The sequence below is a fragment of the Microcoleus sp. B9-D4 genome (genome assembly GCF_036705105.1).
GTDB lineage: Bacteria > Cyanobacteriota > Cyanobacteriia > Cyanobacteriales > Microcoleaceae > Microcoleus.
On sequence record NZ_JAUBTS010000024.1, the window covers coordinates 57672 to 100495 of the forward strand.

Sequence of the window (42824 nt, forward strand, 5' to 3'; positions counted from 1 at the left end):
ACAAAGGGCGATCGGAATTCTCGCCGTACCCGTCCCCGCATCCAAAACGTTTCCAAAAACCGGCCCCAACGCCGCAGCACTCTGAGCAAAAGCAGCATTAACCTCAGTAAAGTCCATCGAATCGTATTCGATCGCCTCTTCCAAGGAATCCATCACTTCCGGTTCCAAAACTCGCTGCATAAAATTTATCTCGTTCTCTGGTATTTCCATATAGGGGTTCAGTTTCGCCTGCAAAAGCTCGACTAACTCCGGTTCCATATATTCGTAATTGTCCGGGATTTGCAGGCAAATAACTTTCTTGCCTTCGAGACTTTCGGGAAATTTGCTGCGAAGTCGATCGCCATGCTTCTTCTCCATCACAAATATCCAATCTGCCCACCCCAGCAAACCCTCAGTTACTCTAATTCTTGCACCTTTTTCCGTTCCCGCCGATCGTACACTGTAGCCACTAACCTTCTGGCATATCTTCTCGGCAGTCAAACTTCTCCACTTATTCTGACTGCACACAAACAATATCTTGGTTTTATCCATCTAGACACAATTACAAAATTCTATGTTAATCGTGGCACGGGCGTCCCGCCTGTGCTTCCGAAGCGGTTAAAAATTTCCTTCTAATTTCCCCCGATCGCACCTTGAATACCACAAATACTGTATTTTGTCAAAACTGGCAAAATCTCCGTTACAATTCTTAAACCATCAAATGCGGATTTTGCATAAAAAATTGTACTTATTACATTTGCGAGTTCGTTAATTTTACGATTTTAAAAGCTTTCAGCGTCAAAAACGTAAATTAGTCATAATGCCCCTGGATTGTGAAAATCGTACCACAAGCCTCAAAGCAAGTAAATAGGTAAAATAATTGAGAATGAAGTCAATAATTTTGGTCGTCTTTAGATTTTATTAAGAATTGAGGGGTCAAAATAGATCGAACATTTAAAACTAAATCGACTTTTAGATTGTTTTTGCTTATAAAACAAGCTGGAATTGCCCCGAAGACCGATCGACCCTCAAGATATAGATACAGGTGGTCGATCGCACAATGGCATCAAACCAAACTTGCTCGAACTCTGCTAGAATTAGTAAAACGAAGTCGTTATGAGTTTGAATAAATAGCTATGACCGAACAAACCGTAGAAAACTTAGTAATTATCGGCTCAGGCCCAGCAGGCTACACAGCAGCAATCTACGCCGGGAGAGCAAATCTGAAACCCGTAGTCTTTGAAGGATACCAAATGGGAGGTATTCCCGGCGGTCAACTGATGACCACCACAGAAGTCGAAAACTTCCCCGGCTTTCCCGAAGGCATCACCGGGCCGCAACTGATGGATCGGATGAAAGCTCAAGCAGTGCGCTGGGGTGCCGAATTATACACAGAAGATGTAATTTCGGTGGATTTGACCAAGCGTCCGTTTACAGTGCGATCGGAAGACAGAGAAATCAAAACCCACACCATAGTAATCGCTACAGGCGCGACGGCGAAAAGGTTGGGGCTGCCTAGCGAACACGTATTTTGGAGTCACGGCATTTCGGCCTGTGCGATTTGCGACGGCGCTACCCCAATTTTTAAAGGAGTAGACTTAGCAGTAATCGGCGCGGGAGACACCGCAGCGGAAGAATCTATTTATTTGACAAAATACGGCTCTCACGTACATATGCTGGTGCGGCGCGATCAAATGCGCGCCAGCAAAGCCATGCAAGACCGAGTGCTGAGCAACCCCAAAATTACCGTGCACTGGAACACCGAAGCAGTGGATATTTTGGGCGAAGCGGGCGGCAAAATGGACGGGGTGAGACTTAGAAATATCGTGACCGGCGCCGAGAGCGATTTGCTGGTGAAAGGATTGTTTTACGCGATCGGTCACACTCCCAACACTCAACTGTTCCAAGGTCAGCTAGAACTCGACGAAGTAGGCTATATCGCCACCAAACACGGTTCGGTAGAAACCAGCGTCGAGGGAGTTTACGCCGTCGGCGACGTGCAAGACCACGAGTTTCGCCAAGCAATCACCGCCGCCGGTAGCGGTTGTATGGGGGCGATGCTGGCAGAACGTTGGCTGTCAGTTAACGGTTTAACGCAGGAATTCCATCAAACCGAGGCATCCGAGCAACCCACAGCAGCGCCGGAAGCTCCAAAAGTACGCAAAACCAGCGAGAACTTTGATATCCAAGACACGCGCCACGAAGGAGGTTATGCTTTGCGGAAGTTGTTCCACGATAGCGATCGACTGATTGTGGTCAAATATGCCTCTCCGAGTTGTGGGCCTTGCCACAGCCTCAAGCCGATTTTGAGCAAAGTAGTAGATGAGTTCGAGGGCAAAATCCACTACGTGGAAATTGACATCGAAGAAGATCCAGAAATTGCTGAAAATGCTGGCGTGATTGGTACGCCGACAATTCAGTATTTCAAAGACAAAGCTTTGGTGACTGAGCTCAAGGGAGTTAAGCCGAAAAGCCAGTACCGCGAGTTAATTGCCAGTAATTTGTAGAAAGGCAAATTAGCGAAGACTTTTTAACCGCAGATATCAGCGGTTAAAAAGTCTTCCTATGGTTTTTGGTAAATATTGATATGCTGATGAAAACCAATCTGACGCACCAATTATCAATTATGGCTCAAAGCCGCCTCCGACTGCCGCGATTTCTCAACAGTGCCTCACCGTCAAGCCTGTCAATGAAAATGATGTGGGCAGGTTTGACAATAACTGCCGTGTTTATATTGGTAGCAACCTTGTCTCCAGCTATGCAAGCTTGGGGATGGCTGCAAAATCCTACCGAGGCTTTGAGTAACCCCATCCACGAACCGCCGTCGGCGAATTATTGGTTTGGTACTAGCCGCAGCGGCTACGATGTGTTTTCGCGCACGCTGTTTGCTTCTCGCGCGGCTTGGCAAGTGGTAATTTTAGCCACTGCTTTGAGTTTGTTTATCGGTGTGCCGCTGGGTTTGGTTAGCGGTTATTTGGGCGGTAAGCTCGATCGAGTGTTGTTATTTTTAATGGATACAATTTATACTTTGCCCGGGCTGCTGCTTTCTTTGACCCTAGCGTTTGTAGTGGGGAAAGGAGTTTTGAATGCTGCGATCGCCCTGAGCATTTCCTACATCCCTCAATACTACCGCGTCGTCAGGAATCACACCGTCAGCGTCAAAACCGAATTATTTGTCGAAGCCGCGCGAGCAATGGGTGCTGACACTTGGACAGTGCTTTCGCGCTACCTGTTTCTGAATGTGATTCAGAGCGTACCAGTGCTGTTTGCGCTCAACGCTGCAGATGCCATTTTAACATTAGGAGGTTTGGGATTTCTCGGATTAGGACTTCCCGAAGCTACTCCCGAATGGGGACACGACTTGCGTTTAGCTTTAGATGCGCTACCTACTGGCATTTGGTGGACGGCTTTGTTTCCCGGTTTGGCGATGACTTTAATGGTAGTGGGATTGTCTTTGGTGGGAGAAGGATTAAACGAGTTTGTGAATCCTCGCCTGCGGAATCAGCAGTAATCGGTCTCGCGGTTAAATTAAGTTCGCAGTCAGGACTTTAGTGCTTATTCAGCAATATAAAAAAAACTGAAGCCCTGACTACAAACGCGCGCTATAAAGAGATGGTAATATTGACCCGATTAATTACTAAATCTTTCTCTCAATAAGGTGAATTATTTCTAGTAAACCTTCGTTGGGTTGTCAATATAGACCGGGAGCGGAAATTTTTCTTGATAGCTTCATCCCCTAACGGTCAAGCCACATAATTTAAACCCCAGTAGAGGATAAAGCGCGACTCTGTGCTTTCTGATGACACGCTGTAAATAATAACAAAATTTTGAGCATCGCACCAGCGTCCTACCCCTCCACATCTTTAAGCGCATCCTGCAGCTTATGCCTTCTCTAACCATAGCAAGCACATCGCTAACTGGATAAATTTTCCTTTCCTTGCAGAGTTATCATCTGTTGGCAGTTGCAGCAACGTCGGCGGTGGCTTTTTTTCCGTCTGCTTGAAATTATCAAGACAATTCGGGAATGCTACCTAAAATTGATGGAAGAAGTTTATTGAATCTTCACACTGTCACAATGTATTTAAAGAAATCGTGAAGTTATACTTCCGGGAGATGTCGAATTGTATGGTTTGTGAGAATGTGCGATCGCGCAAGTGCGAACCGAAAGCCAAAAAATTTAGAGAAGTCCGCAGCCGAGAGTGGCGCGGTGGCTTAACTCTCAGTAGAATTTATCCTGGTGGTTTTTGCCACTGACGCGACAAACTCGTGTCGAACTGCTTAAATAAGAATGTGACGTTAAGAACTTAATGTGATTTAACGTCAAAATTAAAGCCAATTTCTGAGATTTGAGCTAACTTAACAATGAAAGCCCCTGTTGCACTACTCAACCCGCAACGCTTCATTTGGGGTCAGAGTCGGTCTCTAATCCAGAGTTGCCGACTTAAAACTAAAGCTACGAGCTTTATTCAATCGCAGATTGCGTATGATTCAATTCAGGGAAACAGGGTAATGATGGGTGTATCTACACGGATGGTATTGGTCCCAATTTGGGCAACTCAAAAATTGTCTGCTAACTGTCTGGCCAACTACGCCGCAGCCGTTCACCCAGATATACGCAGAAAACAGCGCCGTTCGATCGTGCCAAAGTTTTTGCGGGCCGTTCTCAGGATTTAGCAGAGCCGGACATGAGTTAGTATTGTCAAGCTAAGCTGACAGAGTTTTCCTAGTTCTTGACAAACAATGGAAAACAACTTCCATTTTTTGTGAGAAAGGCTACAATCGGAAAGGTCTTGGCAAGATCCGATTCTCCCCGTTTGGTGCTTCAACCCTCTGCTGTTGCATTTGAGGCAGCAGACCGGCATCCAAGGTGGCGAAAATTTGCCGTGCAACTGTCATGTCTGACAACCAGAGTGAAAGCAAGGCATCAAAAGTTCGACACCTCGAATACAAAAGTTAGAGGGTTCCGTGCAGGAAAACTTGTACGGGTAAAAGCTCGAAGTACCGAGTAAAAAAGCCAGTATTTTTGGAAGAGCGATCGATCGCACTTCATGGTTTGCTTCTGGGGGCAAGGTATCGCAGATGATGTGGTAACTCGCTCCGAAAGAAAAAGCCTCAAGCTCACTTCAAGGTCGCGATGTTAAAATCTGCGATCAATTGAATGCGCTGGCTGCTTCAAACCAGAACTCGAACCGTGACTCATAAAACAGGTGCAGTTTCGGTAACAGATTCAGCTAGCAGACCGAAAATCCCACTATTTTTTCCTCCGGGAATGTCAATACTGGCTAACTTGTCTAAACTACAAACAGACACTATTCCACTGTTATTTATTCTTTAATTCAGGAGCATGAGGAAGACGGCATGATCCAGGCTAACACCGTACTCGAAACCACAATTACACCGGAAATGGAAACACTCGAGTTGCTTCGGGGCGCCGAAAGCGTTCTACCTGAGAGCGAGTTAGAGCTCTTTATCGACGAAGAAGACGATCGAGAAGAATTCTTAGACTCTCAATCTGAGGACGACCCTAAATCTGGCAAAGGCGCCAAAGCCCGCCGTCGGGCACAGGCAAAGAAAAAGCATTATACTGAAGACTCTATTCGTCTTTACCTGCAAGAAATCGGTCGGATTAGACTGCTGCGAGCTGACGAAGAGATTGAACTAGCACGCAAGATTGCAGATTTGCTGGAATTAGAGCGAGTTCGAGAACAACTGCTCGAAGAGTATAACCGCGAACCCAAAGACAGCGAATGGGCTAATGCTGTAGATATGGCACTTCCTGCATTCCGTCACCGACTTCACGTCGGCCGTCGGGCCAAGGAAAAAATGGTGCAATCTAACCTGCGTTTGGTGGTGTCGATCGCCAAAAAATACATGAATCGCGGTTTGTCTTTCCAAGATTTGATTCAGGAAGGCTCTTTGGGTCTGATCCGGGCCGCTGAAAAATTCGATCACGAAAAAGGCTACAAGTTTTCTACCTACGCAACTTGGTGGATACGTCAAGCCATCACCCGGGCAATCGCCGACCAATCCCGCACTATCCGCCTACCGGTTCACCTTTACGAAACCATTTCGCGGATCAAGAAAACTACCAAACTCCTGTCTCAGGAAATGGGCCGCAAGCCTACAGAAGAAGAAATTGCTACCCGCATGGAGATGACGATCGAGAAGTTGCGGTTCATTGCTAAGTCCGCACAGTTGCCCATCTCTTTAGAAACTCCGATCGGCAAAGAGGAAGACTCGCGTCTGGGAGACTTTATTGAATCTGACGGGGAAACGCCAGAAGATCAAGTCTCCAAAAACTTGCTCAGGGAAGACTTGGAAAGCGTTTTGGATACTCTCAGCCCCCGAGAAAGAGATGTACTGCGGCTGCGTTACGGCTTAGATGACGGACGGATGAAGACCTTGGAGGAAATTGGTCAAATCTTTAACGTCACCCGCGAGCGGATTCGCCAAATCGAGGCTAAAGCCCTGCGGAAGTTGCGCCATCCCAACCGGAACAGCATCTTGAAAGAATATATCCGCTAGAGTAATTGTTTAGCATCACCCGAAAGAGTGATTAGCACTCTTTTGGGGGGGAAACCCCCCGACCCGGTTTGAGCTATAGCTGTTAAATTTTGTGCTCCTAACTGCCCGGAGCAAGTGGCTATTTGCCACCCCCATCGCGCTGCCAAAATTTAGGGAGTCCGTAACGGAACTCCCAAGCTTTGCAGTGTCACAAAAGCCCTAACTAGAAAATTACATCACGCCCCAAAAGTGAAGCAGGCCTTGACCGGAAACCAATTCGATGATGACAGCGGCAGAGAAACCAATCATCGCCAAACGGCCGTTCCAATTTTCGGCTCCTTCGCTGAAGCCCCAGTTCCAAGCGTTGCGTTTTTGTTCTTGCATAGTGCGAACTCCTTTCGTTAACTTTTGTAAGGCTTATGTAAATAAATATAACATTCCTTGATAAAAATGCAAGCTTGTGTATCGTGACCTCGGTCACAACGGTCGATCGACCTTGATGATTTTGCCTAACGAGGAAAAATAGCCAACTCGGTATCAGGGTCAAACAAGTGAATTTTGTCATGGGCGATGGCCAACCAAAGCTCCTCGCCAACTCGGATCGATCGCTCAGGAGGAACCCGCACTTGCATCCGCACCGCCGGAGCATCCGTCAAACAAACCCCCAAATAAGTTTCGTGTCCCAAAGCCTCTACAATTTCCACTTGTACCGAAAGATTTTTGGTAGCGGGAGGGTTAATGCTCAGATGTTCCGGCCGAATGCCCAAAATTAGCCCTCGCCCGTCATATTGTTGTAGACTTTTTGCCCAAATATCGGGTAAAGTAAAGCGAAATTGCGGGTGAGAAATCAACAAGGGGGCACTAAATTCCACCGCCAAAAAATTCATCGGCGGAGAACCGATAAACTCCGCAACAAACAGATTCGCCGGCTTGTTATAAAGCTCTAGAGGTCGAGCTACTTGCTGAAGCTGGCCTTTATTCATAATAGCAATCCGATCGCCCATAGTCATCGCCTCAGTTTGGTCGTGAGTCACATAAATAGTTGTAGTTCCCAACTGTCGCTGCAACTGCACAATTTGCGATCTCGTTTGGGCCCTCAATTTCGCATCCAGATTCGATAGCGGTTCGTCCATCAAAAACACTTCAGGATTCCTAGCCATCGCCCTACCCAAAGCTACCCGCTGCTTTTGCCCTCCCGAAAGTTGTTTCGGCAAGCGATTTAAAAGAGATTCTATTTGCAATAATTCAGCTACCTCTCGCACTCGTTTTCCTACAGCCTTTTCCCGTTCCGATAAATAGCGCAAACCCGGAGGCAACTTGCGAGTCGCTCGTCCTAAAAAGTCCTCAAACAAAGGATAAATTAGAGGATTTTTAAAAGAATTAGAAGCTAAATCATTAATTACCTCTTCTACCTTATTCCTAATTTTTTCTATCTTCGGAATGCTTCCTTCTTCTCCTTGTATCTTCCCTCTTCCTGCTTCCTTCTTCCTTCTTCCTTCTTCCTGCTTCCTTCTCCCTTCTTCCTTCTCCCTTTCCGAGCGACGCAATCCAAAGGCGAGATTATCGTAAACTGTTAAGTGAGGATAGAGAGCATAATTTTGAAATACCATAGCGATATCTCGGTCTTTAGGAGGCAAATCGTTAAGGAGCCGATCGCCCACCCAAATATTGCCTGCCGTCAAAACTTCCAAACCGGCGATTGATCGCAGCAAAGTGCTTTTTCCGCAGCCAGAAGGCCCCACCAGCACCATGAATTCCCCGTCTTCGACCGTCAGGTTAATGCGTCGCAAAACGCTGTTAGACGCAGGGCGATCGGCTATAGGCGAGACACTTTCTGCGACGGTGTTTGCTTCTTTTTCCTGTTCTCCTTGGCGGAGAGGAAAACTTTTGTAGATATTTTCTAATACAACTTGCGCCATTAAACAATTTTAGATTTTAGATTTTAGATTTTAGATTGGGGAATTGGAGGCACAGCCTCCGGGTATGTATTCCCAGGCAGAGCCTGGGAACAAGGCTTCATGGGGAATAGAATTGGTCGAAGGTAACAAGGCCAAGTCTCAATCGAGGCACAGCGAATAATGACCAATGACTAATGACTATTGACTGCTGATAACTTTGATAATTTTTTCACCCGGATTGAGGTCAAAAACTCGATCGCCCGCAGCATCTTTCCCCCAAAAAGCTATAGCATCAATAGCCGATCGCAGCAGGCGGCCAGAATTAGTAAAAAGTTTCACCTCCGTACCCGGAACAGCCTGCAGCAAGCCAACTAAAGCATCTTTAGGCTCTGAGAAACGAAAAGCTTGAGTGCCAATTTCGCCCCGGTTAGTAAGTCTGACAGAACCTGCAGGCATTCGTTTTGCCCAACCCAACTCGGAAAATAGCACCAGACTGTCGTTCGCGTCGAGAGTGATGCAACCCACCAACTCTTCCTGCTTCCGCAACCTGGTTACTTGAGAACCCTGGGCCGCGCGGCCCATTGGGGGCAGTTGTTCGTCATCAATCTCAAACCGGAGGACTCGGCCTCCTGAAGTTGCGATCGCCACTTGCTCGCCGACTTTAGCCAGACTCGCACAGCGCAGCCGATCGTCCTCCTTGAGTTTAACAACAGTAACCCCACGATTAGTCAAATCAGCAAATTCCTGCATCGCCAAGCGCTTAATTTTTCCTTGCTGAGTCAGAGTTACTAAATCTGCGGCTTCCGAATTTTCCGGCAAAATAAAGTGTGCAACGGTGATTTCCGACAAAGCGCGATCGCCACTGTCTTTAGTAGCACTCGGCGACAACAAACTAACGATCGGCGTTCCCCGGTCTTTGGCGCTACTACTAGGAATATCCGCCACTTTCAGCGGGTAAGCTTTGCCGTTAGGAGTTAAGACGACCAAAGTGCGATCGGTTTTCGTCAGATTTGCCGTCACAATAAAATCTTCATTTTTTTCTAAAGCTGAAACCGATTTTTCGCGACTTTTCGAGCGTGGCTTTTCCCCAGTCGGCAAGCGTCGCACGTACTGCTTGTGCGAAAATTCAACAATAGTTTCCTCTGGCTCTAGAACGGGCAATAAGTTCGGCTGAATCGTTGCCGGCGACAACTGCTTCACCCCAGAATTTTTCTTACCAGCAAATTGTGATTCGGCGTTTGCTGCGCCTGCAGTTCCATTGGCGAATTTAGTGCGGCGGGGGTCAGCGTACTTGCGTTTGAGCGATCGAAATTCCTTCTTTAAAGCCTTCAAAAGTTCACGCCTGTCGCTCAACAACCGCTGCAATTCTTGAATATTAGCCATCAACTCATCAAACTCAGACTGCAAATTTTGCCTTTCCAAACCAGTCAGCCTACGCATAGGCATCGCCAAAATCGCATCAGCTTGACTTTCGCTCAAATTGAGGCGAACTTGCAAAGTTTGCTTAGCAGTAGAGCCATCAGGAGAATTTCTCAGAATGTCGATCGCTGTATCGAGATTTGTCAAAGCCAACATTAAGCCTTCGACAATGTGACATCGGCGTTCCGCAGCCTGCAACTCGTAATTGTAGCGGCGGGTAAGAGTCACTTCCCGGAAATCCAGAAATTCTTGCAACAATTGTCTCAGCGTCAACTGTCGGGGTTGACCGTTGACAATTGCCAGCAAAATTGCCCCAAAATTTGTTTGCAGGTCAGTTTGTTGGTAAAGGCGAGCGAGAACCGCTTCTGGAGTAAATTCCCGCTTGAGTTCAATCACCACTCGAATCCCTTCGCGATCGCTCTCGTCACGCAAATCAGAAATACCGTCGAGGCGGCCCGCATTGACCAACTCCGCCACCTTTTCAATCCAAGCCGCCTTATTTACCTGAAACGGAAACTCCGTCACCACGATCGCCGTTTTAGTACGCACCTTGCGATTACCTGGCACCTCTTCCACCCCGGCCACACCCCTGACCGCAATGCTGCCTCGACCCTTAGTGTAGGCGTCAACAATGCCCTCTGTAGCAACGATTTCCCCTCCGGTTGGAAAATCCGGGCCCGGAATCAGTTCTATCAACTTCTCGTCGGATAGTTCCGGGTTTTCAATCAAAGCAATTAAACCGTCTACCACCTCCCCCAAATTGTGCGGCGGGATATTAGTTGCCATCCCCACAGCAATGCCCGTACAGCCGTTGAGTAACAGAAACGGCAACTGAGCAGGCAGCGCCGTCGGTTCCTGCTGCGAACTGTCAAAGTTAGCAGTAAAATCAACAGTTGCATCGCCGACTTGGGTTAGCATAGCTTCGTGGGCGATCGGTGCCAGCCTCGTTTCCGTATAGCGCATAGCAGCCGCCGGATCATTGTCCACCGAACCGAAATTGCCGTGACCCGCCAGTAAAGGATAGCGGCTCGAAAACTCCTGAACCATGCGTACCAGAGCGTCGTAAACCGATTGGTCGCCGTGGGGGTGATATTTTCCCAACACATCTCCAACTACCCGGGCGCACTTACGGTAAGGTCGGTCTGGCGTCAGACCTAGTTCGTGCATCGCATATAAAATTCGACGGTGAACTGGTTTTAAACCGTCGCGGACATCAGGCAAAGCTCGCCCGACGATCACACTCATGGCATATTCGAGGTACGATTGCTGCATCTCGGCGTGCAGAGGCGTAGAAATTACTTGCCCGGAAAGTAGGTTGAGTTGTTTAGCCATGAGTCCTTGTGTCCGTTAATTCCTGAGTGAAAACAGCCTCTGTCAATAATGCCGAGGTTTCCTGTCTCGATTGAAAAGCCTTTGCCGCAGGCGAACCGAAAGTTCGACCCAACCGCCCAGTTGAAGAATAAAAATAAACTTAACTTGTGAAAGCAGAATCAGAGTCCCGAAGACGGGCAACACTTGCCTCTTACTCTCCACTCTTACCCTAACCTCTATGTTGCCTTCATTTGCGCCTACCTGTCTATTTACCTTCTCACGGCAGAAGGTAAATAGACAGGAGAACACGGAATGCCAGAAACTCAGAACGTAGTGAGGCTGTAGCTCTTCCTAGGAAAGCGTCAATCGATTTTAGATTTTAGATTTTAGAATTGAAGCATTGACCCCACGGATCAATTCGGGGGCTCCTTGATCGGATACAGGTTTTTTATTTCTGGACGGATGAATCACGTGGCGGGTATCCTGGATGCTTTCGGTCACGAGGGACTTGAGGCCCCGTCAATCCATGATAGAATTTAATTGCAATTAGGAATAACCATCTACACGAAGAAATATTCTATTCAGGAGAAACCCCGTATTGAGCTCGTCTCGGTACAGCCGTAGCGTGGATCAAGCAGCAATGGTAGACGATCGAGCTTACCGTATTTTGGCAAGCGTGAGGGACTCCGAAACTATTAAAAAAGAAAAGTAAGCGGAATTGGAATACCTCTGGTACTGGTACTTGTTCTGAGCGTGTAGAGACGACTGGACTATGAGTGAAGTGCTAGTTTTGGGCTTATTCAACCATAGAGCGGGGTCGTGACTCGCTGAGAGTGTCAACAATGCCGATATTGATGAATTATCAGTCAAAAGCTCTCCAGGCGATATCTCCTAGTATGACCTCCCCTAGATGAATGGAAGTGTCGATATTTTAAGCCGTTTTGAGGGGTTAAAACTGAGAATTAGGAATCTCCAACAATCCCCGCCAATCCCCGCTAAATTCGCTACTCCGAATGCTGTGGCGACGGGAGTATGTGAATAAACAGGGCTTGATTCTAATCAGGAAGAAGGAAAATAATTATCACACATTCCCGACTATAATACCAGTTCAAAAAATAATGCAACTGTAGGCCTATGCTCCAAACTGATATCAAGTCAATCAGTTCCCATCTAAAATCTAAAATCTAAAATCTAAAATCTAAAATGGTAGAAGCCGGAGGCTTGACCGAAAGAGAGGATAAGATAAGTCCAGGACGCACGGGTAGTCAGAAACCGGGTTTTTTCCTAGCAAGAGTTCGTTATAGCCCGCCGAAACGAGCAAAAACTCGGTTTAGAGGCGTCGTCCATGCGTCCAGGATTGTACTAGAAACCTGCTACCTGAGAATCTTGAGACTCTCACCACTGTCAGGTCTAGTTATAAAAAAGAACTAAACTGTCTGTGTATAGTAGTCTAAATGATGGTACTGGATGCTTCTAGGCATCTGTAAACCCTCTGACAGCTAGTGGCTCAAGGATATACATACGGGTTTTGCAGGGTTCCCGGCTGATGGCGCTAAAAACTCTGCATTTTTGACGGGGAATGTAGTCCCCGTGTCGTGTTCCTCTTTGGACTAAAGTCACAAAGTTTCTATACTTCCCATATTTATTTATGAAAACCGTTCTGATTGTAGAGGACGATTTGGTTAATGCTCGGGTTTTTTCCAAAATTCTGACTAAGCGGGGGGGCTTAGCCGTCAAGCACACGGAAAATGTTGAAGAGGTGATGCAGATTGCTGCCAACGGCGAAGCTGATTTGATTTTAATGGATGTGTCTCTTTCCCGCAGCGTGTACCAGGGCAAATCTGTTGACGGCATTAAGATTACTCAACTGCTCAAAGCTGACCCGCAAACAGCCTCGCTGCCGATTATTTTGGTGACTGCTCACGCGATGGCTGGTGATAAAGAAACATTTCTCGATCAAAGCGGTGCCGACGGTTACATCTCTAAGCCTGTGGTAGACCATCAAGAGTTTGTGAATCAAATCAAGGCTTTGCTACCTGATTGAGTGAACCATACATGAAAAAGGAATAAGAAGGAAGAAGGAAAAAGGAAGAAAGAATTGTTTGTTTAAACCAACAAACAATTAAAACTCTCTTATTTACAAAGTTTGTTTAAACTCTGAATCTTCCTTCTTCCTTCTTCCTTTCGATATCCCATCGCACAATTCTATGAGTTCTGACTGTTAATTAGGATCGCGAATTAAATAATTTACACTCTTGAAAGTGGGGAGTAGGGGTTGGGCACTCTTAGCCCGCCCTTTCTGGACGGGCGGGACGCCCATCCCACAAGAACCATCAAAATTCTAAGTTATTTAATTCTCATTCCTTAGTGAGGAAAATTTGAGATATTTCCAGTCATGAAATCGAAGTGTGCGTCGCCCGTGGAACCAAATTATCCTCACCGATCGCAACACCATCCACCCACTTCATGCAGCCCCAAAACACTCTTATTAGTCCTCATCCTCATCGAAATCAAAACCGATATCATCATCATCATCATCCACATCAGAGCCCAAAGCATCATCCTCAGACTCAGCCACAAACTCATCCTCATCCACCTCAACCTCCTCAAAATCCTCATCAGGCTCAAGATCAGCCCCGCGCCCAATCTCAAAACCGCTCTCGTAAGCACGGCGCGCCGTCCGATCGTCAAGCACCACATCCTCCTGCAAATCGTGGATATCATCATCAAAAACAGCACCATCAAAACCCGCATCCTGAACCCCAGCATCCTCATAGGCATTGAACCCCGTACCCGCAGGAATCAAGCGGCCAATAATCACATTTTCCTTCAGCCCCCGCAGCCAGTCAGACTTACCCTCGATCGCAGCCTCAGTCAACACCCGCGTAGTCTCCTGGAACGAAGCAGCAGAAATAAAGCTATCAGTATTCAGCGAAGCCTTAGTAATCCCCAGCAACACCGGAGTATAATCCGCCGGCGCCCCACCAGTAATAGACATCGCCTCATTCACCTGCTCCACCTGCCGCAACTCCACCAACTCCCCAGGCAGCATAGTAGTATCGCCCCCATCCTCCATCCTGACTTTGTTAGTCATCTGCCGGACAATCACCTCAATGTGCTTATCAGAAATATCCACGCCCTGAGACTGATAAACCGACTGCACCTCATTCACCAAAAACGTCTGCACCTGCTGGAAACTCTCCAAAGCCGCCTCAAAAGTAGACTGCCGCTCCTTCAGCACGTGGAAGAACACCTCCAGAATCTCGTGGGGGTTGGCAGGCCCGTCGGTCAAGGCTTCGGCGACGCCTACGCGCTGGCCATCGGAAACGATCGGATTTTGACCAGGCAACAAAGGATACTCCTCAATCCGGCCATCATCCTCAATCACCGCAAGTTCCACAACATCATCATCCGTAACCACACGAGCCGTCCCCGGCCGCTTAGCTAAAATACAAGCCTCCTTCGGCTTCCTCCCCTCCAGAAGTTCCTCAATCCGGGGCAAACCCTGAATGATATCCCCAGTCTTTGCCCGCTCAAACACCAGAATCACCAAATTGTCACCCCGCTGCACTAAGTCGCCGTCGTCTACGTGCAGCACCGCACCCGCCGAAACCCGGTAAGGGCGAGCTACCCTGAGCAAGAGTTTCGCCGGTTCTGTCTCCGACGCAGGCACAACCTTCACAACTTGGCCCGACTCCTCCAGAACAACCCCCGGAGCTATTTGGGTACCAGCCACCAGCAGTTGACCCGGACTCACATCCGGCGTACTCGCCACGCTTATCGAAATAGAATCCGCATCCCGCATCACCAACAGTCGGCGCACCGGTTCTAAGAGCCCCTCGCGGATGCCCCGCACAATACCCGCCTCCTTGCAGAGAATCTCCGTGCGGGCCACCACAGCCCCCGGCGCGATCGACTGCCCGTCCTCCACCAACAGCCGCGTGTGAGTGCTCCCCTGAGTCGGGTCAGCAGACACATCCCGCCGAATCACCAGCGACTCCAAAATCACCAACTGCAAGCGGAAAGTCTTGGAAACTCGATCGCCCCCATCATCCACAGCCACCGCCAACTCCTGCGACCCACTAACATCTTCAGGCGAACCCCAAGCCGGCCCCGAACCGTCCGCCCCAAAAGCCGCAGCATCATCCTCATCCGGCAACAGCTCAATATCCGCCGCCAGTTGCGGAGCCCCCGAACCAATTTCCAAAATAAGCTGAGTCCGCAACAGTTCCAATCCCTCCACAGACTTCACCCGCTCCCCATCCTTATAAGGAAGCCGCTGCACCGCCTTCAAAGAAATCGACTCATTCAGCGCCGTCTGAGAAGGCACCGGAGGCTTATCCGGCACCGGAAACTCCACCACAGGCCGCAGCAACAAAGCCGGGCCCTCCGGAGTCTCGATATACTCCGCATAGCCCAACTCCTCAGCCACCAAGCCTGGGAAAATCTCCTGACCCGCGTTGACAATTTGACCTTCCCCCAAAGTTAGCGGCGGGCGGTCAACCACATGCAGCGTCCCCGGCTTAATCACAATTTCCCGCAGAATGTCATTTTTCTGAGTGATTTCCACAGCCCCGCTGGTTTGGCAGAAAATATCCTTAACGACTTCTGTACCTGCCTCAACGTACTGGCCATCTTCCACCAGCAGCAGAGAAATATCCTTATTCACCTCATGGCACTCCTCCGGTATCCACAGCAGAGTCCCACCTTTAACCACCTCGTAGCCAAGTTTAGCCTTGCCGCGCTTGTGGACTTCGACTCCGCCGTACTTGACAATGCCCCCTGTAGCTGTGCGGTAGCTGTCGTCGAGCAGTTCGGCGACGACTTCCCCGTTAATCACTTTGCTCCCAGGAGCAGTCTTCAGGGAAAACCGCTGCTTAGAAGATGTTTCGATCGTGTAGTGGTCGCGGCCCCCCGCACTTTCTGCCCGCACCACCGCTTGGTCGAGCAGGACTTGGGCGGTGATAATTTCGATTTCTCTGGGGTCAGCGATGCGAACTACCCCACCATGTTCCGAGACCAGCTTAGTTTCAGCAATCACGCTTTCCGCCGGAATGCGATCGCCATTTTTCACAGCCGGTTCCGCCCCCGGAGGCAAATTGTAGACCTCTCCCGATAGAATCCAAATCAGCCCCCCCTTGCTAGCCGTGCGCGTCGTGTTCCCTTGGCGATCAGTTTTTTCTTCCGGCACCAAATCAGCAAACTTCGCTTCTCCCGCCAAGTCAGAAGCCACATCTGTAGTCACTTTTTCCGTAGTCTTGCGCGCAGCCCGACCGACGATCGGCACCTCAGCCAAAACTTGACCCGGAATCGCCCGCTGTCCGTCTTTGACCATCAGAGTAGAACCCTGAACAATCGCCAACTCAATTTTCAGCTTTTGATTCTTAGCCCCCGATTTCCCTTCCTCAAATCCATCCCCCTCAAACACAAGCTTGCCATTGTTCTCCGCCACCAGCGCCTCTTCGCCATGTCTGGTGCGGAACGATCGAGTACGCAAATTCTTGAACTTCACCACCCCAGGGAAAGGAGCCCGTTCCTGTTTCGCCACCTCCCCAGTAAATACCCCCCCAGTGTGGAAAGTACGCATGGTGAGCTGGGTTCCCGGTTCCCCGATCGACTGAGCCGCAATAATCCCGATCGCCTCACCCATATCCACCATCTTCAAATGCGCCAGACTCCAGCCATAGCAGTGCTGACACACCGATCGAGTCGATTCACAAGTCAGGGGCGATCGTAAAAACACCTCCCCCACCCCAGAATTACCAATCTCCCCCGCCAACTCATCCGTAATTGGCTGATTTCGGACAGCCCTCTCGCCGCCATAAGCCACAACCTCCCCCGTTTTCGGATGCACCACATCCCTCGCCAACACCCGCCCCAGCAACCTATCCTTCAGCGGAATCAGCACCGTTGCCCCATCCGTCATCGGTCGCACCCGAATTCCCCGCTGGGTGCCGCAGTCCACCTCCCGCACAATTACATCCTGCGACACATCCACCAACCGGCGAGTCAAATAGCCAGAGTCCGCCGTCCGCAACGCCGTATCCACCAAGCCTTTGCGAGCACCGTAGGAAGAAATAATGTATTCCGTAACAGTCAGTCCCTCCCGGAAATTAGTCTTAATTGGCAAGTCAATAATTTCCCCCTGCGGGTCAGCCATCAATCCCCGCATTCCCACCAACTGCCGCACCTGAGAAATATTCCCCCGCGCCCCAGAAAAAGCCATCATATACACCGAGTTTAGGGGGTCTGTGGCTCGGAAGTTTTTGACTACTTCGTCTTTGAGATCTTCCGAAGTGCTGTTCCAGGTATCAATTACCTTTTGGAACCGTTCGACTTCCGTGATTTCGCCCCTCGTGTATTTTTGTTCAGTGATGCGAATTTCTTCTTCCGCAGCATCCAAGAGCGATCGTTTCGACGGTGGCACCTGCAAATCATCCACACTAATCGAAACCCCCGCCCGTGTCGCAAACCGGAAACCCAAGTCTTTGAGTTTATCGGCCATTTGTGCTGTACGGGCTGTTCCGTAGTGCATAAAAGACCAAGAAATTAACTTTTTGAGCTGACCCTTGTCAACAACCCGATTGCGAAAAACAATTTCCTTATTTTCTGTCATTTTTCTGAGTAGTAGTAGTAGTAGTAATTGGTAATTGGAGTATTGACGCAGGAGGCTAAGAATGCTGCGAGGCAGAGGGCAGTAGTAAGTAGTAGTAAGTAGGTTGGGCCCGTGGAACGAAACCCAACATTTCACCCACCCAACATTTCACCCACCCAACATTTCACCCACCCAACATTAACCCAACCGTATTGATTAGTAATTAGTAAGCAGTAATGGGTAACTTTTCTAACTTAAATCACCATTATTTATTAGCGATTACTTATCAGTAATTACCCACCACCCCTTACCCATTACCTCCTAATTATTTATCACCGACTCAATAGTTTGGTGATAAATAATCCTGCCCGGAGTAGTGCGAATAAACTGATTAATCACCTTACCCTCCCCATCTTCCCGAACCCGGCGGAACTTATATTCCTTCGTCACCATACCGTCAGCAGAACGTTCCACCTTCAGCGGTTCCCCCTCCGGTTCAGCATTTTCCATAGCACCTTGAAACCTCACCCACACATAAGAATGCAAATCAACCACCCCCTGTTCGTAAGCCACAACCGCATCCGTAAGATTCGAGAAATAGTGACCCGCACCCTTTTGAGCATCAGGATTTTCCGCCGTCAAGTAATAGCAACCCAGCACCATATCTTGAGAAGGAGTTACGATCGGTCTCCCAGTAGCCGGCGACATAATATTATTAGAAGCCAGCATCAGCAACCGCGCCTCCGCCTGAGACTCCAGAGACAAAGGTACATGCACCGCCATTTGGTCGCCGTCAAAGTCAGCGTTAAAAGCCGGACAAACCAGCGGGTGAAGCTGAATCGCCCTCCCATCCACCAAAATCGGCTCAAAGGCTTGAATCCCCAAACGGTGCAGCGTCGGCGCCCGGTTTAGCATTACCGGGTGTCCTTCAATCACCTCCTGAAGCACGTCCCAAACGCTGGGATCGTTGCGCTGAATCAGTTTTTTGGCAGCTTTGATGTTATTGACCAATCCTTGGCGGATTAAGCGGTGAATGACGAAAGGCTGGAAAAGTTCGATCGCCATTTCCCTCGGCAAACCGCACTGATGAATCTTCAGCTTCGGCCCCACCACAATCACCGATCGCCCGGAGTAGTCAACCCGTTTACCCAGCAAGTTTTGCCGGAACCGACCTTGTTTCCCTTCAATGATGTCCGACAGCGACTTCAGCGGCCGATTGTTTGCCCCCACCACCGTCCGGCCCCGGCGACCATTGTCAATCAGCGCATCCACAGCTTCTTGCAGCATCCGCTTTTCGTTGCGAATGATAATCTCCGGCGCCAGAATTTCTTGCAGTCTCGCTAACCGATTATTCCGATTAATTACTCTCCGATAAAGGTCGTTGAGGTCACTGGTTGCAAAACGCCCGCCGTCTAACTGCACCATCGGCCGCAAGTCCGGAGGAATCACCGGAATCACATTGAGCACCATCCAATCGGGTTGAGATCCCGTAGCGATGAAGTTGTCAATTACCCGCAAGCGTTTAATTAACTTTGCCCGTTTTTGACCTTTAGCATTAGCAATATCTTCCCGCAACTTTTCTGCTTCACTTTCTAGCGGAATATTTTGCAGCAAAACTTGCAAAGCTTCAGCACCTATCCCCACTTCTACACCTGTGAGTGTGGAATCTTCGCTGTAAAGTTCGTCTTCTATTTCCAGCCAAGCATCTTCCGTGAGCAATTGCTTGTATTGCAGCTTCTCTGCATTACCTGCATTGAGGACAACGTAGGCATTGAAATACACGATTTGTTCGACATCTCGCAGCGGCATATCTAACAGAATTGCCATGTAACTCGGAATGCCTTTGAGATACCAAACGTGAGCTACGGGAGCCGCTAATTTGATAAATCCCATCCGGTGACGGCGGACGCGAGATTCAGTGACTTCTACACCGCATCTTTCGCAAACAATGCCTCTATGGCGAACTCGTTTGTACTTGCCACAATGACATTCCCAATCTTTTGCAGGCCCAAAAATGCGCTCGCAAAACAAGCCATCCATTTCAGGTTTCAAAGTCCGGTAATTTATTGTTTCGGGTTTTGTCACTTCACCGGTTATCTGACCGTTGGGTAAAGTTCTCTCTCCCCACTGTCGAATTCTTTCTGGTGAAGCTAATCCTATCTTGACGTAATCAAAGCGTTGTTCTATTTTAGCCATTTTGACTCCAATTGATTATTTACTGTCGATTAGTGCTGGCAATTTATATTTTTTGTTTGCTTCGTTTTGAACTCAAATCAATATTACGCTCCTCTATAGGTGATGTTTCTTTTAATATCAGAAATGATATTTCTGGATACTCCAAATTCCTGAGCTATTTTAGCAAGGGATTCTCCGGCTTGGATTCGTTCTCGGATCTCAATAGCTTGAGCAAAAGTTAGCTTGCGTTCGAGATGTCCACCCATGCGGGGAACTGGAACCTCTTGACCTTCTTCTTTCCAAGTGACGTGATACTTAATATCGTGTATGGTTTTGCGGCCGACACTGTATTCCTGTGCTACATCCTTCATCCTCTTTCCGGCTGCTAGCTTTTGCCTAATTTCTCGCACATTTTCCCAGTCTAATTTGGCATTGGAAAGAGGATGACTTTTGCCTTGAGTGCGTCCTTTCTTAGAAGCATCTAATGAATTTTGAGTGCGAGTACCACCCCAAAGGTGTTCTGGATTAATACAACTGGGATTGTCGCAGGTATGACAAGCATCTATCGAAGTCGGAATTTCACATCCTAATTTCTCAGCTAAAACAGCACGAGTAACTGATTTCGATTTCCCATTTTTCCAGTATCTGCCATAGCCTTGACCGTCCTTTGAGCCTTGAAAAATGATGCAGCCGTTGTCTTGAATTTCTCCTAAAAAACCGGGCAAAACTGTAGTGAAGTTATCGGGAATATTTGTCTGAAGTATCTTAGTAATAGTTTCATGTTGTACTCCATACTCTTTTGCTAGGTGGTTTTTGACTGTTCCAGATAAATATTTAGTCTGAATTTCCCGGAGTTGTTCGATCGACAATATGCCAATACCCGGAATACTTTTCCGTCTGGGAGTTTTGCGATCGCGCCCAATCATCTGCCCGGTATTTTCAGCCGCAGTTCCCGCTACGAGATGTGCTGGGTTGATGCAGCTTCGATTGTCGCAGGTGTGGCAACCAAAATAACCGGAAGCAAGGAATCCTGCTATTTTTGATTCGAGGACTAATCGGTGGACTAATACCGTTTTGCCATTAAGCCACTTGCGCCCGTAACCGTTGCCAAACTTGCCCCCTTGCCAGTTAATACAGCCAGTCTTCTGATCCAATTCTCCTTCTATTCCTGGGACAACTGTTACAATATTCATGTTCAGCGTCTCTCCTCTTAAGAGCGTTGATTCGCCTCACCAGTGTTCGTACCACTGCTGAGGCATTTTAATTGGGACTTCTCGATTTTAGATTTTAGATGTGAGATTTTAGATTGAATGCTGTCAAACAATTCTTCAATCTAAAATCTAAAATCTAAAATCTAAAATCCCTAATCCTCGTCAAGTTCGTCACGAGAAAGCGATTCGTAAGTAGGCCGGGAGGGCGATCGCTTGCCCCCAGCATCCGCCATCAAATCCACCTCAACGTGCTCGCTGCCCTCGTCGGATGTATTCACCTTGTGCACGGCAATATCCAAGCACAAAGATTGCAACTCCCGCATCAGCACCTTGAAAGATTCCGGCGTACCGGGGCGCGGGATAGCTTTGCCTTTAACGATCGCATTCAGCGCTTCATTCCGCCCCTGCATATCGTCTGACTTCACAGTCAGCAACTCTTGCAAAGTATAAGCTGCGCCGAACGCTTCCAGAGCCCAGACTTCCATTTCTCCGAACCGCTGACCCCCTTGCTGCGCTTTGCCGCCCAAAGGCTGCTGCGTTACCAGCGAGTAAGGGCCTGTGCTACGGGCGTGGATCTTATCGTCTACTAAGTGAACCAGCTTCAGCATATAAGCGATGCCGACTGTGATCGGGCGATCGAACGGTTCCCCAGTTCGGCCATCGTAGACAATAGTCTTGCCGGGGTGCTTTTCGTTAAACACCCAAGGCTTGCCAGTTTTTTCGCGTGCCTCCTGTAGCTTGCCGTGTACGGTTTCCCGCGACTTTTCAGCGCCGTGCATTTCATCAAAAGGCACCATCTTGAACCGCATCGACAGATTTTCGCCCGCCCATCCCAGCAAGCACTCAAAAATCTGACCTACGTTCATCCGCGACGGTACGCCCAAGGGATTGAGCACTATGTCAACCGGAGTCCCGTCGGGCAAATAAGGCATATCCTCCATCGGCAGAATCCGGGACACAATACCCTTATTTCCGTGGCGGCCGGCCATTTTGTCGCCGACTTGAATCTTCCGCTTTTGAGCTACGTAGACGCGGACGACCATGTTGGCGCCAGGGGGCAGTTCGTCGCCCTGTTCGCGGGTAAACACCCGCACATCCACCACGCGGCCTTTTTCGCCGTTAGGGACGCGGAGGGAATTGTCGCGCACGTCGCGGGCTTTTTCGCCGAAGATTGCCCTCAGCAGTTTTTCTTCCGGCGGTTGGTCGGATTCGCCTTTGGGGGTGACTTTGCCGACTAGGATGTCGCTGGCTTCTACCCAGGCACCTTTGCGGATAATTCCTTGTTCGTCTAGCTGGCGCAGCGCGTCTTCGCCGACGTTAGGAATTTCGCGGGTGATTTCTTCTGGGCCGAGTTTAGTTTGACGGGCTTCGATTTCGTATTTTTCAATGTGGATCGAAGTGTACACATCTTCGTACACTAAACGCTCGCTGATTAGCATCGCGTCTTCGTAGTTGTAGCCTTCCCAAGGCATATAAGCTACGAGGATGTTGTGACCCAGAGCGAGTTCTGCCCCTTCGGTGGAGGAACCGTCGGCGAGCACTTGACCTGCTACGACGCGATCGCCCTCATAAATCAGCGGACGCTGGTTTAAACAAGTATCCTGGTTAGAACGCTGATATTTTTGCAGTTCGTGTTCGATGCAGCCAGCATACTTTTGCTTCCAAACCGAGGGCTGTTTGACTTTGAGATCGTCGTATTCCTTAATCAGGAAATGTTCTTCGCTGGAATTCGATTCGGCATCTACAGCCAGGGGTTTGACAATAATCCGGGTAGCGTCGATGTAAATCACCTCGCCGTCGATCCGGGAAACCACAACCATCCCGGAATCTCGCGCCGCCTGAGCTTCCAAGCCCGTACCGACGAGGGGCCGTTCTGGTTTCAGTAGCGGCACAGCTTGCCGCTGCATATTCGAACCCATCAGAGCTCGGTTGGCGTCGTCGTGTTCCAAGAACGGAATCAGCGATGTCGCGACGGAGACGATTTGCACTGGGGAAATCGCCATGTAGTCCACCTGCATCGGAGTGGTGGTAGTAAACTCTTGGCGGTAGCGGACGGCTACGGTTTCGCCCAAGAGGTTGTTGTTTTCGTCGAGGCTGATGTCTCCGGGGGCGACGCGCAAATCGTCTTCTTCATCGGCTGTCATGTAAACAGGCGCTTTATCGCGCAGCACCCGTCCTTTTTCTACTGGATAAAAAGGAGTTTCGATGAAGCCGTAGGGGTTGACGCGGGCGTGGGTTGCTAAGGAACCGATCAGACCGGCGTTGGGGCCTTCTGGTGTTTCGATCGGGCAAATCCGGCCGTAGTGGGACGGGTGAATGTCCCGTACTGCAAACCCGGCGCGTTCGCGAGTCAGACCTCCAGGGCCCAAGGCCGAAAGCCGACGTTTGTGAGTCAGTTCTGCCAGAGGGTTGGTTTGATCCATGAACTGCGATAGCTGGGAGGAACCGAAGAATTCCTTGATTGCTGCTACCAGCGGTTTGGGGTTGACCAGAGAGGCGGGGCTGAGGGAGTCGGCATCCGAGACTGTCATTCTTTCGCGGATGATCCGTTCTAAGCGGTTGAGGCCGACTCGGACTTGGTTTTGCAGCAGTTCTCCGACACTGCGGACGCGACGGTTGCCTAAGTGGTCGATGTCGTCGGTGGAGCCGATGTCGAATTCGAGGTTAATTAAGTAGTCGATCGCGGTCAAGATATCTTGCGATGTCAGCACCCGCGTGGTATCGGGGACTGTCAAGCGCAATTTTTTGTTTAGTTTGTACCGGCCGACTCGGCCCAAATCGTAGCGTTTGGGGTCGAAAAAGCGCGAGTTGAGGAGCTGTTCGCCCCCCGCCACGGTGGGGGGTTCACCGGGACGTAGTTTGCGATAGAGCTCCATCAAAGCTTCTTCTTCGCCGAATTGTCCTTCTTTCTCGATCGTCTTTTGGAAGTATTCCGGGTGGCGGAGTGAGTCGTAGATTTCGCCGTCTGTGAGTCCGAGGGCTTTGAGCAGCACCTGAGCCGATAGTTTCCGGGTTTTGTCGATTCTGACCCAGACTAAATCGTTTTTGTCTGTTTCAAATTTCAGCCAAGCGCCGCGGTTGGGGATCAGACTGGCGTTATAGGAACGGCGACCGTTTTTGTCGGTTTCTGATTTGTAGTAGACGCCTGGCGATCGCACGATTTGGTTGACAATTACCCGTTCGGCGCCGTTGATAATGAAAGTGCCGCGCTCGGTCATCAAGGGCAAGTCGCCGATGAAGACTTCTTGTTCTTTGATTTCCCCTGTTTCTTTGTTAATCAGGCGGGTGGGGACGTACATTTGCACCGAGTAGGTGCTGTCCCTGCGCTTGGCTTCGTCCACATCGTATTTTGGGCGCTTGAGTTTGAAGTCTTTGCCCATGAAGTGGAGTTCCAGCTTGCCCGTGTAGTCTGTAATCGGGGAGAAGCTGTCGAGTTCTTCGATCAGCCCGGCTTCTAGGAACCAGCGAAAACTTGCCCGCTGGATTTCTATCAAATCGGGCAAGGTAAAGGCGAATTCTGTGTAATCTTTAGTGGTCATGGGGGTCCTTTTTCCGCAGTGGCTCTAGCTTTTTACATGGCGCCAAGGCTGGGCTTTTTTACCTTGTTGCGTTTTTTTGATGGATTGTGTGAGAGAATTTATATGATGTTTTCGATCGCCTGCCAACTGCTGCAACGGTTATTATTGCTTGTGGCTCGCAGTATTTTTGTGCGGATTTTAGTTTCGATCGAGATGCTTTTAGCTCTGATATCGTGGTATCTCAGGGTGAATTCCCTACACTTTTGACTCCTAAAATTGACTTGACAGCTATTGCCAAATTGCTGAGGTTCCAAGTTTCTTCTGATGTGTAAGTTTGAGTGTGTAAGTTTGAGGTATTGCCTGAAGTTTTGACCTATCCCGAAGTTTAGCGTACTCGCGTTGTGTTGGTAGTTCCTGGGCGACATCGCAGTCGCGGATACTAAGCCAACGCCCGATCGCTCAGTTCTTTTTATTATAGGACGCAAATCCGATCGCAACAGGCAACGCCAAAAGAATCTCCAATAAAGGATGAATCCGGTTTTTTTAGCAGGATAGAAATGGGATTGTCCCGATCGCTGGCTCCTAAATCAACCTGTTTTCCTCGTTTCTGTGCTCTGCTATAACTAAACAGAAAAGCCGAATAGCTGACAGGCATTTTCGGTTGTCTGCTGGGACAGAGTTAAGAGAGAAACTCCTCTCAATTTAGCAACTTGCTCGGCTACGTAGTAGACGTAGGCTGGTTCGTTGCGTTTTCCCCGCTGGGGTACGGGGGCGAGAAAAGGGCAATCTGTCTCGACTAGGATGCGATCGCTATTTACCATACAAGCTGATTCTTGTATTTGCAAGGCTTTTTTAAAGGTGACTGTTCCGCTAAAACTAATGTAGAAACCTAGGTCTAAAAACCACTGGGTTTCTTCGGGTGTGCCTCCCCAGCAGTGCATTACCCCGCGCACAGGCCCGCGTGTTTGCCAAAAGTTCCTCAGCATTTCGGCCATTGGGGCGGCGGCGTCGCGACAGTGGATAATGACTGGTTTGTCAAGTTCCTGGGCGATTTCAAGCTGTGCCTCAAACACTTTAAACTGGTGTTCTCGATCGTCAGCTTTATAAAAGTCCAGTCCGGTTTCGCCGATCGCCACTACCCTAGAGTCCGAACTTGCTAATTCCCTAATCTGGCTTGCAGTCTCGTCTTTCCACTTGTCGGCATCTAGGGGGTGGAGTCCAACCGCAAAAGACACTTCTGCAAACTGGTTGGCGATTGCTTGAATGCCGGCAAACTCTTCTGGCTCTACACAAGAATGAACCAGCCGAACTACACCAGCTTCGCGCCAGCGTTCTCGAATGGCTTCTAACTCAGATTTGTAGGTCTCAAAGTTGATATGAACGTGAGTGTCGATGAGCTGCATGGGGGAAGCAGATTAGAGGTGATACGGGAGAGTCTTGGTGGGATAGGGCGAGGGGGGAGTGAGAGAGTCTGGGAGTGGGAGTGGCAGAGAGTGTGCGGGAAAAATCTTCCGTCTTCTTTCTTCCTTCTTCCTGCTTCACGCTTGACAATCAAGCATCCAGGATACCCGCCACGTGATTCATCCGTCCAGAAATAAAAAACCTGTATCCGATGAAACTTGCCGAACGTATTTATCCGTGGGGTCAATGCTTCAATCGAAAATCGAAAATCGAAAATCGAAAATCGAAAATCGATTGACTTCTTCCCTCAACATCCATCCCTTCAATCTTGTACACTGCTTCGTTGCCGAACTTTCTGCTTCCTTAAGACGCTACCGAGGATGTTTCGTGTGGCTTGAGGGTTCTTGCCAAGCGGGACTTTTTGCGAGCGCCGTTGTTGCGGTGGAGTACACCTTTTTTGACAGCTTTGTCAATTTTGCTGTATGCCTCAGACATTCGCTGCTGGACTTCTTGCATTAATTCCGGGCTCGGAGCTGCTGCGTACTTGTCTACGGCAGCGAAATACTTCTTCATCAAAGTTTTGACCGCTGACTTGTAAGATTTGTTGTACAAGCGGTTACGTTCGGCGATTTTGACTCGTTTGACGGCGGACTTAATATTTGCCATAGTTCAGTTGCTGGAAGTAGGTATTCATTGATACACCCTAGTCTCAAGAGAGTCCCAAGACACGGGGATTTTGAAGGACAACCTTTTCGGGATCGATCCGCAAAAAGCTTGATTTTTAATGGCGGAGTGAGACAGCCACTCTCCATTGGCTCAGATTGAGCTGAGTCTGTGGCTACTTTTTGGCGACGCCCGCGCAATAATTTTTTATTGACTCATTTAACTGCCTGTTATTTACCCCTGACAATACCCAAAGGTATGACACGGATGTTAAGGAGGCGTTTTGCGGTGTTTCCACCGTCACGAGTTAAAGTCACGGTTTCTTGCGCGCAATTTTCAAGTATACAATAATTTGGCGTTTTTTTATAAAAAATTTATCAGGTGTGGGAAAAACTAATATAGCACCTATTTTGCTTAAAATCCAATTCTCTGAAAAATCCAAGTTAAGCTATAACAAAGAATACGGGTTATTTGGGCTTCGGCAAGAAGCACTTACCGAAGGTAGAAGGTAAAAAGCTGAAGGTAGAAGGTAGAAGGTAGAAGACAGCCGGATCAGAAGGTAGAAGGTAGAAGGCAGAATCAAAATTCTCCCGATCGAACACTCTCCCTCTCGGATATTATCGGGGTCGGACACTCTCCCCCTCTGCGTTCCCACCCTCTCCCTCCGCAACCGGTTCTCTGGCGGGCAATTCAAGAGAGAAGGTCGTGACTTGTCCTCAGTGTTGCAAAATCCTCGACAGAGATTTAAATGCTGCACTGAAGCCTTGGAAAATGCCGCGACTCTCGCGGTTTAAGCTTGTGGACTGGTGGTGGCCTACTTCTCTAGGAGATCGCCACAAAAATCCCCAATTGTCAAGCAAATGTTAGTGAAGTTATAGACGGCATTCCTAATCTCCATGCTGCGAATCATTACTCAGTGGGTTGAGGCACAAGCTGAACTGCGACGGATCTGCGATCGCACCCATGACGAACTTGTCGTTCACAAAGAAGCCACCGTGCGGGAGGTGCTGCAAGCTGTAAGGCGCAGAGGCGATCAGGCTGTGCTGCACTACACTGCTGAATTTGACCGCATGACCCTAAATGTGGAAGATTTACGGGTGAGTGGCGCCGAATTGGATGCTGCTTACCAACAGGTGTCGAAAGAATTATTAAATGCAATCCGGCTGGCTTGCAAACAGGTAGAGGCGTTTCACCGACAGCGCGTACCCAAGTCTTGGGTGCAGTTTGGCGATGACGAGATTGTTTTGGGCAAGCGCTACACGCCGGTCGATCGAGCGGGAATCTACATTCCTGGCGGCCAGGCTTCCTATCCAAGCTCGGTGATCATGAATGCGGTTCCTGCGAAGGTCGCCAAGGTGCCGAGACTGGTGATGTGTACTCCCCCCGGACAGGAGAAGAAAATGAATCCTGCGGTGCTGGTAGCGGCTCAGGAAGCGGGAGTTGATGAGATTTATCGGGTAGGCGGGGCGCAGGCGATCGCGGCTTTGGCTTACGGTACGGAAACTATTCCGAAGGTGGATTTAATTACTGGGCCGGGGAATATTTACGTCACCCTCGCTAAAAAACTGGTTTACGGGACTGTGGGGATCGATTCTCTGGCTGGCCCGTCGGAAGTGCTGATTATTGCGGATGGTTCGGCGAATCCTGTACACGTGGCTGCGGATATGTTGGCTCAAGCTGAGCACGATTCGATGGCGTCGGCAATTCTGCTGACGGCGGATTCGGTGCTGGCTAGGAAGGTGGTAGCTGAGGTAGACAGACAGTTGGCAAATCACCCGCGCCGAACTTTAACAGAAAAGGCGATCGCCAACTATGGTTTAGTCGTGGTAGTTGACTCGCTCAAAGCGGCGGCGGAACTCTCTAACGAGTTTGCGCCCGAACACTTGGAATTGCAAGTTGCAGATCCTTGGGCTTTGCTCGACCAAATTCGCCACGCTGGGGCGATTTTCTTGGGCTGCTCGACGCCGGAAGCTGTAGGTGATTATTTGGCAGGCCCGAATCACACTTTGCCGACTTCTGGGGCTCCGCGCTATGCGTCGCCGCTGGGTGTCGAAACTTTTATGAAGCATTCGAGTTTGATTCAATATTCGCCGGCTGCACTTAAGAAGGTGAGTAGGGCGATTAATGTATTGGCCGAAGCAGAGGGGCTTCCTTCTCACGCTGATTCGGTGCGGCTGCGGACTGAAAATGAGGGAAAGGGTGAGTTTTAGATGGTAAATTTGAGATGGGCGATCGGCAAAATACATAGGTAGTCAAAAGCGAGTGAAATGCAGTGAAAGGAAGCAATTCTCTTGCGATTATGGTAGCTTTACATTCTGTGACAAGCGGCCCAGTTTATTTGCACCTACTTACTTACGCACTGCGGGTTTAAGAAACCCGGTTTCTTCAAGAATCTTGCTTAAATGACGCAATTATGTTAAGAAACCGGGTTTCTGGGTAGGTAATAATGATGTTGGTGGGAAGCGCGAAATTGTCGAAAGTAGGCGACAATCAACGAAAAATTTAAAGTCTAAATATCTGAAATTTAAAGGTGCATGGTATTGAATACTGTTTTGGTAGCGATCGACAATTCAGAGTTAGCGACTCAGGTATTGCAAGTTGTAGGACAATTTCAGCTAGAACCGACGGCAAAGGTGATTCTAGTTCATGTTGTCAGTTCTGGTAGGTCGGATTTTGACGCGGTTGTCGATCGACCTCACGCTCAAGGAGATGAGATTGCTTACCGAGAGGTAGAGAAGTTGCTGCAATCTTATCAGGAAAAGTTGCCTTGCCAGAGCGAATTGGAGATTGTTTCGGGACAACCTGCAGAAGAAATTGTGCGTTTAGCTCATATCTATAAGGCGGATTTAATTGCGATCGGCTGTCGGGGTTTGACTGGTTTAAAGCGGATTTTGGAGGGTTCGGTGAGTGCGGATGTTGTGGCTGAGGCTCCTTGTTCGGTGTTGGTGGTGCGGGCGAAGTAAGTAGGCTGGTAAATGCGATCAACTATTGCATTTACATCAACCAAGATAGCTATTAATACCAAATCCGGGTATCGTACCCCCTTGATGTTTAGTAAAAGTAGGGTGCGTCGCCACGAACAATTCTTGCTGCCCAGAAAGCGATCGATCGACGCACCATACCATAGGATAAAGGGGATGAGCAACCCGGATTTTGTATAAGATCATTTGTTAGTAGAATGTAAAAATTAACGCTGTATCAAATATATGCTATTTTGTCAATTTACCGACCAACGGACAAATAAAAAACTTCCAGTAAGCGATCGCTTTTAACCGCAGAGTAACGGGGCTACAAAAAGGGCGATTCACGATCGGGATAGCTCCGCTTCAGGCTCATTTGATGAATTGATATTATGATAGACAAAGAACCAATGGCTAAGCATTATCATCTATGCCTCCAACTGCGAAGTGCCTAAAAATTCCTCTGCGCGGTGTTCTTGTTGTTCCATTTGTTCTACAAATCTTTACAGCAGTGAGCTTAACAGGTTGGCTTTCCTTACGCAATGGACAAAAAGCGGTTAACGATGTGGCGGCTCAACTTCGTCAGGAACTAATAGCACGCATTGAAGGAGAACTCAAGCAATATATCAACAAACCTCATGATATCAATCGTGTGAATTCAGTCGCTTTTGCACAGGGCCACATGGACATGGTGAATGGCCGCAACGCTAAGCAATTTTTAACCCAAGTGCAAATTTCCCCTTTTGTTTTTTCATCCTATTGTGGCGATGCTCAAGGATATTATCTGGGTGCGACTCGTCGAGAGTCAAAAATCGCGATGACTGCGAGTAATCAAGAAACAAACTATCATTTTTATTTTTATGAAATGGATAATTGGGGCGATCGGCGAAAATTCCTAGAACAGGTAAACTCTTCTTACGATCCTCGCCAACGCCCCTGGTATCTTTCTGCTGTGAAAGCAGGGAGACCTACTTGGAGCAATATTTTTGTGAATATTGTCAACAATGGTAAGCCTGCAATTACTGCCAGCGAACCTGTCTATGACCCAGAAGGTAAACTTGTGGGTGTCTGTGCCACTCTTGTTGTCCTCTCAGAAAATTTAAGGGAATTTCTGGGAAGTTTGTCTATTGGTAAAACAGGTAAGGCTTTTGTGATGGAGCGATCGGGTTCAATGATTTCTAGTTCCACAAAAGAGCCACTAATCAAAGGACAAGGTAAAGCTCAGAAGATGATTTACGCTGTGGAAAGTAGCGAACCCTTTGTGCGGGAGACAGCTAAATACTTGCAGAAATATTTTGGTAACTTTGACCAAATTCATAAATCAGAACAGTTAGAATTTACCCTCAAAAGTGAGCGGCAGTTTGTTCAGTTGCTACCGCTGAATGATGGTAGAGGCATCGATTGGCTAATTGTAGTCGTCGTGCCTGAATCTGATTTTATGGAGCAAATAAATTATAATAGAACTACGACGATTATCCTGTGTCTATTATCACTGGTAATCGCAACAGGATTAGCAATTATCACTTCACAATGGATAGCTAAACCTATTCGGCGATTGAGTCAAGCCAGTCAGGCGATCGCCAGTGGAAATTTCGAGCAAAATGTGCCCGACACTCTCGTAGAGGAATTGGTAACTTTATCAGTATCTTTTAATCAAATGAGTCACGAATTAAAGAACTCTTACCACACCCTTGAACAAAAAGTAGAAGAACGCACTCAAGAACTACGGGAGACTCAAGCCCAACTCATCCAAAGTGAGAAAATGTCATCTCTGGGGCAACTGGTAGCCGGGATTGCCCATGAAGTGAATAATCCCGCGAATTTTATTCACGGTAATTTATCTCATCTTAGCCAATATACCCAAGATTTACTAGAGCTACTACAGCTTTATCAAAAGTATTATCCCCAGCCGGTATCGGAGATTCAAGCCAAGTCGGAAGATATTGAGATCGAATTTTTGAGCGAAGACTTATCAAAACTGCTCAAGTCTATGAAAGTAGGTTCTGAACGTATCCGCGATATTGTTAAATCTCTACGGAATTTTTCTCGATTGGACGAAGCAGATTTCAAAGCTGTCGATATCCATGAAGGCATTGAAAGCACCCTGATGATTCTGCAAAATCGTCTCAAGCCCAGACACACACATCCAGAGATTGAAGTGATCAAAGAGTACGGTAATCTGCCGCAGATCGAATGTTATGCAGGACAGCTTAACCAGGTATTTATGAATATTCTGACAAATGCTCTGGATGCTTTAGATGAGCATCGGGTGGAGAAAAAGACAATTCGGATTAGTACGAGTCTGTATAACTCAGAATTGGTCAGAATTTGTATTGCTGATAATGGGTGTGGCATCACAGAGGAAGTCAAAAAACGGCTATTTGACCCATTTTTTACCACCAAACCGGTAGGAAAAGGTACGGGAATGGGGATGTCTATTAGTTATCAAATTGTGATCCAAAAGCATAAAGGGAAACTGTGGTGTACATCAGAACCCGGAGAAAGAACAGAGTTTTGGATCGAAATTCCCCTAAATCAAAGTGTTATTTAGTTGAGGATATTCGCGAACTGTGGCATTATGTTGCCGAACCCCATGAATCGGGTCAATCGATTTTAGATTTTAGATTTTAGATTTTAGATTGAAGCATGGACCCCACGGATAAATTCGGGGGCAAGTTTATCGGATAAGGTGTCGCGCATTTAAATTGTAGGTTCAGGGCGGGCGGGACGCCCAACCCCTACTCCCCACAATAGTTTGATTATTTTTTGACATACAATTTAAATGCAGAACAGCTTACAGGTTTTTTATTTCTCCACGGATGAATCCGGGGGCTTGTATCCTGGATGCTTTCGGTCACTTCAAAGCTGTGGAACCTTCTATTTTGATTTTTGATGGCCCGTTTCCCGATATCACCGAACCCTGGGCGCGAGATGAGGGGGAAAACCCCATAACCGCTGCAATCGGTAGAGTAGATATCAACCAACTTGCTGCAATCCCTTACTGTGCAAATTCTGCTCGATGTGGTGCATTTCCTTCATATCCTCACCCGCAACTATCCCGTAAATTTCTGTGTAGATTTTCCCGTATTTAACCTTCTCTAAAGCTGACAAAATTATCAAGTCCTTGCGATCGAGTTCTGGTTTCAGAGTGACAAGAATGGATTCCAAAGTCCCATCCATTCGGCAGTCACTGGAATATTTAGCCACCTCCTTTCCCCGCCCCAGTAAGGTATGGCGCTGTAAGCAAAGCGGAGTCGAGCCATTAACTCGGAAATTGGCATCAATAGCATACAACTGTCCCTGTGAGTCTTCCAGCACGTCGAAGCCAATAACGCCGAAATAACCCTGTTGGTGAGCATATTTACCAATAGCGGCAATCATCTCAAAAAACCTACTCATGTCGGTTTCGCGGTAGTGAATCAGTCCCCCTAAATAGTTGCCCTCTGGAGTGACAAGTTGGCTGGTAGTGCCGATAAGCGTGATGTTTCCCGTTTTGCTTACATAGAACTGCACGCAATAGTTCTGGACTTCATTCTTGACGAATTCCGAGACAATAATCGTATCCAGCAACTTAATATCGAGATATTTCCTCACTTCCTGCAAGCAGTAGTTCAGATCGCTGGCGCTTTTGATAATATAAGTGCCTTCTCCAGAAAGTCCGTGAGATGTTTTAATCAAGTAGGGGAATTGCTCTGGTAACTGAATGCTTTCGAGATTGACTTCGTGCAGATTGTAGGTTTCGTATTTCGGACATTGCACGCCTAATTCTGCTAGCGTTGCTTTGCTGAGCAAGTGGTAGTGGATGTCGGGATGAACGGCGTGTTTTTCGGGTTTGAGATTGTCGAAGGGAAATAGAGTGAGGAGTTTGTCAAAGCGATCGCTTATGCTGAGATCTTCGAGATAAGTTGAGCAGTCTATCATCTCCATACTGCTGTTGCTGAAGCCCAAATGCTCCCGCCAATAGTCAATCAGCGAGTTCGGCGGCTCATTAATTACAATCCCTGGGATGGCATCGCCTAACACAGCCAGATTTTTCCAAGGTTCCTTCTGACCAATCTTGTCGAAAGAAGTTTTAGTGGCTTCACTGCTACCGTCTTGAATAAAGTATTTTTCCCTGTTGGGGTAAGCAGCCCAACTGGCAGTTGCAGGGTAATTTAGGATGAACGCATAACGTGCATCTGTGATGTCTGGAGCAAATAAATCGGAAAGAGAATTGCCTTGAAAGTAAGGAAAGTCGTATGTTGAGTTCATAGAAACGTCCAAGTCGAGTTTGAATTGAATTGTTTTCTCTGCCACTAAGTAGCTTGACATAATTAAAAGTAGGGTGGGCAATGCCCGCCCTACAAATTGAAAAAATGTTTATTGATGTCCAGCTACTTAATACCTAGGAAACAAGATATTAGTTGCGGCATTTTAACTCTCTCCAACTAGAGAGAATGCAGCCTCAATAATTTCAGTGATGGACGAGTTGTTTTTTCTTAGTGAACACAGCCACCTTGTCCATTTCTTCGGTTCTATAAGCACAAGCCATGTCCGTTGAATTATGCGCCCAGCCAACCCGCCCTTGAGGGTCTATGAGGATACACCCAGCTTCTCCTGCCACCTTAGATGCCAGAGTCTCAATTGCCATCTTCGCTGCTTCGTCTGGGTGCTTGCCGGAGGCGAGAAAGTCGATCGCCCTCTTAGCTAGAACTACTGGCATAATGGACTCGCCATCGCCTGTGGTCGAGCAACCGCCCTGTTCATTTTCAGCAAATAAGCCTGAGCCAATAATGGCGCTGTCGCCGACCCGACCGGCGGGCTTATTCATAGTGCCGCCTGTTGAGGTACCGGCAACTAAGATGCCACTACTATCCAAAGCTACACAACCAACGGTATTGGGGCGGTCAATAACTTCTTTTTCCTCCTCCCACTCTTCCTGTTGCTCATCTGCGATTAAGTCTTCTTTTGTACACATCTCGGCTCCACTTTCTGCAGCAAACTTTTCTGCGTGATCCGCTACTAAGAACATGGGTTTTTTATCCATAATCTTTCGCGCCACAGAGATGGGATGGCGCACGCCTTGAACATTTGCGAGGGCTCCCCAAGCTAATGAACCGCCTTCCATGATCGCTGCGTCTAGCTCTACCTCTCCCTGGTTGTTGAGAACCGATCCAAAGCCTGCGTTAAATGTCTGGTCAGCTTCCAGAACCCGGATAGCTGCCTCAACTGCTTCTGCCGCTGTACCCCCACTTGCCAGCACGGCCCAACCAGCTTCTGCTGCTGCGGTACAACCTGCATTGTTGGCTGCAACCTTCTCTTCTGTGATGGTTTTTGCTCCACCGTGAACAATAATACTCAATACCATAAATTTCCTTTTTTTTATCTTAAGCTCTACTTAAAAATTACTTATATCAATCAATTTTTAAGTAGTTTATTTGATGCTAGTTATATAGGCTAGCTGTGTTTAATTTAGGATTCGTCTATCTTCAGATATAATTATTTTGGTCGATATTTGTATTCCTGCCGACCTAGCTATTTACGAAGTGTTAATATATATGTTGCCAAAGTTAGGTCAATAGTTTGAGGAAATTTAGCATCGAGTTAGTTAAGGAAATTGAAAGATTTAGGGAGTAAAAAGGGGGTAAAATTTAAGGCGATGCACTACACATTAACAGGCAAAATTGGTAAACGTGAAGAATGAGACTTTGAGAGAAAATAAGTGCGATCGGGCTTCACATCACTCTGAGCCTTTATGCTTACCCGCCAAAAACTCCCGCAGTCGCAGTAAACTAGCGGTTTGCTCCAAATTCAGCGCTAGCAACGACACTCCCTCCAACCGAGACTGCACCCAACCGTCGCCCCAATACCACTCGTGAAATCCGTCAATTTCCAGGCTCAAGAACAGCCGCAGACAATTCTGCTCAGCAATATCCCGGTGGGGCGATTACCCTGTGCATGGTCAATGAATTTGACTTGCCGCAAAGTATTGTTGACCGCCAAGTCAGAAAAATGAAAATGAGCTCCCCCTCCAACAATGTAGCGATCGAGTTTGGGACTTTTATGATTAATGTAAATTGTGTGGCCTGTCTTTGATTTTTGTGCGATTTCTTAAAGTAGACTGACAGCGTTCCCAATAAATTTTAGCGACGGCATCGCCCTGATTCTGACGCCAACACTCGGCAAACAGCCGCCCCGCTTTAGCTAACTTCCCTTCCGAGTAAATTTCCAAAGCTTCGGCAAACAATTGCAGCGTAGCTAACTTGCCCTCTTTAATTTGTGGCGGATCAGCATCAAATACCTCATAAACTGTTACTGATTCAGATTTTCCCTTGACTTTTACCGTATCGAGGGTGCGGATTGCGTACTGGGAGGGATTTTGTAAACGCGAGTAAGTTTCCTGGGTGATTAATAGCGACACCCCATAATTTTTCGTCAAACTTTCCACGCGAGAAGCTAAATTCACCGCATCGCTGATTACCGTCCCGTCCATGCGATTTTGACCGCCCACCGTTCCCAGCATCAAAGTTCCAGTATTGATGCCAATCCCAATCTGAATCGGCGCACAGCCAAAATTAGCGCGATTTTCATTGTATTCAACCAGACAGTGCAGCATAGCAATTCCGGCTTTCACCGCATTATTCGCCTCGCCGCTAAACAGCGCCATAATCGCATCGCCAATATATTTATCAATAAACCCGTTATTTTCATTAATAACGGGTTCCATGCGAGAAAGATAGGAATTAATAAATCGGAAATTATCCTTCGGCGTCATAGTTTCCGAAAGCGTGGTGAAGTCGCGAATGTCGGAAAACAACACCGACATTTCTAACTGCACTTGGTCGCCCAATTCCACATCAATAATGCTTGATTTATCTAAAAACTGGAGGAACTGATTGGGAACGAAGCGCTCGTAAGCTTGGTTGAGTAGAAACAGTTCAGCGGTAAATCTGATTCGCTCTGTTTCGGCTTTTTTACGCTCCGTGATATCTTGAAAGGCTACAATTGCATAAGCAATGTTGTCCTTTTCATCATAGATGGGAGTACCCCAACCCTCGATCGGAATAATCTTGTCGCCTTGGTGAATTTCCATATCGTCAGCGGTGGCACTTTCGCCCCTCAACGCTCGCACAATCGGCAAGTCAGCAAAGGGATATTCCTGCTCGGTTCCAGCTTGATAGATTTGATAAACGTCTGGTATTTGCTCGCTGGTAACTTGAGGAATAACTCCTTTACCTAATAATTGAATAGCAACGCGATTACTATAGTAAGGTTTGCCAGAAGCATCCAGCACTGACACCCCCACTGGAATTGCTTCTAAAAATTGAGCGAGTCTGTTCTCACTTTCGCGTACTTCTGTATAAAGCTTAGAATTTTGGATCGAGATCGCCGCCTGTCCAGATAACACTTTTAATATTTCCACTCTTTCAGGGGTAAAAGCTCCCGCTGTCAGATTGTTTTCTAGGTAAACAATACTAATGATTTGAGATTGATTAATCAGTGGCACACATAAAATTGATTTGGGCTGATTTTTTCGGATGTAGGGGTCGTTGGTAAATTGTCCTTCTCGGACAGCATCATCTAGTACCACGCTTTCTTGAGTGCGAGCCACATAGTTGACAATTGCGGAGGAAAGCTCTTGACAGGTTTCAACGGGGATTGACTGCAACACGGTGACTTGTTCAGAGTTTATGGATCCTTCAGCTTCAATTAATAGCTTTTCCTGGTTTGATAAAAGGAGATATCCTCTTTGCGCCCCCGCATTCTCAATCAAAATTTTCATCAATTTAGACATTAACTTATCCAGCAAGATTTAGCCAGAAATTGCGATTGTTGCTTTCATTGCTGTGGTTATATCTAAGTTAGTAGCCCAACCACTGATCGTCACTTTTGCGCTAGATTTAGTGTTTTTTATACCCGGTTGAAGAGGTTTTAATAACTGGGGATATCGCCTTTCTAAATCTTTTACCTTAGCAGTAGCTCCCCATTGGATATAACAATAATACGCCTCAATCATGTAGAGTTGGGCAAATTTTTCTTTACCCCATTCTAGGTAAAATTTGGCTGCGAGTTCGTTGGCAAGGGCTTCTTCGTTGAGAAATAGATTTTCTTTAGCGAGGGAGATGGCGCGATCGTACATTTCAATCGCCTCAGCTTTATTACCCAACACCCGTTGCCGTTGGGCCTCAACTAAATACCATTTATGCAGATAATTCATCGGAGCATTTTGCGCCCATTGGTGCAGAGTGGTTTGATGGGTTTCCACCAGGGTGAGAATTTCAGCTTGCTCGGTTTCTGGCTGTATGGGGAAGAGTGCCAAGTGCGTCAGAGCTGCATAAAAATGGAAAGCGGGAACAAAAACTAATCCCGATACTGCCATTAAATACTGTTTTGCTTGGGCAATGTGAGCTAGGGCAGCCGTGTAATTGCCATAGCAGTAAGCAAGCAACAGTTTACAGATGTAAGCCATAGCGATCGCCGTTAATTCATTATCCTGATGGTGCTTAGGAATCATCACCCTTTCATCGTAGGCAGTTCCGATTAAGCAATCCGACAGAATACGGGCTTCCCTCAAGTTCAACACCATCTGCTGCTTCATATCTAAATAAACCAGAGCAGAATATTGCTTAACCTGAGCCAATGCAGCACTATAACTTGCTAGTTCTGATTCCACAGTATCTAGTTCTATTCCACCAAAAAAGTTAGAGTCAAAGTAAATATTTATGCTGTAGCCTGCGTATAGAAAGTCGCCAGTTTCCATGCCAGCCGCAAAGCCATCTTTCAGCGTCGGTATCATTGCCCTCACAGATTCTTGATGATGCTGAATCCAGCCAACAAACAAAAAGAGAATTATAGACTTGAATTCGGGCACATTGAACCGATCCGCCAAGTTCAGTGCCAATTTCCCAAAGCCATAGCCTGTTTCCACCTCTTTTAAAAAGGCACACAACACCATTCCGTGAATCGCATAACCTACCGTCGATGCCGGTGCATTCCCAAAGGAGAGCGATAAACTCACCATCGTGGAGCTAAGCAGGGGCAGCAAACCGGGCATTCCCAGGAAAATGGTTGGAAACAACATTCCTAACAGTTGGATGGCTGCCTGAGTCTGTGGATTTGTCATCACGGGCAGATCGACCAGTTCCTCAATTTTTCTGTCTTGGAGTTGGCCCGCAATGGCTTGGAGTGCTTTACCAATCAAGGCTTCATCCGGTTCAGTCGGGAGTTCAACTCCCAATTGCAAGAGTGCATCGCTTGCTACTGCGATCGCCTCCAACATTTGACTCTGGGCTGTGTGAGTAGCGATTTGAATTTCATAAATTTTAACTTTATCTAAAATCGTCTGGGCTTCTTGCAACACCATTGCTGCTATCTGTTCCATACCATCAAAGTCGCCATTCAAATAGGCAACTTCGGTAGCAGCAATATAGAGATTCAGGGTCAACTCATACTGACTTTGCCAGCAGTTGACCCTCAACAGTTTAATCCCTGTTTGTAAATAGGCTGTTGCAGCAGCGTAGGCAGTAGAATTTCTGGCTTTCTGTCCGGCTGCCAAGTTAAGTTGAGCTAATGCTTGGCGATCGCTTGGTTGGCTAATTAACTCAATTCCTCGATTCAAATGCCCAACAACATCAAAGAGTTTTTCCTCTCTTTCAATCTCTGAGTAATTTTGCTGAAGTAACTGTCCTATTTTGAGATGCGTGGCTTGTTTTTGGTTGTCGGGAATCAATGAATAAGCTGCTTGCTGAACGCGATCGTGCAGAAACTTATAAATTGGGTTAGTAACAGACTGATTCAGGGATTGAACGTCTGTTTGAATTAAGCTATAGCCTTCTGTAATCTGTAAAATGAGTCCTTCTTGTAAGGCTTTCCACAATGCTGATGCCGTTTGTTCGGATAATTCTTCACTGACTATTGCCAAGGTATCTAAATCAAACTGCGCCCCAATGCAGGCGGCAAGTTTGAGAACATCCTGAGTTTGGGCAGGCAATTTCTGCAATTGCGCCGCCATAAACTCCACCACATCCGAGGCGTGGGTAAGTCTAGCTTGAGCAATATCGCACTGCCAATGCCCTACATCCCAGTCAAAGATAATTTGACCATCTTCATACAGCGACTTGAGGAATTGAGTAGAGAAAAAGGGATTACCTTTGGTTTTTTGATAAACCAGTTCTGTCAATGGCCCGGCAAAGGATAAATTACAAATCAGTGTATCTGCTACCAACTGATTGAGATCTGCTAAACTCAACGGTTGCAGGGTAATAGTATTCACCACTGCCCCAGACTTCACAATCTCATCCACCGTCAACATAAACGGATGAGCCGGTGACACCTCATTATCCCGATAAGCACCTAACACTAACAGATGCCCCCTATCCTGCATTAACAGTTGTAGCAACTTCAGGGATGCCGAATCTGCCCACTGCAAATCGTCTAAAAACATCACTAAGGGATGTTCGGCTTGGGTAAATACTTGCACGAATTTCTGCATCAGCAGATTAAAGCGATTTTGGGCGGCACTCCCCGACAGTTCTAGTGCAGGACTTTGAGCGCCAATAATCCGTTCTAATTCAGGAATTACGTCAATCAATACTTGCCCACTCTCGCCTACTGCGGTGAGAATCAGGGTTTTCCATCTGTGTAACTGAGCGTCACTTTCTGATAATAATTGTCCCATCAATTCCCGAAATGCTTGCACAAATGCACTAAAGGGAATATTGCGTTGAAATTGGTCGTATTTGCCTTTGATAAAATAGCCACGCTGTCTGGCGATCGGCTTATGGACTTCGTTCACTACTGCGGTTTTACCAATCCCAGAAAAGCCAGCCACCAGCATCATTTCACTGCCCGATAAATGCGATCCCCCCCCGCCCAGGGCGGGCACGGGGGCACCGCCCCTACTAAGGGGGGAGTCACATGAAGCCCCATTTATTAAGGGGGGTTGGGGGGATCGTCTTGATGCAATCCGTTCAAAGGCAGCTAATAGATTATCAACTTCACTTTCCCGGCCGTATAACTTTTCGGGTATCAGGAAACGGTCTGTAATATCTCGCCTGCCCAAGTCAAATTCTTCTATGCTATCGGTTTGTTGTAATTGAAGCAGACACATTTCTAAATCATGCTTTAGCCCCCCGGCTGTTTGATAGCGGTTTTCTGCGTTCTTCGCCATCAGTTTACTGACAATTTGAGACACAATTAGGGGAATTTCTGGCTCTATTTCGTGCGGAGGAACTGGCTGTCTAGCAATGTGGCAGTGAACAAGTTCTAAAGTATCTTCAGTCTCGAAAGGTAGTTTTCCTGTCAGCAATTCGTAGAAGGTGACACCGAGGGAGTAAAAGTCAGTCCGGTAATCGAGAGTGCGATTCATTCTCCCCGTTTGTTCGGGTGAAATATAGGCTAATGTGCCTTCTAAAATGTTGGGGTTTTTCAGGGTTGGCGTTTCCCGCGTTAGCTGAGTGGAAATGCCAAAGTCAATAATTTTTAGTTGTTTAGTTTCCGGGTTGTAAACAATATTTGAGGGATTAATATCTTTGTGGATGATGTTGGCGCTGTGAATTTGCCCTAAAATTTCAGTTGTGGCGATCGCAATTTGTAAAAATTCCTCCAGAGTAAACGAGCGCTGCTGCATCCAAATTGTCAAGGATTCCCCGCCAAAGTCCTCAACAAACATCACGAGGCTGTTTTGGTATTTTTGCAAGTCATAGACTCGCACGACTCCCGCCTCTTTCAACTCTTGGGTGATGCGGTATTCGGTGCGGTAGCGCACCAATTCTTGAGGTGTGGGGTAGCTTTCTTTGAGGAGTTTGAGGAGTGCGATTCGTTGAAACGTGAATCACGGTAATCAGTCCGTACATAGCGTTTCCAGCCACAAGGCTGAACTCTCGGTCTGATAAGGGTGCAAGCCCCTTCTGCCAGACTCAGGCATGACTCCCTATCTGCCCACACCGACCAAGCTCGATTCTTGGAGAGTGAAGCTGGGAACAGGACGCAATCAGACATCTAATGTGAGGTGACACTGGCGTTAACGGGGAATTCCAACGGTGAAACAGAGCCTAGAAAAGTAACTTAACTCAGAGCGGGACACAGACCATTAATCCCGACTCCACTGGAATTTATTCCCGCCGAATGTTCGTCAAATATCGGCAAGAGTCCAGGGAATCCAGTAGTTAAAGTGGCTCCACCTAAAGGAACAATCAATCTAACCGAGGGAACGAAGAAAAACGAACTAAGGGTCTAGGGGAAGTCGAACCCCAAAGTAGGCTAGACGAGCAGCGGAACTCCCTTAGTTCGGGTAGGACAGACCGTAACTGGTCTGAGGTGTTCAGAATACACAAACCAGAGCAGAGCATGATTAGACACAACAGCAATGTTAGTGAATCTTGGAAAACGTTACCGTGGAAGAAATTCCGCCGTAATTTATTCCGCCTACAAAAGCGCGTGTATAAAGCGATTCAGGTTGGAGACAAGCCGAAAGCGAAGTCCCTTCAAAAGCTAATTCTGAAATCTCGGGCTGCAAGAATGTTGGCGATACGTCAAGTAACTCAACTAAATGCTGGCAAAAAAACTGCGGGAATCGATAAAAAAGCCTCACTCACATTTGAGGAAAGGTTTGCCCTGGGTGAAGAACTCAGAGCCAAAAGTAACAACTGGAAACACCAGAAATTACGTTCAATACCAATCCCTAAAAAGGATGGGAGTACCCGCCTCCTCAAGATACCGACTATCGCCGATAGAGCGTGGCAATGCCTCGCGAAATACACGCTAGAGCCAGCACATGAAGCAACTTTCCACGCCACGAGTTATGGATTTAGAACAGGAAGGTCGGCGCACGACGCACAAAAAATTCTGTTCAACAATCTACGCTCTTTCTGCAAGGGAATAGAAAAACGGGTTATCGAGCTCGATATCGAAAAATGCTTCGACAGGATAAGCCACACCAGCATAATGGAACGACTCATCGCCCCAAAAGGCATCAAGACCGGAATATTCCGCTGTCTAAAATCGGGAGTCAATCCAGAGTTTCCCGAACAAGGAACCCCGCAAGGGGGCGTGGTTAGTCCCTTACTCGCCAATATCGCTCTCAACGGGATTGAGGAAATACATCAATCAGTCCGTTACGCGGATGACATGGTAAGCGCGACACGATGTCGCATGTTGTGAGTGAGGAGGTGACTTCTCTAGGTTAGTGTCCAAACCTATCCTCAATCTCC

24 protein-coding genes and 2 pseudogenes (1 of these 26 only partly in view) are annotated in these 42824 nt (G+C 47.6%); 10 read left to right on the top strand and 16 right to left on the bottom strand.

Annotated features, from left to right (window positions below):
* Positions 1 to 531, bottom strand: partial view of a methyltransferase domain-containing protein gene (locus QUB24_RS16520; protein ID WP_333154253.1) — the 5' portion only. The gene continues 486 nt to the left of window position 1, outside the view; only the first 531 of its 1017 coding nucleotides appear in the window; its start codon is at positions 529 to 531; its stop codon lies off the left edge, out of view.
* A gap of 584 nt (positions 532 to 1115) precedes the next feature.
* Here QUB24_RS16520 and trxB point away from each other — a divergent pair.
* The 4 genes from trxB to rpoD all read left to right on the top strand — a co-directional run bounded on the left by trxB (position 1116) and on the right by rpoD (position 6504).
* Positions 1116 to 2486 (top strand): thioredoxin-disulfide reductase, encoded by a 1371-nt coding sequence (gene trxB, locus QUB24_RS16525; protein WP_333154255.1) that lies wholly within the window; start codon positions 1116 to 1118, stop codon positions 2484 to 2486.
* Between the two features lie 119 nt (positions 2487 to 2605).
* On the top strand, positions 2606 to 3490 hold the full coding sequence (locus tag QUB24_RS16530) for an ABC transporter permease (RefSeq protein WP_333054802.1): 885 nt from the start codon (positions 2606 to 2608) through the stop codon (positions 3488 to 3490).
* A gap of 581 nt (positions 3491 to 4071) precedes the next feature.
* Positions 4072 to 4233 carry a hypothetical protein gene (locus QUB24_RS16535; protein ID WP_333154256.1) on the top strand — a complete coding sequence of 54 codons (162 nt, stop codon included), beginning with the start codon at positions 4072 to 4074 and terminating at the stop codon, positions 4231 to 4233.
* 1104 nt (positions 4234 to 5337) lie between these two features.
* The gene (gene rpoD / locus QUB24_RS16540; protein ID WP_333154257.1) at positions 5338 to 6504 is read left to right on the top strand and encodes an RNA polymerase sigma factor RpoD; all 1167 of its coding nucleotides are present in this window, start codon (positions 5338 to 5340) and stop codon (positions 6502 to 6504) included.
* A 210-nt stretch (positions 6505 to 6714) separates the two neighbouring features.
* Here rpoD and QUB24_RS16545 read toward each other — a convergent pair whose 3' ends face one another.
* The 3 genes from QUB24_RS16545 to QUB24_RS16555 form a co-directional block, all read right to left on the bottom strand.
* Positions 6715 to 6867, bottom strand: coding sequence for a high light inducible protein (locus tag QUB24_RS16545; RefSeq protein WP_015179166.1), 153 nt, complete (start codon positions 6865 to 6867; stop codon positions 6715 to 6717).
* Positions 6868 to 6992: 125 nt separating this feature from the next.
* Positions 6993 to 8402: an ATP-binding cassette domain-containing protein gene (locus tag QUB24_RS16550; RefSeq protein WP_333154258.1), complete on the bottom strand. Its 1410-nt coding sequence runs from the start codon at positions 8400 to 8402 to the stop codon at positions 6993 to 6995.
* A gap of 177 nt (positions 8403 to 8579) precedes the next feature.
* A complete protein-coding gene (locus QUB24_RS16555) occupies positions 8580 to 11132 on the bottom strand; it encodes a DNA topoisomerase (ATP-hydrolyzing) (RefSeq protein WP_333154259.1) in 2553 nt (850 codons plus the stop codon).
* Positions 11133 to 12759: 1627 nt separating this feature from the next.
* On the opposite strand from QUB24_RS16555, the gene QUB24_RS16560 reads away from it, so the two are divergent.
* A complete protein-coding gene (locus tag QUB24_RS16560) occupies positions 12760 to 13155 on the top strand; it encodes a response regulator (protein WP_006632892.1) in 396 nt (131 codons plus the stop codon).
* 444 nt (positions 13156 to 13599) lie between these two features.
* On the opposite strand, the gene QUB24_RS16565 is transcribed toward QUB24_RS16560, so the two are convergent.
* From QUB24_RS16565 to rpoB, 4 genes are all read right to left on the bottom strand, one after another.
* On the bottom strand, positions 13600 to 17727 hold the full coding sequence (locus QUB24_RS16565) for a DNA-directed RNA polymerase subunit beta'' (protein ID WP_333154261.1): 4128 nt from the start codon (positions 17725 to 17727) through the stop codon (positions 13600 to 13602).
* A 300-nt stretch (positions 17728 to 18027) separates the two neighbouring features.
* Positions 18028 to 19902, bottom strand: coding sequence for a DNA-directed RNA polymerase subunit gamma (locus tag QUB24_RS16570; protein WP_333154262.1), 1875 nt, complete (start codon positions 19900 to 19902; stop codon positions 18028 to 18030).
* 83 nt (positions 19903 to 19985) lie between these two features.
* Positions 19986 to 21074, bottom strand: coding sequence for an HNH endonuclease (locus tag QUB24_RS16575; protein ID WP_333154263.1), 1089 nt, complete (start codon positions 21072 to 21074; stop codon positions 19986 to 19988).
* 170 nt (positions 21075 to 21244) lie between these two features.
* On the bottom strand, positions 21245 to 24631 hold the full coding sequence (rpoB, locus tag QUB24_RS16580) for a DNA-directed RNA polymerase subunit beta (protein WP_333054817.1): 3387 nt from the start codon (positions 24629 to 24631) through the stop codon (positions 21245 to 21247).
* A gap of 102 nt (positions 24632 to 24733) precedes the next feature.
* On the opposite strand from rpoB, the gene QUB24_RS16585 reads away from it, so the two are divergent.
* On the top strand, positions 24734 to 24877 hold the full coding sequence (locus tag QUB24_RS16585; RefSeq protein WP_333154265.1) for a hypothetical protein: 144 nt from the start codon (positions 24734 to 24736) through the stop codon (positions 24875 to 24877).
* A 356-nt stretch (positions 24878 to 25233) separates the two neighbouring features.
* Here QUB24_RS16585 and QUB24_RS16590 read toward each other — a convergent pair whose 3' ends face one another.
* On the bottom strand, positions 25234 to 26013 hold the full coding sequence (locus QUB24_RS16590) for a TatD family hydrolase (protein ID WP_333154266.1): 780 nt from the start codon (positions 26011 to 26013) through the stop codon (positions 25234 to 25236).
* A gap of 361 nt (positions 26014 to 26374) precedes the next feature.
* Positions 26375 to 26677, bottom strand: coding sequence for a 30S ribosomal protein S20 (gene rpsT / locus QUB24_RS16595; RefSeq protein ID WP_333066838.1), 303 nt, complete (start codon positions 26675 to 26677; stop codon positions 26375 to 26377).
* Between the two features lie 893 nt (positions 26678 to 27570).
* Here rpsT and hisD point away from each other — a divergent pair.
* Together hisD and QUB24_RS16605 are read left to right on the top strand one after the other, a co-directional pair.
* Positions 27571 to 28884 carry a histidinol dehydrogenase gene (gene hisD / locus QUB24_RS16600; RefSeq protein ID WP_333041543.1) on the top strand — a complete coding sequence of 438 codons (1314 nt, stop codon included), beginning with the start codon at positions 27571 to 27573 and terminating at the stop codon, positions 28882 to 28884.
* A gap of 324 nt (positions 28885 to 29208) precedes the next feature.
* Complete coding sequence (locus tag QUB24_RS16605; protein ID WP_333154268.1) at positions 29209 to 29637, top strand: universal stress protein; 429 nt, start codon at positions 29209 to 29211, stop codon at positions 29635 to 29637.
* A 36-nt stretch (positions 29638 to 29673) separates the two neighbouring features.
* Here QUB24_RS16605 and QUB24_RS16610 read toward each other — a convergent pair whose 3' ends face one another.
* The gene (locus tag QUB24_RS16610) at positions 29674 to 29841 is read right to left on the bottom strand and encodes a hypothetical protein (protein WP_333154270.1); all 168 of its coding nucleotides are present in this window, start codon (positions 29839 to 29841) and stop codon (positions 29674 to 29676) included.
* A gap of 304 nt (positions 29842 to 30145) precedes the next feature.
* On the opposite strand from QUB24_RS16610, the gene QUB24_RS16615 reads away from it, so the two are divergent.
* Positions 30146 to 32185, top strand: a complete 2040-nt coding sequence (locus QUB24_RS16615; protein ID WP_333154271.1) for an ATP-binding protein — start codon at positions 30146 to 30148, stop codon at positions 32183 to 32185.
* A 425-nt stretch (positions 32186 to 32610) separates the two neighbouring features.
* Here QUB24_RS16615 and QUB24_RS16620 read toward each other — a convergent pair whose 3' ends face one another.
* The 5 genes and pseudogenes from QUB24_RS16620 to QUB24_RS16640 form a co-directional block, all read right to left on the bottom strand.
* Positions 32611 to 33945: a carbamoylphosphate synthase large subunit gene (locus QUB24_RS16620; RefSeq protein ID WP_333154273.1), complete on the bottom strand. Its 1335-nt coding sequence runs from the start codon at positions 33943 to 33945 to the stop codon at positions 32611 to 32613.
* Between the two features lie 142 nt (positions 33946 to 34087).
* Positions 34088 to 34981 (bottom strand): isoaspartyl peptidase/L-asparaginase family protein, encoded by an 894-nt coding sequence (locus tag QUB24_RS16625; protein WP_333154274.1) that lies wholly within the window; start codon positions 34979 to 34981, stop codon positions 34088 to 34090.
* A 372-nt stretch (positions 34982 to 35353) separates the two neighbouring features.
* Positions 35354 to 35548 (bottom strand): annotated as a pseudogene (locus QUB24_RS16630) (hypothetical protein); the annotation flags it as partial.
* Positions 35549 to 35680: 132 nt separating this feature from the next.
* Complete coding sequence (locus tag QUB24_RS16635; RefSeq protein WP_333154275.1) at positions 35681 to 37408, bottom strand: adenylate/guanylate cyclase domain-containing protein; 1728 nt, start codon at positions 37406 to 37408, stop codon at positions 35681 to 35683.
* A gap of 18 nt (positions 37409 to 37426) precedes the next feature.
* Positions 37427 to 41425 (bottom strand): annotated as a pseudogene (locus QUB24_RS16640) (ATP-binding protein); the annotation flags it as partial.
* Between the two features lie 536 nt (positions 41426 to 41961).
* Here QUB24_RS16640 and QUB24_RS16650 point away from each other — a divergent pair.
* Complete coding sequence (locus QUB24_RS16650) at positions 41962 to 42774, top strand: reverse transcriptase N-terminal domain-containing protein (RefSeq protein ID WP_333154277.1); 813 nt, start codon at positions 41962 to 41964, stop codon at positions 42772 to 42774.
* Positions 42775 to 42824: the final 50 nt, after the last annotated feature.

Excerpts from the sequence above, each read along its gene's own strand:
- QUB24_RS16555 (WP_333154259.1), bottom strand. The coding sequence starts at position 11,132 with ATGGCTAAACAACTCAACCTACTTTCCGGGCAAGTAATTTCTACGCCT.
- QUB24_RS16635 (WP_333154275.1), bottom strand. The coding sequence starts at position 37,408 with ATGTCTAAATTGATGAAAATTTTGATTGAGAATGCGGGGGCGCAAAGA.
- rpsT (WP_333066838.1), bottom strand. The coding sequence starts at position 26,677 with ATGGCAAATATTAAGTCCGCCGTCAAACGAGTCAAAATCGCCGAACGT.
- QUB24_RS16560 (WP_006632892.1), top strand. The coding sequence starts at position 12,760 with ATGAAAACCGTTCTGATTGTAGAGGACGATTTGGTTAATGCTCGGGTT.
- QUB24_RS16610 (WP_333154270.1), bottom strand. The coding sequence starts at position 29,841 with ATGATCTTATACAAAATCCGGGTTGCTCATCCCCTTTATCCTATGGTA.
- QUB24_RS16605 (WP_333154268.1), top strand. The coding sequence starts at position 29,209 with ATGGTATTGAATACTGTTTTGGTAGCGATCGACAATTCAGAGTTAGCG.
- QUB24_RS16565 (WP_333154261.1), bottom strand. The coding sequence starts at position 17,727 with ATGACAGAAAATAAGGAAATTGTTTTTCGCAATCGGGTTGTTGACAAG.
- rpoB (WP_333054817.1), bottom strand. The coding sequence starts at position 24,631 with ATGACCACTAAAGATTACACAGAATTCGCCTTTACCTTGCCCGATTTG.
- QUB24_RS16590 (WP_333154266.1), bottom strand. The coding sequence starts at position 26,013 with ATGCAGCTCATCGACACTCACGTTCATATCAACTTTGAGACCTACAAA.
- hisD (WP_333041543.1), top strand. The coding sequence starts at position 27,571 with ATGCTGCGAATCATTACTCAGTGGGTTGAGGCACAAGCTGAACTGCGA.
- rpoD (WP_333154257.1), top strand. The coding sequence starts at position 5,338 with ATGATCCAGGCTAACACCGTACTCGAAACCACAATTACACCGGAAATG.
- QUB24_RS16625 (WP_333154274.1), bottom strand. The coding sequence starts at position 34,981 with ATGGTATTGAGTATTATTGTTCACGGTGGAGCAAAAACCATCACAGAA.
- QUB24_RS16530 (WP_333054802.1), top strand. The coding sequence starts at position 2,606 with ATGGCTCAAAGCCGCCTCCGACTGCCGCGATTTCTCAACAGTGCCTCA.
- QUB24_RS16575 (WP_333154263.1), bottom strand. The coding sequence starts at position 21,074 with ATGAATATTGTAACAGTTGTCCCAGGAATAGAAGGAGAATTGGATCAG.
- QUB24_RS16570 (WP_333154262.1), bottom strand. The coding sequence starts at position 19,902 with ATGGCTAAAATAGAACAACGCTTTGATTACGTCAAGATAGGATTAGCT.
- trxB (WP_333154255.1), top strand. The coding sequence starts at position 1,116 with ATGACCGAACAAACCGTAGAAAACTTAGTAATTATCGGCTCAGGCCCA.
- QUB24_RS16650 (WP_333154277.1), top strand. The coding sequence starts at position 41,962 with ATGATTAGACACAACAGCAATGTTAGTGAATCTTGGAAAACGTTACCG.
- QUB24_RS16620 (WP_333154273.1), bottom strand. The coding sequence starts at position 33,945 with ATGTCAAGCTACTTAGTGGCAGAGAAAACAATTCAATTCAAACTCGAC.
- QUB24_RS16550 (WP_333154258.1), bottom strand. The coding sequence starts at position 8,402 with ATGGCGCAAGTTGTATTAGAAAATATCTACAAAAGTTTTCCTCTCCGC.
- QUB24_RS16585 (WP_333154265.1), top strand. The coding sequence starts at position 24,734 with ATGATGTTTTCGATCGCCTGCCAACTGCTGCAACGGTTATTATTGCTT.
- QUB24_RS16545 (WP_015179166.1), bottom strand. The coding sequence starts at position 6,867 with ATGCAAGAACAAAAACGCAACGCTTGGAACTGGGGCTTCAGCGAAGGA.